Below are 55631 nucleotides of genomic sequence, written 5' to 3'. Positions count from 1 at the left end.
CCGCAGCGGCGGGGCCGACGACAGCCGGTCGCGACGCTCTCGGAACGGTTCGCCGGTCAGTCTTCCTGACAGTGGTGGAGCGGGCCGGGGTACAGAGTTTCAAGGTTCGGGCGCGTAGCTCAGCGGGAGAGCATTCGCTTCACACGCGAAGGGTCACAGGTTCAATCCCTGTCGCGCCCACCATCAAAAAAAGGCTTCGGACCGATGTCCGGAGCCTTTTTTCTTGGAAGCCCTGCGATGCGGCGGGCCAGACGAAAAGCTTTCATTATACGATGCTGATATAGAGGTGGAATCTGCGGTCGATTGACGCAGATCAGCCCCGCCGGCGTTGCAATGCGGTAGACAGGGAGCCATTCCCTGTCACCCGCTTCGGAAAGCGCACTCCATGGACGATACCCGCATCGCTTTGCTCTCCCTCGGTCTGCTGGCCGTGGTTCTGGCCATCATCATCGGCTCGGTGATCCTCGTTCCCTCCTTCACCGCGCTGCTGGCCACGCTGCTGGCCTGGGCGAACCTGGCCTATCTGGTCGGCATCACCTTCAAGCGCTGATCGTCCAGGCAAGCTGGCCAACCGCTGCGGGGACGGGGCAGCCCTCTCCGCAGTTGGTGTCATATTCGCCGGAGCCGCAATTGTCTGTCTTGTGGAAAGCTTTTCTGGACAGGAATGGTCCAGCGGGTTATCCAGCGCGCGTTTTCGACGTGCAAGGACCGACGCCATGACGCCGACCGCCGCCCAGCCCTCCAGCCCGCTGCCGATCATGAAAACGGTCGGGGATCTGCGCGCCCAGGTCGCGGCCTGGCGCCAGGATGGGCTGACGGTCGCCCTGGTGCCGACCATGGGGGCCCTGCATGACGGCCATCTCGGGCTGGTGCGGCGGGCGCGGGATCTGGCCGACCGGGTGGTCGCCAGCATCTTCGTCAATCCGACCCAGTTCGCGCCCCACGAGGATTTCGACCGCTATCCGCGCGATGAGGCGGGCGACGCTGCCAAGCTGGCCGGCGCCGGCTGCCATGCGCTCTATGCTCCCGACGTGCGCGCCATGTACCCGCAGGGCTTCGCCACCGCCATCTCCGTCGGCGGCCCGGCGGAGGGGCTGTGCGGCACCTTCCGGCCGCAGATGTTCGGCGGCGTCGCGCTGGTGGTCACCAAGCTGTTTCTCCAGGCGCTGCCCGACGTCGCCGTGTTCGGCGAGAAGGATTACCAGCAGCTGATGGTGATCCGCCGCTTCGCCCGCGACCTCGACATCCCGGTGCGGGTGGAAGGGCTGGCGACGGTGCGCGAGGCCGACGGGCTGGCCATGTCCTCGCGCAATGCCTATCTCAGCGCCGACGAACGCTCCCGCGCGCCGGAACTGTACCGTGCCCTGACCGCGGCGGCCGAGGCGCTGGCCCGCGGCGGCGAGGCGGACGGCGCCCTGACCGCCATCCGCAGCCGCATCGCCGAGGCCGGCTTCGGCACCATCGACTATGTCGAACTGCGGGATGCCGAAACGCTGGAGCCGGTGACCTCGGCCCTGCGCCCGGCCCGGCTGCTCGCAGCGGCCTGGATGGGCAAGGCGCGGCTGATCGACAATGTCGCGGTGATCCCCTCGGCCTGACGGCGCCTCCACTCCCCGATGCCGGCCGAGAATGTGAACATTGCATCCGCGATCCATCGGCATTTGACCGGCCTTGGTTGTGTGCCTAGCATGGTCGCCGACAGGGCTTGTGACCCCCGGCGGGGGCGGGAAGGCGATCTTGCGGCTCGTCCGTCGCAACCGGAATGGGGAAACGGTTTCCCTGATGCCGCTGGTTCTGACCGGCCTGCTGCTGCTCCTCGCGGCGCTTGGGGCCGGCGGCGCCGTGGTCGCCAGCAAGAACCGCGCGCCCGCCTCCCAATCGCAGCCGGGCGGCGACAAGAAATATGCTAGCCTGCCGATGATGACCTTCACCCTGGGCGGCAGCAACGCCAGGATGGTGGACGTGAAGGTGTTGCTGGAGATCGACCCGTCGGTGGACGGCAAGGTCGCCGACCCCTATGTCCCGCGGATTTCCGACCGGCTCTCCGACAGCATGCGCAAGCTCGACCCGCAACAGCTGTCCGGAGCCGATGGGGCGAAGCTGATGAAGAGCACCATCGCAGGGGTGCTGGACCGGGAGCTGCGGGGGGTGCGTGTGCGGGAGATCCTGCTGGATCAGATGGTGGTCCGGTAGGGCGGCCTGCCGCCCCGCCGCCGCCCATGCCGTCTATCCGCGGTTCAGCAGGAAGTCGACGCCTGCCGGCCGGCCCGGCAGGTCGAGCTGCGCCCGCACCGGTTCGCAGCGGCTGACGATCCGGCCGCGGCGCAGGACGAATAGCCGGGCGGCGCGGGTGCGGATCGCCTCCACCGCGCTGCCGGCCTGCAGCACCACCAGATCGGCGTTGCAGCCGGGCTCCAGCCCGTAGCCGTCCAGATGCAGCAGGCGGGCCGGATTGACCGTAACCGCGTCGAAGGCGGCCTTCATCCCATCCTGGCCGGTCATCTGGCCGACATGCAGGCCCATATGCGCCACCTCCAGCATGTCGCCGGACCCCAGCGGATACCAGGGATCCATCACGCAGTCGTGGCCGAAGGCGACCGTCAGACCGGCAGCCATCAGCTCAGGCACGCGGGTCATGCCGCGGCGCTTGGGGTAGCTGTCGTGGCGGCCCTGGAGGACGATGTTGATCAGCGGATTGGCGATCACCCCCAGCCGCGCCTCCGCCATCAGCGGGATCAGCTTGGAGACATAGTAATTGTCCATGGAATGCATGGAGGTGAGGTGCGAGCCGGTGACCCGGCCGTGCAGCCCCAGCCGCTGCGTCTCGTAGGCCAGCGTCTCGACATGGCGGGACAGCGGGTCGTCGGTCTCGTCGCAATGCATGTCGACCAGGAGGCCGCGTTCTGCCGCGATCTCGCACAGCAGGCGGACCGATGCCGCGCCGTCGGCCATGGTGCGCTCGAAATGCGGGATGCCGCCGACCACGTCGATGCCCATGTCGAGCGCCCGCACCAGCAGCTCCTCGGTGCCGGGGGAGCGCAGCACGCCGTCCTGCGGGAAGGCGACGAGCTGGAGGTCGAGATAGGGGGCGACACGCTTCCTCACGTCCAGCAGCGCCTCCACCGCCAGCAGGCGCGGGTCGCAGATGTCGACATGGCTGCGGATCGCCAGCAGGCCGCGCCCGACCGCCCAGTCGCAATAGGCCAGCGCCCGTTCGACGATGGCGTCCTGCACCAGCTGCGGCTTCAGCTCGCCCCACAGCGCGATGCCCTCCAGCAGCGTGCCGCTCCGGTTCACCCGCGGCAGGCCGTAGCTGAGCGTGCTGTCCATGTGGAAATGGGCATCGACGAAGGGGGGTGTCACCAGCCGGCCGGTGGCGTCTATCTCCGAAGCAGCCTCTCCCGCCAGCCCGGCTTCGACCGCGGCGATGCGGCCGTCGCTGATGCCGATGTCGATGCCGCCGCGGCCATCCGGCAGGGTGGCGCGGCGCAGGATCAGGTCGAACATCAGCGTTCTCCTTTGCGGTACGGGATCATCAGGGCGCGCGGGTAGGAGGCCCGGCGGGCGACCAGCACCAGCGCCAGGATGCTGAGCAGATAGGGCATCATCAGGAACAGCTGGTAGGGCAGCACGCCGCCGCTGGCTTGCTGGAGCCGCAATTGCAGCGCGTCGAACACCGCGAACAGCAGGGCGCCCAGCAGCGCCTTGCCCGGCCGCCAGGAGGCGAAGACCACCAGCGCGATGCAGATCCAGCCGCGCCCGTTGACCATGTTGAAGAAGAAGGCGTTGAAGGCCGACAGGGTCAGGAAGGCGCCGGCCAGCGCCATCAGCGCGCTTCCCGCCATCACCGCGCCGATGCGGATGGCGGTGACGTTCAGCCCCTGCGCCTCGGCGGCGGCCGGATTCTCGCCGACCATCCGTACCGCCAGCCCGGCCGGCGTGCGGTAGAGGACATAGGCGACCAACCCCACCAGCGCGAACGCCAAGTAGGTCAGCGGCGTCTGTGCCAGCGCGCCCGGCAGGTCCAGCGGCTGGAACGGCTGGATGGTCGGCGGCGTGCTGGCCTGCGGCAGGACGAGGCGGTAGATGAAATAGGACAGGCTGGTGCCCAGCAGGGTCACGCCGATGCCGGTCACATGCTGCGACAGGCCGAGCGGCACGGTCAGCGCCGCATGCAGCAGGCCGAGCAGCGCACCGCAGGCGGCGGCCACGACGAGCCCGGTCCACAGATCGGCACCCTGATAGACCGCCATCCAGCCGGCCATGGCGCCCAGCGTCATGATGCCTTCGATGCCGAGATTCAGCACGCCGGCCCGCTCGCACACCAGCTCGCCCAGAGTGCCCAGCACATAGGGGGTGGCGATGCGCAGCACCGCGGTCCAGAAGGCGGCCGACAGCAGGATGTCGAGCAGGATCGACAGGAAATCCATGGTGCCTTACCCCCGCCGCAGCCGGTAGCGCGCCAGCAGCCCGGCGACCAGCATGCAGAGAAGGCTGGCGGCGACCAGGACGTCGGCGATGTAGTTGGGAACCGGCATGGCGCGGCTCATGGCGTCGGCGCCGACGAAGATGCCGGCGATGAACAGCGCCGCGCCGACCACGCCGATGGGATGCAGCTGCGCCAGCATGGCGACGACGATGCCGCTGTAGCCGAAGCCCGGCGACAGGTCGAGCGTCAGGTAGCCCTTCAGGCCGCAGACCTCGGCCGCCCCGGCCAGCCCGGCCAGCCCGCCGGACAGCAGCGCGGTGCGCAGCATGATCCGGTTCACCGGCATGCCGGCGAAGGCGGCGGCGCGCGGGTTCGCGCCGACCGCGCGGTTCTCGTAGCCCCAGACGGTCCGGCTGTCGATCAGCCACAGCAGCACCGACAGGCCGAGCGCGATGGCGAGACCGGCATGCAGGCGGGTGCGCTCCACCAGCTTGGGCAGCTCCGCCGCCTCGGCCACCGGGGCGGATTGCGGCCAGCCCATGCCCATCGGGTCCTTCAGCGCCCCTTCCAGCAGCATCGACACCAGCAGCAGCACGACGAAGTTCAGCAGCAGGGTGGTCACCACCTCGTCGACGCCGAAGCGGACCTTCAGCACCGCCGGGCCGAGCAGCGTCGCGCCGCCCGCCGCCATGCCGGCGATCATCACGACCGGGATCAGTGCCCAGCCCGGCAGGTCGAGCATGCCGCCGCCGACCACCACGGCGGCCAGCGCGCCCATGTAGAGCTGTCCTTCCGCCCCGATGTTCCACAGCTTGGTGCGGAAGGCGACGGCGGCGGCGAGGCCGGTCAGGATCAGCGGGGTGGCGCGGGTCAGCGTCTCGGTCAGGGCGAAGCGGGAGCCGACCGCGCCCTCGAACAGCAGGCCATAGGCGCGCAGCACCGGCGCGCCGGTCCAGGCGACCAGCAGGGCGCACAGCGCCAGCGCTGCGACGACGGCGCCGACCGGCGCCAGCAGCCGCAGGGCGAGGGGGATGTCGGTGCGCGGTTCAAGCCGCATTGCCATTCTCCCCTTGGGTATCCGGCAGGATGTCGCCCAATATGTCCCAGTGTCCGGCCATCAGCAGGCCGAGCTGGCTGACCGACACCCGGTCATGCGGCAGCGGCGGGGTCAGGCGGCCGTGATAGGCGACGGCGACGCAGTCGGCCAACGCCAGGATCTCGTCGAGATCCTCGGAGATCAGCAGCACGCCGGCCCCGGCGGCGCGGGCGTCGAGCAGTCGGCTGTGGACGTAGGACACCGCCCCGATGTCGAGCCCGCGCGTCGGCTGGCTGGCCAGGATCAGGTCCGGGCCATGGGCCAGCGTGCGGCCCAGGATCAGCTTCTGCATGTTGCCGCCCGACAGCAGCTGCGTGCGGGCGTCGGGGCCCGGGCAGCGGACGTCGAATTCCTCGATCACCTGGCGGGCGTAGCTGCGCGCCGCGCCGCGCCGAAGCACGCCGAAGCGCGAGAAGGCCGGGTCGTGGTAACGCTCGGCGATCAGGTTCTCCCACACCGCCATGGCGCCGACGAGGCCGGCGCTGTGCCGGTCTTCCGGGATGCGGGCGACGCCGCGGCGAACCATGCCGGCCGGGTCGGCGTGGTCCACCACGCTGCCTTTCAGCGACAGCCGGCCGGAGTCGGGGCGGATCAGGCCGCTGACCAGCTCGGCCAGAGCGGTCTGGCCGTTGCCGGACACCCCGGCGATGCCCACCACCTGATGGCGTCGCACCGTCAGGTCTGCCCCGTCGAGCAGCGGGCGGCCATGGCCGGAGGCGACGGTGACGCCTGCCAGCTCCAGCACCGGTTCGCCGGGGGCGAGCGGGGTGGGGGAGGGCGGCTTGACGCTGCGGCCGACCATCAGCTCGGCCAGCTTCGCCCGGTCGGTCGAGGCGGTTGGGTGGGTGGCGACCAGCTTGCCGGCGCGCAGCACGGCGACGGTGTCGCTGGCGGCGAACACCTCGTTCATCTTGTGGCTGATGAAGACGACGGCCAGCCCGTCGGCGGTCAGCCGGCGCAGCGTGTCGAACAGCCCGGCCGATTCCTGCGGCGTCAGCACCGCGGTCGGCTCGTCCAGGATCAGGATGCGGGCGTCGCGGTAGAGCGCCTTCAGGATCTCCACCCGCTGGCGCTCGCCGACCGACAGGTCGCCGACGAGCGCGTCCGGCCGCACCTCCAGCCCGAAGCGCAGCGACAGGTCGAGCAGCCGGCGCCGGGCCGCGCCGCGGTCGGACCAGAAGCGCCACAGCGGCTCGGTCCCCACCGCGACGTTGTCCAGCACCGACAGGTTTTCGGCCAGGGTGAAATGCTGGTGGACCATGCCGATGCCGGCCTCCAGCGCGGCGCGGGGCGAGCCCGGCGGCAGGGGGCGGCCGAACGCCTCGATGCTGCCCTCGTCGGCGACGTAATGACCGAAGAGGATGTTCATCAAGGTGGTCTTGCCGGCGCCGTTCTCACCCAGCAGAGCCAGCACCTCGCCGGCGCGGAGCGTCAGCGAGATGCCGTCGTTGGCGAGCAGCGGGCCGAACCGCTTGGAAATGCCGGCGAGCCGGAGGACGACCTCCGGCCCGCCTTTCATCAGGGATGGCATGGAAGGGGGCGATCCCGTCACATCGTCGACTTCGGCTCGGCGTCGTTGACCTTCACGGTGAACTTGCCGTCGCGGATCTGCCGCTCGCGCTCCGCCACCTTGGCCTTGACCGCGTCCGGGACCTTGGCCTCGAAGGTGCCGAGCGGGGCGAGGCTGGAGCCCTTGTTCGCCATCATGCTGTAGGGGCCGTAATCCTCGGCCTTGTAGCCGCCGGCCTTCACCGCGGCGATGGCGCGCTCCACCGACGGCTCCATGTGCCACAGCGCGCTGGCGACCACGGTGTCGGGATATTGCGGCTGGGTGTCGATGACGTTGCCGATGGCGAGCACCTTGCGTTCCTTTGCGGCATCCGACACGCCGAAGCGCTCGGCGTACATCACGTCGGCACCGCGGTCGATCATGGCGAAGGCGGCTTCCTTGGCCTTGGGCGGATCGAACCAGGAGCCGATGAAGCTGACCGAGAACTTGACCTGCGGGTTGACCTCCTTCGCACCTTCCATGAAGGCGTTCATCAGGCGGTTGACCTCGGGGATCGGATAGCCGCCGACCATGCCGATCACGTTCGACTTGGTCATGCCGCCGGCGATCATGCCGGTCAGGTAGGCCGGTTCCTGGATGTAGTTGTCGAAGACCGAGAAGTTCGGCTCCTGCGGCTTGAAGCTGGAGCCCATGACGAAGGCGGTCTTCGGATAGTCCTTGGCGACGGCGCGGGCGGCGCGCTCCACCCCGAACACCTCGCCGAAGACCAGCTGCTGGCCGCCTTCGGCATATTGGCGCATCACGCGCTCATAGTCGGTGTTGGCGACCGACTCGGCCCAGACATACTCGATCTCGCCACGGTCGGCGGCGGCCTTCAGCGCGACATGGATGCGGCTGACCCACTGCTGCTCGATAGGAACGGTGTAGATGCCGGCGACCTTCACCTTGCCCTGTGCCTGTGCCGGCAGGGAACCGCCCGCCGCCGCCAGGAAGGCGACCGCGGCTGCGCCGCACAGCACCGCACGGCGCGTCATTCCCCAGGCCGTCATCGCCCGATCCCCCATCCCCCGAACCGACATCATGAGTCCCCTTCGTCACTGAGTATCGTTGGCTTCATATCGCCGGCTGCCCGTCGCCGGCAGCAGGGCGGCTGTCCCGCCGGTGCCATGAATACGCGGGAATGCCCCGGTAAATCCATGGATCCCTTGCGGGCAGGGCATGCAAATGCAACGGAAATGCCATCGGCGGAAGCCGCCGCCCGCCTCGCTGGCGCTGCGCTCCGGCCGGTCAGGATGCTGGCATGTGACCGAAAAAAGGGCAACGCTTCTTGGCGGTTTGGTCAAGATCCCGGCGCATCGCCCGATGCCTCACGACGCGCCGTCCCGTTGCCCCGCGCGCTTGCCGGCATTTCCCCGGCAGCGGTCGGAGCAGTATTTCACCTGATCCCACACCCGCTCCCATTTCTTCCGCCAGGTGAAAGGACGGTTGCAGACCGGACAGATCTTGGTGGGGAGGTCGGCCTTCCTGACTCCCTTCATCGCACGAAGCCTCCGTCGCTATGCCGAACCGCTGCCCAGCACCGCCGCCGGACGGCGCAGCACCGGATCGAAGGGGTTCAACTGGCGGCTGATCGCGGCCGATTCGCGCTTCAGGATGTCGACCACCACCGGCAGTCGTTCCTCGTTCAGCCTTTCGCTGATGGTGCCGACACTGAGCGCCGCCACGGCATGGCCGTCGCGGTCGAGCACCGGCACCGCCACGCCCGACATGCCCGGCAGCAGGCCGGTGGAGCGGCTGGCATATCCCAGATCCCGCACCCGCGCGATCTCCGTGCGCAGATAGACCTCGTCGATGATGCCGACGCCCTGCATGCGCGGCAGGTTGAAGCGGATCACCTCCTCCCGCTCCTCCGCATGCAGGTAGGCGAGGATGGCGAGGCTGCCCTGGCCGACGCCCAGCGTCACCCGGCCGCCGATGTCGCCGGTGAAGGAGCGGATGGGGAAGGGCCCCTCGCTGCGGTCCAGGCACACCGCGTCGAAGCCGCTGCGCACCAGCAGGAAGATGGTGTCGCGCAGGGTCGCCGACAGCCGCAGCAGGATCGGCCGGCAGATGTCGCGCAGGTTGTTCGGGTTGCCGGCCTGCGCCGCCAGACCGAACAGGTCGATGCCCAGGCGGTAGCGCTTGGTCGCCTTGTCCGGCTCGGCCATGCCTTCCTCGACCAGGATTTTCAGCAGGCGGTGGACGGTCGGCGGGGTCAGGTCCAGGGCGCGGGCGATGTCGGTCAGCCGCGCGCCCGTCTCGTTGGCCGAGGCCAGCAGGCGCAGGATCGCCAGCCCGCGCTGCAGGCTGGACTTCGCCCCCGCCTCGTCGCTGGAGGCGGTTCCGCTGCCCTTGCTGGGATTGGCATCGGCGCTCATGGTCCGGCTCCGTCTGAAAATCGGTGATGTTCGCTGCCCCATCTATTCCGCATATCGGAAGCTTTTGCAAAATCTTTTCTGCTGACGGAAAAAGCGGATTGACGCCACCGGGGGTCCGGCTGAACCATCGGGGCATACAGGTGAGGCCCGAAATCGAGGCCAAATGTCGCAAGAGGGAGAATTCCCCGTGTCGTTCCTCGAATTGAAAAACATCACGAAGCGTTACGGTCCGCTGACCGCGGTCGGCGACGTCTCGCTGTCGGTGGAAAAGGGGGAGTTCGTCTCCCTGCTGGGCCCAAGCGGCTGCGGCAAGACCACGACCCTTCAGATGATCGCCGGCTTCGTCGAGCCGTCGGCCGGAACCATCCGGCTGGACGGGCGCGACATCACCCGCGCCAAGGCAAACAGCCGCGGACTGGGTATCGTCTTCCAGAGCTACGCGCTGTTCCCGCACATGACGGTGTTCGACAACGTCAGCTTCGGGCTGGAGATGCAGCGCGTGCCGAAGGGCGAGCGCAAGCCGCGGGTGGAGGAGGCGCTGTCGCTGGTCCACCTCTCCCCCTACGCCAAGCGCTATCCGCGCGAATTGTCGGGCGGCCAGCGGCAGCGCGTGGCGCTGGCGCGCGCCCTGGTGATCCGCCCGCCGGTGCTGCTGCTGGATGAGCCTTTGTCGAACCTGGACGCCAAGCTGCGCGAGGCGATGCAGTTCGAGCTGCGCGAGATCCAGCGCAAGGTCGGCACCACCACCGTCATGGTCACCCACGACCAGGCGGAGGCCTTCTCCATCAGCGACCGCGTGGTGGTGATGGAGGCCGGGCGCATCACCCAGATCGACCAGCCCTATCGCATCTACGAGCATCCGGAGACGGAGTTCATCTCCCGCTTCGTCGGCAAGACCAACCTGCTGCCGGGCACGGTCGCCGCCGCGACCGGCGCGGGCGCCACGGTGTCGCTCGCCGGGATCGCCGTGCCGGTGGAAACCGCCGGCCTGTCGGTTGGCGAGACGGTGACCCTGTGCATCCGGCCGGAGAAGCTGCATCTGGCGGCGCCGTCGCAAGGGCTGCTGACCGGCCGCGTCGCCGACCGCTTCTTCCTGGGCAGCCAGTGGCTCTACCACATCGACGGGCCGCTCGGCACGCTGATGGTGGTGACGCCGAACGACGGCTCCGCCCCGGCGGAGCAGGGGGCGCCCGTCGGGCTGCACTGGTCGCCGTCGGTGGTGCGTGTCCATCGCGGCGCCATGGCCGAGGCGCCGGACGTCGCGCTGGAGGTGACGGGATGAGCGCATCCACCGACACCCTTGCGGACGACGCGCCCGAACGCCGCGTCCGCTCGGCGCCGTTGCTGCTGTCGGCGCCGGCGGCTCTGCTGTTCGCGGCGCTGGTGCTGACGCCGCTGTTCCTGACGGCGCTGCTGTCCTTCAACCAGTTCGAGTATGCGACCGGCCGCACCGGCGGCTTCACGCTGGAGCATTACCTGTCGGTGCTGACCGACGAGTATTACCTGGAAATCTTCCTGCGCACCTTCCGGATCTCGGCGCTGGCGACCGCCATCTGCGTGGTGATCGGCGTGCCGGAGGCCTACATCCTCAGCCGCATGGGCAATCCCTGGCGCTCGGTCTTCCTGCTGGTGATCCTGGCGCCGCTGCTGGTGTCGGTCGTCGTGCGCGCCTTCGGCTGGAGCATGCTGCTGGGCCCGGAAGGGCCGGTGAACGGGGCGCTGATGGCGTTCGGCTTCGGCCGCATGCGGCTTCTCTACACCGAGGGCACGGTGATCGTGGCGCTGGTCCATGTCATGCTGCCCTTCATGGTCATCCCGGTCTGGACCTCGCTGCAGAAGCTGGATCCGGCGGTGGAGCAGGCGGCGCTGTCCTTCGGCGCCTCGCGCGCCACGGCCATCGTCCGGGTGGTGGCGCCGCAGATCCTGCCCGGCATCCTGTCGGGAAGCCTGATCGTCTTCGGCCTCAGCGCCAGCGCCTTCGCCATTCCCGGCCTTTTGGGCGGGCGGCGGCTGAAGATGGTCGCGACCATCGTCTACGACCAGTATCTCAGCGACCTGAACTGGCCGATGGGCGCTGCAGTCGCCGTGCTGCTGCTGGCCGCGAACCTGATCATCATGCTGACCTATCACCGTGTGGTGGAAGGTCATTACCGCCGCCGGCTGGGGTGAGGACGCCATGACCCGCAACGGACCCGTCGCACTGGCCTTCCACGCCCTGGTCGTCATCTTCATGCTGGCGCCGCTGGCCATCGTCTGCCTCGTCGCCTTCACGCCCGAAAACACGCTGTCGCTGCCGACCCGCGGCTTCTCGCTGCGCTGGTTCGAGGCTGTGTTCCACCACCCGGACTTCGTCCAGTCCTTCTGGAACAGCCTGTGGCTGGCCTTCCTGGCGGCGACGCTGGCGGTGGCGCTGGCGGTGCCGGCCTCGCTCGCCATCACGCGCTGGGAGTTTCCCGGCCGCGGCTTCCTCAACGCGCTGTTCCTGTCGCCGCTGATCATCCCGCATCTGGTGCTGGGCGTCGCCATGCTGCGGCTGTTCGCCATCATCGGCGCCACCGGCAGCTTCGGCTGGCTGGTCGCGGCGCACATCGTGATCGTCACGCCCTATGTCATGCGCCTGCTGATCGCCGCGATCTCCGGCTTCGACCGCAGCGTGGAACAGGCCGCCTTCTCGCTGGGCGCCAGCGAGGCCACCGTGTTCCGCCGCGTCACCCTGCCGATGATCCTGCCCGGCGTCACCGGCGGCTGGCTGATCGCCTTCATCAACAGCTTCGATGAGCTGACCATGTCCATCTTCATCACCTCGCCGTCCACGGTGACGCTGCCGGTGCGGATGTACATGTATGCCACCGAATCCATCGACCCGATGATGGCGGCGGTGTCGGCGCTGATCATCGGCATCACCGCGGTCGCGGTCCTGCTGCTCGACCGCGTCTATGGGCTCGACCGCATCCTGGTCGGCCAGCACTGAGTCCGCGTCCGCGTTCTCTCCCGGCCGTCCTCTCTCCGGAGACCAGTCATCATGGCTTTGCTGCAGCGTGTGGCCGAACAGGGCCGGCGCGTGGTCCGCTTCACCCTCGACGGGCGCCCGGTGGAGGCGTTGGAGGGCGACACCGTCATGACCGCCATGCTCACCAACGGCGAGCGGCTGCGGCGGTCGGAGTTCGCGGACGCGCCGCGTGCCGGCTTCTGCATGATGGGCGCCTGCCAGGATTGCTGGGTGCGGACGGAGGAGGGCGAACGCCTGCGCGCCTGCGGAACCTTCATCGCCGACGGCATGCGCCTGCTGAGCGACGGGGAGTGGACGTCGTGACCGCCCGGCTTCCTTCGACTGGTTTGGCTCCCGTCATCGTCGGCGCCGGCCCGGCCGGCATCCGCGCGGCGGAACGGCTGGTCGCTGCCGGCCTGCGTCCGGTGGTGATCGACGAGGCGGCGCGCTGGGGCGGGCAGATCTACCGCCAGCCGCCGGACGGGGGATTCACCCGGCCGAAGAAGGCTCTCTACGGTTTCGAGGCGGGGAAGGCCGATGCGGTCCACCGCGCCATGGCGGCGATCCGCGACCGCGTCGACTACCGCCCGCGCACGCTGGCGTGGAATTGCGAGGCCGGCGCGCTCGACCTGCTGTGCGAGGGGGTGAGCGCGACGCTGCCCTTCAGCCATCTGATCCTGGCGACCGGCGCCACCGACCGCGTGCTGCCCTTCCCGGGCTGGACGCTGCCCGGCGTGTACACGCTGGGCGGGTCGCAGGTGGCGCTGAAGTTCCAGGGCTGCGCCATCGGCCGGCGGGTCGCCTTCCTCGGCACCGGGCCGCTGCTCTATCTGGTGGCCTACCAATACATGAAGGCCGGGGTCGAGGTGGCCGGCGTCTTCGACACCACGCCCTTCGGCGTCCAGTCCCGCGCCACCATCGGCATGCTGCGCGATCCGGCGACCCTTGCCAAGGGGCTGCTGTTCGTCGCCAAGCTGCGTGCCCATGGCGTGCCGGTCCGCAACGGAGTCCGCCCGGTGCGGGCCGAAGGAGCCGAACGGGTCGAGGCGCTGGTCTGGCGCGATGGCAAGGGGCGGGAGCACTGCACATCCTGCGACGCCGTCGCCTTCGGGCTGGGGCTGCGGTCGGAAACCCAGCTGGCCGATCTGGCCGGTTGCCGCTTCCGCTTCGACGCCGCCGACCGCGCGTGGCTGCCGGAGCGGGATGCCGCCGGGCGCAGTTCGGTCGCCGGGGTCTATCTGGCCGGCGACGGCAGCGGCATCGCCGGAGCCGATGCGGCCGAACTGGCGGGCGAGCGCGCGGCGCTGTCGCTGCTGGAGGATCTCGGCCAGACGGTGGACGCGGCGCGGATGCGGGAGCTGGACCGCAGGCTGGCCGGCATCGCCGCCTTCCGCCGGACCCTTGATGCCGCCTTCCCCTTCCCGGACGACTGGGCGGATTCCATCGCCGACGACACCATGATCTGCCGTTGCGAGGGCGTCACCGCCGGTGTGCTGCGCGACGTCGCCCGCAACGGGCAGGCGCGCGAACTGAACCGGGCCAAGGCGCTGACCCGCACCGGCATGGGCCGCTGCCAGGGCCGCATGTGCGGCGCCACCGCGGCGGAACTGCTGTCCCGCGCGCTCGGCACCGGACCCGACGGGGTGGGGCGCCTGCGTGCGCAGCCGCCGATCAAGCCGCTGCCCATCGCGACGGTCGTCCCCTCTCCCCCCCGGGGAGAGGGCTCCAGCGGCAGGGAGGTCGCGTGATGCGCGAGAGGATCGACTGCGACGTCGCCATCGTCGGCGGCGGGATCGTCGGCGGCTCGGCGGCGCTGTTCCTGCGGCAGGCAGGGCTGTCGGTGACGCTGCTGGAGCGCGACTGGTGCGGCGCCAAGGCGAGCGGCGTGAATTTCGGCGGCGTGCGCCGTCAGGGCCGCCCGCTGGAGCAGCTGCCGCTGTCCCAGCGCGCCCATGCCATCTGGGGCCGGCTGCCCGAACTGCTGGGCACCGACGCCGAATACATCCGCTCCGGCCATCTGAAGCTGGCGCGCAGCGACGCCGACCTGGACTCGCTGATCGCCTACCGCGAGCGCACCGGGGGATTCGGCCTGGGGCTGGAGATCGTCGCCGGCGCGGAATTCCGCCGGCGCTGGCCGGCGCTGGGCGACCGGGCGGTCGGCGGCTCGCTCTGCCCGGAGGACGGGCATGCCAACCCGCGCCTCGTCTCCCCCGCCTTCGCCCGTGCCGCTGCGGCCTTGGGGGCGGATGTGCGCGAACAGACGCCGGTCGACCGGGTGGAGAAGGACGGCGACCGCTTCGTCCTGCTGGCCGGCGACGCGCTGGAGGTGCGGGCGCGCTTCCTGCTCAACACCGCCGGCGCCTGGTCGCGGCGGGTGGCGGAGGCGTTCGGTGAAACCGTTCCGCTGGAATCGCTGCATCCCAACATGGCGGTGACGGAACCGCTGCCCCGCTTCCTCGACGTCAACATCGGGGTCGAGGGTGGTGGCGTCTATGGCCGGCAGGTGCCGCGCGGCAACATGGTGGTGGGCGGCGGGCGCGGATTCGCGCTGGACGCCGACCGCGCCCGGCCGCAGCGCCACGCCGTGATGACGCTGATGCAGGACGCGGCCGAGCTGTTCCCGCAGCTGCGCCACGCCCACGTCATTCGCTGCTGGACCGGGGTGGAGGGCTACACGCCCGACCGCAACCCGGTCATCGGCCCCAGCCGCACCACGCCCGGCCTGTTCCACGCCTTCGGCTTCTCCGGCGCCGGCTTCCAGATCGGCCCCGGCGTCGGCCAGACGCTGGCAGAGCTTGTCACCACCGGCACCACGGCCATGCCGCTGGAGCCGTTCCGCATCGACCGTTTCCCGCCTACCGCCTAAGACTTCATCCCCTGGCCCATTGGAGGACGTGCATGCCCACCTTGCGTTCCCTGTCGCTCACCGGTCTCGCCACGGTTGCCATCGCCGCCGCCGCGGCGCTCGCCACCCCCGCCGCCGCCCAGACCAAGACGGTCTATATCGGCATGAACGGCGGCACGATGGAGAAGACCTACACCGAGCATGTCTTCCCGGCCTTCGAGAAGGCGACCGGCATCAAGGTGGTGGTGGTCCCCGGCACCTCGTCGGACATTCTCGCCAAGCTGCAGGCGCAGAAGGACAACCCGCAGATGCACGTCGTCTTCCTCGACGACGGGCTGATGTACCGTGCCATCGGCATGGGGCTGTGCCAGAAGATGGAGCCCTCGCCGGTGCTGAACGAGGTCTACCCGTCCTCGCGCATGAAGGGCGACATGGCGGTCGGCGTCAACATGGGCATGACCGGGCTGGCCTATAACAAGGCGATGTTCGCGGAGAAGGGCTGGGCGCCGCCGACCAGCTGGCTCGATCTCGCCGATGCCAAGTACAAGGGCAAGATCGTCGTCCAGTCGGCCGCCAGCAGCTCCTTCGGCCTGCACGCCTTCCTGATGTACAACCGCATCAAGGGCGGCAGCGAGACCAACGTCGATCCGGGCTTCACCACCTGGCGCAAGACCATCGGCCCGAACGTGCTGGAATACATCCCCAGCTCGGCCAAGATCGCCGAGATGGTGCAGACCGGCGAAGCGGCCATCTTCCCGCTCACCCCGACCGGTGTCGGCACGCTGAAGGCCAAGGGCATCCCGGTGGAGTATGTCCAGCCCAAGGAAGGCTCCGTCGTGCTGATGGTCGGCGAATGCGTCGTCGCCAAGAACCCCGACAACGAGGCCGCCCAGAAGCTCGCGGCCTATCTGCTGAGCCAGGAGGCCCAGCTGGCCGCCCTGCAATATGGCGCGCAGATCCCGTCCAACACCAAGGTCGCCGCCCCCGCCGACGTCGCCGACGACATGAACAGGTTCCAGGGCTACATGAAGACCGCCGTGACGGTGGACTGGGATGTGATCAACGAGAAGCGCCCGGACTGGAACCAGCGCTGGAACAAGGAAATCGAACGGTAAGGGCAGGGTCTTCGGCTCCCTCCCGCCTTTCCCGCTTGTCAGCCGGAAGCGGGGGAGGGGGCAACCCCTCGCGTCACCCCAGCCGCTTCTCCCAGCCGTTTCTCCATCGCGTAGTTGTGGATCGGCACCGTCCCGATCCGCAGATCCCGCCGTGCCAGCAGCGTGAAGCCGCGGCGCAGGAAGACGGGCCGCGCCGCTTCGCTCGCCTCGACATGCAGGTATGGATAGCCGAGCGCGACGGCCCGCGCCTCCAGCTCGTCGATCAGGGCCGACACCACGCCCCGGCCCGCCGCCTCCGGCGCGCAATAGAGGAAGTTGATGTGCCCGTCGGGCTCGACGTCGCTGAAGGCCAGCGGCCGGTCGTCGTCGTCCGCCGCGACCAGCGCGACGCGGCCGTCGGTGTAGGCCTGCCGGATCCGCTCCACCGTCGGCGCCTGCGCCGCCCAGGCCGCCACCTGTTCCGGCGTGTAGAAGCGCGGCCCGATGGCGAGGACGGAGCGGCTGTAGAGCGCCGCCAGCAGCGGCGCGTCAGACGGTTGATAATCGCGGATTCTCATGCCCCAGGTCCCAGTGGCGTTATTTCGCCGGCGCCAATCGCAAGACCGCGCCGTCGGCGGCGTCGGTGATGACGTAGAGGGCGTCGTCCGGTCCCTGTGCCACATCGCGGATGCGGGCGTCGAGCGGAATGCGCTCCACCTCCTTCGCGCCGGTCCCATCGATGGCGACCCGCACCAGTCCCTTGGCGCCGAGGCCGCCGATCAGCGCACTGCCCCGCCAGTCGGGAAACAGCGCGCCGCCGTAGAACAGCATGCCGGACGGCGAGATCACCGGCGTCCAGTGGATCACCGCATCGGTCAAGTCCCTGCGGGTCGGCGGGTCGGGGATGTCGCGGCCGTCGTAATGGTTGCCCCAGCTCACCACCGGCCAGCCGTAATTCCTGCCGGCTTCCGGCCGGTTCAGCTCGTCGCCGCCCTTCGGCCCCATCTCCGCGACCCACAGGCTGCCGGTGCGCGGGTCGATGGCCGCCGCCTCGATGTTGCGATGGCCGTAGGACCAGATGGCCCCGGCCGCCCTGGCGTTCCCGGCGAAGGGGTTGTCCGCAGGGATCGAGCCGTCGCGGTTCAGCCGGACCACCTTGCCCAGCGTGACCGCGCGGTCCTGCGCCGGGTCGAACAGGTTGCGCTCGCCCAAGGTCAGGAAGATGTGGCCGTCGGGAGCGAAGACGATGCGGTTGCCGAAATGGTTGCCGCCGGTCACCTTGGGCGCCTGCCGGAAGATCACCTGGAAATTCTCGATCCCGCCGTCGGTCAGCGTCCCGCGCCCCAGCGCCGTGCCGGCGGTCCCCTTCTCCCCCGGTTCGGCGAAGGACAGGTAGATCGTCCGGTTCTGTGCGAATTGCGGGTCGACCGCCACGTCCATCAGCCCGCCCTGGCCCTGGGCGAAGACCTTCGGCGTCCCGGCCAGCGGTGCCGACAGCGAGCCGTCGCGCGCCAGGAGGCGCAGCCGTCCCGGTTTCTCCGTCACCAATGCCCGGCCATCGGGCAGGAAATCGATGCCCCAGGGCCGCTCCAGCCCGTCGGCGACCCGGCTGACGGCCACCGGCCCGGCGCTGGTGGAGACGGTCCTGACCGTCTTGCCCGCGCCCGGCTGCGCCTGTGCCATGGCGGGTGCGGGAGACGCCAGTGCGGCCAGAAGGGCGGCGGCCGACAGGGTCAGGGTGTTGCGCATCACGATCCTCCGATGAGCGGGTTGGCCCGGCAAGTCGCCCCTTCAGGTGGTGGCGCCGGGCGGCCGGCCAATAGCCGCTCGCCGAAAGATGGGTGAAAGACCCGGGGCCTCCTCCCCCTATTCCAGCTCCATCTCCTGGATGTAGCTGGTCAATGCGCAGCTGGCGTTCAGCATATGGGCGCGCATGCAGCGGGCGGCCTCGTCGCCATCGCCGCGGGCCATGGCGGCGAGGATGGCGCCATGCTCGGCATGCGAGGTCGCCAGACGGTCGCCGTGGCGCAGCTGGGTGCGGCGGAAGGCGGCGAGGCGGGCGCGCACGCCGACCGCCTGTTCCGCCATGAACTGGTTGTGGGTGGCGTGGTAGATCGCCTCGTGGAAGCGGCGGTTGAAATCGTCGTAGGCGCCGAGGTCGCCGCCCTGCACCATGGCGGCCGAGGATTCGTGCATGGTCTGGAGCCGGCTGCGCTCGACCGGCGTGATGCGGTAGGTGGCGAGGCGGACGCACATCGCCTCCATCTCCGCCGTCATCTCGAACATGTCCATGATCCGCTCGGCGGTCATGGTGGCGACGACCACGCCGCGCCGCGGCCGGACCTCCACCATGCCGGTGGTGGCGAGCTGGCGTAGGGCCTCGCGCACCGGGGTGCGGGACGCGCCGAAGCGCTGGCCGATCTGCTGTTCGTCGAGCGGCGTGCCGGGCTTGAGGCGGCCGGTCGCGATCTCGTCGGCCAGCGCCACGCGGATCAGGTCGGACAGCAGCCCTTTCTCCTCCAAAACGACGTCGGTCCCGGTCGGGGCGGGTTGGGGGTCGAACTGGTCCACGGGCATGCCTCCGGCGTCTCGGCAGGTTTCCCCCGGGGCCGGGCTTGTGCCCGGTCCGGGGAAACCTGTTCGGTCGCGGGCAGGATAGACAGGCCGGGCGGCCGGTGGAAGGGTTGCCGGTTCGCCCGCCGCCGGTTCAGCCGCCCATCACGGCGCGGGTGGCGAGGAACAGGATCGACGGTCCCATCAGGCAGCCGAGCCCGGTGTAGAAGGTCGCCGTCATCGCGCCGTAGGGCACGAGCTTGGGATCGGTCGCGGCCAGCCCGCCGGCCACGCCGCTGGTGGTGCCCATCAGCCCGCCGAACACCATGGCGCTGCGAGGGTTGTCCAATCCGATGAAGGGAGCAATGAACGGCGTGCCGATCATCACCAGCACCGACTTCACCAGACCGGCGGCGATGCTGAGCGCCATCACGTCGGAGCTCGCCCCCAATGCCGCGCCGGTGACCGGGCCGACGATGTAGGTGACCGCCCCGGCGCCGATGGTGGTCATGCTGACCGGGTCGGAATAGCCGAAGGCCAGCGCGACCGCCGCCCCGACCACGAAGGACAGCAGGACGCCGGTGAACAGCGATACCACGCCGCTGAGGCCGGCCTGGCGGATTTCGCCGAAGCTGACGCCGAAGGCGGTGGAGACGATGGCGAAATCGCGCAGCATCGCGCCGCCCATGATGCCGATGCCCGACAGCAGCTTGATGTCGGCGACCCCGTTGTGCCCGCCGGTGGCGACGCCGCCGGCATAGGCCAGCAGAAGGCCGAGCATGATGGCGATGGCGGAGCCGTGCAGGCGGCCGCGCGTGAAGGTGCGGGACAGCCAGTAGGAGAGCCAGATGGTGGCTCCGACGATGGCGAAGGCGGTCACCAGACCGTTCTTGCTCATCACGCTGGACAGGATGTCGAACATCGCGGTCACTCCCCGCTCTTCAGGGGCAGGGCGGCGCCGGGTGCCGCCTCGCGCCGCGACGATGCGGGCTGGCCGATGCGGGCGATCACCGGGACCAGCGCGAAGCTCAGGACCACCGCCAGCACCCCGGCGAGCAGGGCGGCAGGCCCGCCCTTCACCGCCGCAACCACGTCCTGCTGGGCGGCCATGGCGACGACGATGGGGATGTACATGGCGCTCCAGAAGCCGATGCCCTGCTGCGCCGGCACGTCCAGCCGCAGGGTCCGGCGCAGATGATCGGTGGACAGGATCAGCAGCAGCATGGCGATGCCGACGCCGCCGACATTCGCCTTGACCCCGATCAGGCTCCCCAGCAGATCGCCGACCACCATGCCGACGAGCATGCAGGCCGACAGCAGGGCGACACCATAGACGACCATGCTCCTTCTCCTCTTCCGTTGATCAGCCCGTGTGGGGCGTGTGGCTTGGCGGATGGCCCGGTCCCGGCCTGTGGGCGGCTTCCGGTGCAGGCGTCGGGACGACCGGCCATCGGGATTCCTGCGGGCAGCAAATTGCTTGCCATAATGATTGTCAGTGCCATATCCGTATACGGATAATCTGAAATGAGGGCAATACGTATTATTTGACCCGAAGAATTTTCATCGTGTATTCAAATTTGCCCTTTCGACGACGAACGGGATACGGCAAGCTTCCTGCCGGCGAGATCGTCCCATCTCCGGGGCCGTCGCCGGATCACGTCACCGGATATGAGGGAGGGACAGCATGTCCGAACAGGTTCACCGCCAGTCCGATGGGCAGCTCTGCCCGTCCGTCCGGCACCGCGGACGCTGACGGCGATGCGCGACTGGAACATGCAGGGGCGCAACCGTGAGGCACGGCTTGCCCGTGCCGCCCATCTCGCCAACGGAAAGCGCGTGGCCGCTGCCGACGCCCGCGTGCTGCTGGAAACCGTGCTGGAGCCCGGCGACCGCGTCTGTCTGGAGGGCAACAACCAGAAGCAGGCGGATTTCCTGGCGCGTGCGCTGGCGTCCGTGGATCCGGCGCGGGTGAACGGCCTGCACATGGTGCAGTCGGTGCTGGCCCTGCCCGAACATCTGGACGTGTTCGAGCGCGGGATCGCGTCGAAGCTGGACTTCTCCTTTTCCGGCCCGCAGGGCGCACGGCTGGCGCGCATGGTGGCGGACGGGCGGATCGCGGTCGGCGCCATCCACACCTATCTGGAGCTGTTCGGCCGCTATTTCGTCGATCTGACCCCGCGGGTCAGCCTGGTCGCCGCACAATCGGCCGACGCAGCCGGCAATCTGTATACCGGGCCGAACACCGAGGACACGCCGGTCATCGTCGAGGCGACCGCCTTTAAGCGCGGCATCGTCATCGCCCAGGTGAACGAGCTGGTGGATGCGGTGCCGCGCGTCGACATTCCCGGCGGCTGGGTCGATTTCGTGATCCAGAGCCCGACGCCGCATTATATCGAGCCGCTGTTCACCCGCGATCCGGCACAGATCTCGGAAATCCAGGTGCTGATGGCGATGATGGCCATCAAGGGCATCTATGCGGAATATGGCGTGCAGCGGCTGAACCATGGCATCGGCTTCGACACGGCGGCGATCGAGCTTCTGCTGCCGACCTATGCCGACTCCCTGGGGCTGAAGGGGAAGATCTGCAGGCACTGGGCGCTGAACCCGCATCCGGCCCTGATCCCCGCCATCGAGGCCGGCTTCGTTGAGAGCGTCCATTCCTTCGGCTCTGAAATGGGGATGGAGAACTACATCCGGGCCCGGCCCGACGTGTTCTTCACCGGGGCCGACGGCAGCATGCGGTCCAACCGCGCGCTGTGCCAGGCGGCCGGCCATTACGCCTGCGACCTGTTCATCGGCTCGACGCTGCAGATGGATCTCGCCGGCAACAGCTCGACCGCGACGCTGGGGCGGATCGCCGGCTTCGGCGGGGCGCCGAACATGGGCGCGGACGCCCGCGGCCGCCGCCATGCCAGCCCGGCCTGGCTGCGGGCGGGGCGGGAGGCGGGAGGCGATGGCGGAGGGATGCCGCGCGGCCGCAAGCTGGTGGTCCAGATGGTCGAGACCTTCCGCGAGCATATGCAGCCGGCCTTCGTCGAGCGGCTCGACGCCTGGGAACTGGCCGAGAGTGCCGGCATGGAGCTGCCGCCGGTGATGATCTATGGCGATGACGTGACCCATGTCCTGACCGAGGAGGGCATCGCCAACCTGCTGCTCTGCCGCACCGTCGAGGAGCGCGAACAGGCGATCCGCGGCGTCGCGGGATACACGCCGGTCGGGCGCGGGCGCGACCGGCGCATGGTGGAGGACTTGCGCGACCGCGGCATCATCCGCCGGCCGGAGGATCTGGGCATCGACAAGCGGATGGCCACCCGCGACCTGCTGGCCGCCCGGTCGATCAAGGATCTCGTGCGCGCATCCGGCGGCCTCTACGACCCGCCCAAGCGCTTCCGCAACTGGTGAGCCCGATCATGGAATCCCTGACCTTCGAATATCGTGGCGGCCGTGCCCTGGCCTCCCCGCCGGCGCCCGTCCTGGTTGGCGTCGTCGGTTCCGGCAATCTGGAGGTGCTGGTCGAGCCGGTGCCGCTCGGCGGGCTGTGCCGGATCGAAATCCTGACGGCGGCGGTCGGCTTCGGCGCCACCTGGCAGGCGGTGATGGACGACGTCTTCGCCCGCCACCCGCTGGCCGACCTGCGCATCTCGATCAACGATGTCGGCGCGACGCCGGCCGTGGTCGGCCTGCGGCTGGACCAGGCGCTGGAGGAATTCGCCGGAGGAGCCAAGCCATGAGCCAAGCCATTCCCGGAAGCACCGCAAGCCGCAGCTATTACGAGGACAGCGCGCGGGGGCGGCTGCTCGGCCTGCTCGACCCCGGCAGCTTCGTCGAGATCCTGCCGCCGGTAGAGCGGGTGGTCAGCCCGCACCTACGGCAACTCGGCACCCCGGCCGCCTTCGACGATGGAATCGTGGTCGGGACCGGGCGGCTGGAGGGCCGGCGGGTGCTGGTCGCCGCACAGGAAGGCGGCTTCATGGGCGGGGCGGTGGGCGAGGTGCATGGCGCCAAGCTGACCGGCCTGCTGGAGCGGGCGCTGGACGAGCGGCCGGACGGCGTGCTGCTGCTGGCTGAGTCCGGCGGCGTGCGGCTGCATGAGGCGAATGCCGGGCTGATCGCGGTGTCGGAGGTGATGCGGGCCGTGCTGGCGGTGCGTGCCGCCGGCATTCCGGTGATCGTGCTGGACGGCGGCACCTTCGGCTGCTTCGGCGGCATGGGCATCGTCGCCCGCCTGTGCGACGCCGTGGCGATGAGCGAGGAAGGGCGGCTCGGCCTGTCCGGTCCCGAGGTGATCGAGACCACCATGGGGGTGGAGGAGTTCGACAGCCGCGACCGGGCGCTGGTCTGGCGCACCGTCGGCGGCAAGCACCGCTATCTGCTGGGCGAGGCCGCAACGCTGGTGGAGGACGATGTCGCCGCCTTCCGCGCGGCGGCGCTGGCGCTGCTCGACCTCACGCCGGACCTGTCGCTGGCCGCACTGGAGGCGGAGCATGGCGATCTGGGCCGGAGGCTGGAGCGGTTCGGCGACTGCCGCGACGCGCTCGACATCTGGGCGCGGCTGGGGGTGGAGGAGCCGGAGCGGCTGCCGATCCTCGACACCGCGGAGTTCCTCGACACCGTACGATACCGGAGGGCCTGAGCCATGGACGTCACCACGCTTCTCGACCGCCTGTTCCCGGACGGGCACGGTGTCGCCGTCGACGGGGTTTATTTCCAGGGCGACGGCCGTGCCTATGGCAACGACGTGGCGGTGGTCGGCACGCTGGACAACGCGCCCATCGGCATCGAGCTGGCCTTCCGCATGGCCGGGGCAGTGCTGGAGGTGGTGCGCAGCCATCCCGGCCGGCCGATCCTGCTGCTGGTCGACACCCAGGGCCAGCGCCTGAGCCACCGCGACGAACTGCTGGGGATCAACGGCTACATGGCGCATCTCGCCAAATGCATCGACCTCGCCCGGCGCAGCGGCCACCGGGTGCTCGGGCTGGTCTACGGGCAGGCGGTCAGCGGCGGCTTCCTCGCCACCAGCCTGCTGGCCGACCGCTGCTATGCCCTGCCGGATGCGGAAATCCGGGTGATGAACCTGCCGGCGATGGCGCGCGTCACCAAGATCCCGTTGGAACGGCTGACGGAGCTGAGCGCCGCCTCGCCGGTCTTCGCGCCGGGGGTGGAGAACTACCGCCGCATGGGCGCCATCGCGGCGCTGTGGGACGGCGACCTTGCCGCCTGCCTCTCCGAGGCGCTGGCGGCCCCGACCGACGGCGATCCGCGCCGCGCGCTGGGCGAGGAGCGGGGCGGGCGGCTGATGGCCCGCATAGTGGCCGACCGGGTGCGCCACGATGCAGCCTGAGGACGAGCCCGAGGACTCCCCCGAGGAAACGCCGTGGCCCCGCCATCACTGGGTCCTGCTGGGGGAAGGGTGGGCCGGCGGCCTGCGCTCCCCCCTGGCCGACGCGGCGCGGACGGAGGTCGAGGACTGGTGCGGCCGGGGTCTGCCGCTGGTGGTCGCGCGGCGCCGGCCGGGCGACGGGGCGGACGGGGTGCGGCTCGGGCTCGCGACGCCGGACAAGCGGCGGATCGCTGTCCATGTGGCGGCCGACGCTGTGGCGGGGCGGATGGGGCCGGTGCCGCTGGCCGAGGCGCTGGAGTCGGCCCCTGCGTCGTGGCGGGCGCCGCTGGCGGAACTGGCCCGGCGGTCGGGCGCGCTGGGTATGCCGGCGGCGGTGTACGGGTCGCTGGCGTGGCAGCACCGCACCGGGCTGGGCTATGTCCGGGCGGAGTCCGACGTCGACCTGCTGTTTGCTCCACAGTGCCGGACCGGGCTGGACCGGCTGCTGGGGCTGCTGGCGGAGGTCGATGGCGCTTCCCATGGTGCCGGTCCGCGCCTGGATGGAGAAATCCTGCTGCCCGACGGGGCGGCGGTGGCGTGGCGCGAACTGGCCGGCCGGCCGGCCCGGCTTCTGGTGAAGGGAGCGGCGGAGGTCGGCCTGTATGACACCGCGGCGGTGCTGGCTCTGTTCGCGAACGGGCGGGCCGCATGATCCGCACTGCCACCCGTCCACGGATCGCTGCGCATGAAACCGGCCCGAGCGCTGCTCCGGCCCCCCCCCTGGCCGGCGCCATCGGGCGGGCGGCGGTCCGCGCGCTCCATGCCGAGCTGGCGCTGCATCCGAAGCCGGGGCTGGTCAGCCCGCTCGACAGCGGCAGCCATGACGACATGGACATGGGCACCTTCCTGCGCAGCCTGTTCGCGCTGCGCGGCTATTTCCGCGCCATCGCCGCGGCCGGGGCGGAGGGTGCGGACTTCGCCACCCTGCGCGAGCTCGGTATCGCTGCCGAACGGCGCATGCTGGCGGCCACCAACGGGGTCAACACCCACCGCGGGGCGGTGTTCGGGCTCGGCCTTCTCGCCGCGGCGGCGGGCTGGCGGATGCGGCGGGGGCGGACGCTGCGCGGGAACGCCCTGGGTGCGACGGCGGCGGCGCTGTGGGGTGCCGACATCCTGGCGGCGGCTCCGCAGGCGCCCGACAGTCATGGCGTGCAGGCGGTGACGCGCTATGGCGCGCGCGGTGCCCGGCAGGAGGCGGCCGACGGCTTCCCAACCCTGTTCGAGGTCGCGCTGCCGGCGCTCGACCGCGCACTGGCGGCGGGCGCCGATCCGGAGCGGGCATCGGTGCAGGCCCTGTTCTCGCTGATGGCCGTGCTGGAGGACACCAACCTGCTGCATCGCGGCGGTCCGGCCGGGCTGGCCTTCGTCCAGGCCGGGGCGCGGCGATTCCTCGACCGCGGCGGGGTGTTCCGGGCGGAGTGGCGGGACGAGGCGCTGGCCCTGCACCGTGCCTGCGTCCTCCGCCGCCTGTCTCCCGGCGGCAGCGCCGACATGTTGGCAGCGGCGCGGTTCGTCCATGGCCTGCGGGAGGGGGCGGGATGAGTCTCGGCATTCTCTGTTCCGGCCAGGGCGCGCAGGGGCCGGGCATGCTCGACGGACTGCGCGCGGAGCCGGCGGCGCAGGCGGTGCTGGACGGCGCCCTCGCGGTGCTCGGCTGGGATCCGCGGATCGTCGCCACCGGGCCGGAGGTGGAGATGCGGCGCAACGCCGTCGCCCAGCCGCTGCTCTGCGCGGTGCAGGCGGCGACCTGGGCGGCCCTGCGGTCCCGCCTGCCACCGGTGCGGGCGGTCGCCGGCTACAGTCTGGGGGAGTTGTCCGCCTACCATGTCGCCGATGCGCTCGACCTCGGCGACCTGCTGGCGCTGGCGCAAAGGCGGGCGCAGGCGATGGACCGCGCCGACACGGAGCCGGGCGGGCTGCTGGCGGTGCGCGGGCTCGACCGGTCGCGGCTGGAAGCGTTGTGCCGGGAGCAGGATGCCGGCATCGCCATGGATGCGGCCATCGATGTGGCGATCGACAACGGTGCCGACCGGCTGGTGATCGGTGGGCGCCGGACGGCGCTGGCCGCCTTCGGGCCGGTGCTGCTGGCGCTGGGCGCCTCGCTCACGCCGCTGCCGGTGGACGTGGCCTCCCACACCCGCCGCATGGCCCCGGCGGCGGCGGAGTTCGGGCGGGTGCTGGCGGCCGGCGGGCTGCGGGCACCGTCCGTTCCGGTGCTGGCCGGCATCGACGGCTCGGCGGCCTTCACGCGCGAGCGGGCAATCTCGGCGCTGACCCGGCAGATGACGGAAACGGTGGCCTGGGCCGCCTGCCTCGACGGATTGCGGGAGATGGGCTGCCGCGTGCTGCTGGAGATCGGACCCGGCGACGCGCTGGCGCGGATGGCCCGCGACCGCCATCCCGACCTGGCGGTGCGCGCCGTGTCCGAGTTCCGCTCTCCGGCCGGTGCCGCCGCCTGGGTGGAGCGGCAGGCGGGCTGACGGCCGGCCGGCGGACGAGGGGGGCAAGCCGCGGCTCCGGTCACGCCCGCTTGTAGGCCATCAGGAGGGCCACGCAGCATAGAAGGGGAAGCCCGGCTTCGCGCATGCCGGCATCGAGATGGAGCGATCCGGCATAGAGAACGATGCCGATCACCGCGATGGCCGGGAACAGGCCGTTGAGCGTGCCCAGGATGCCCCGGCCGTCGAGCCAGCCGGCGGCGGCCACGGCTCCGCGAACCAGCGCGATCAGGATGAAGACGGCCACCGCCGCCATGGCGATGTATTCCAGGCTGAAGGCGGGCGCCAGGTATCGTCCGGAAACCGACTCTGCCAGCAGCGGGGCGAGTTCACCGTGGGCCGCAGTCACCGCTGCCACGGCGACATAATGCAGGGCGGTCGCCAGCAGCAGGTTTCCCGACAGCAGCTCGATGGTCCGCCACGGCAGGAAGGCCGGCCAGCGGATGCGGTCGAGGATGGTGAAGGCCAGGGCGGTGGCGCTGGTGAAGAGCAGGGCATAGTCCGGCGACAGCGGCCATTTCGACAGGCTGCGGCCGAGGACGAAGATGTCGAAGAGCGGGAGGGACAGTCCGAGCATGGCGACGGCGACGGTGCGGGGATCCCGCCGACGATGGGAGTATATCCGGCCGGCCGCAACGAAGAGGATCCAGGGGAAGACGGGGAACCATCCCGGAAACGAGGGCATGAAGAAGCCGTAGGCGACCGAAAGCGGCAGGAGGACCCATGCGCCGCAGAGCGCAAGGAGAAAGGCGGCGACCAGAACGCGGCTGGCGGCGCTGATCTGGGAGTGGATGTCGAACAGAAGCCTGGCGGCGAACAGGAACATGAAGAAATCGCTGGAAAGCGGTGTCTGCTGCCCATACAGGCTGTGGATCACGGCGAGGATGAACAGCTTCAGGTGGCTTTCGATCCGCTGGCCGAGGGGTTTTCGCAGGAAGCGGTCCAGGGTCATTCCGAAGGCGAAGAAGAACAGCACCGGCGCCACTTCGAAGAGGAATTGCAGGACGTTGACGAGATGGTAGGAATCCGGCAGCGCACGTCCCCAATGGGCCGCCACCATGAATGCGAGGGCGGTGACGCGGACGACGTCCAGGCTTCTGTCTCGGGCCGGCGGTGAATTCGGCATCAGCATGAAGTCGCTCCCGGGCAAGGGCTGAACCGTCGATCCAAACGAGTGATCGGAACCGTTGTCCGAACCGCTGATCCGGTCGGTCAGAAGCGGAGCAGGCGGGCGAGGCGCAGCCGTTGCGGGAGCGCCGCCGCCCAGGCACCGACCGCGATCCGGTCCTTGCGGTCCAGCATCCAGATCGCGGCGAGGGTTGCGCCCAGATAGAGGGGCAGGGCGGGCAGGGTCTTGGTGAGGAAAGGGTCGAGCCCCGTCTCGTAGCGCCAGAAGGGAACGATCGCGAAGGGGGCCAGCGCCGCGACGGCGAAGATCCAGCGCGAGAACCACCAGGACGGAACGAGGGCGGCCGGCGCCAGGACCCAAAGCATGAACCAGGGCCACATATGGGTCGAGACGCTGAACACCACCGCCGCCATCACGGCGGTGGCGGCCTTCCAGGCATTCCCTGCGACGGGTCGCCGATACAGGATCGCCAGCGTCCAAAGGGCGAAGGCGGCGAAGGCGCCGCGGACGAGCCAGCGCAAGGGGGCAAGGTCGAGGCCGAGCAGCCTTTCGGCCACCCGGACCATGTCGACCGGCTGGAGCCACTGCCAGCCGGACATGCCGCGAACCCCGTCGAAGAAGGCGGGAGAGCGAAAGAAGAGGAAGAGGACGGCGAGGAAGAAGGCCGCCGCCGGAATCCCGCGCAGGAGATAGGAGGCGAGCCTGTCCTTCAGTCCGCGGCCGCCGGACATCCGCAGCCGGTACAGAAGGTCGACGGAGACGAGGACGGCGCTGGTGTATTTGCAGGCGGCCGAGGCCGCCAGCGCCAGCGGCCCGGCACGGTCCCCCAGGGGAAGGCGCATCAGCCACAGCAGCATGAAGACGACCATCGCCATGTCGTTGTGGGCTTCGCCGGCCGAGTAGATATGGCCGATCGGCAGCCAGCCGAAAAGGACGAGGCCGGCTGCTGCGGTCGCCTCGCCGCCGGTCCGGCCGATCCGGCGGACGATATCCAGGCCGGCGATCCACGCGCCGGCCTGGATCAGCTTGAACAGAAGCCCGGTCAGCCAGACATTCCCGCCGCTGAGCGCCATGACCAAGGCTGAAACGACCGCCCACAGGGGGCCGTAGGTCATCATCGCCGGCGGGTCGTCGAAGGGAAAGGTTTCGGCCCGCTCGGGTGTGAACGGGACATAGTAGGGGTTGATCCCGTGAATGATCTGGTCGCCCCAGAGCGCGGAAAACCAAAGATCCTGGGTCATGACGGGAACCGACGGCAGGCAGGCGGCGCTGAAGAGGACCGGCCACAGGAAAAGCCGGTCGGTCATCTCCTTCGTGACCGGGCCGTCGATGCGCGACAGGCGGCGGAGCAGCCAGGCAGCCGCGGCGACCGGGATCGCAAGCGGCAGGCAATAGGACAGGAAATAGAGGGCGTCATGGGTGAAGACGTTTCCGTCGGTCAGCGCATGTGCCAGGGGGATCGGGAGATCGGCGGCGACGTTCGCAAGACGGGAAAAGAATGCAGCTTGGTTGGGCAGGTTCATCTGCCCGTAGCGCGCATCCGCTGCGGCAAGAAAATAGCTCAACACCGAATAAGAGAGCAGCGATAAAAATACCAGAACCCCTATTTTGTCGAGAGCCTCTACGAAAGATTTTTCGGATTTTTTTTTATAATATATACGGAGTTCTGGCCTTATTTTTGCGATCGACATCGGATCTCGATCTTTCATGTCAGAAAATCGCAGGGAAAGTAAAAGTAATTCTATAAAATTTCGGGTATTGCCATAAAGAATGAATGTGGGTCGAGGTTGGATAATTTGGTACTACTGCCGGCAACGTGCGGATCGCTCGGGCGGTTGACCCGCTGCCGCGGTTTTGCCGCCGTCATGTCCGTGCGATCGGAGATGCGGACATCGCCGCTGCGGCAAAGGATCGAATTGACGCAAGCGCCCCCTTCCCATCCGGGTCGGCGGCATGGCCTTTTTTTTATCGCCGCAGCAAGCAAGGGGGAGCGGGAGGGTTTGCGCCTACCCCTTTGGGAGCGGTGGGGCTCACCCCTTCTTGTGGCGCCGGATGCCGGGCCATCCTTCCTGGAGGGCGATCTTCGAATGCTCCCCTCGGTTCGAGGGGGCTATGGGAACGAAGCGGCGCGGGACGGTTCCCGCGCCTGCCGTCTTCACTTGTCCCAGGCCGGTGCCAGACCGGCGGGGCTGACCAGCCGGCCGTCCGGACGGGCAAGACCGGCTATCGCCGCCATGTCGGCGTCATCCAGGGTGAAATCGAAGATCGCGATGTTCTCGGCGACCCGTTCGGGCCGGGCGGTCTTGGACAGCGCGACGAAGCCTTGCTGGACCAGCCAGCGCAGGGCGACCTGCGCGGCGTTCTTGCCGTATTTGGCGCCGATCCGCTGCAATTCGGGATCGCGCGGCACCGCGCCGTCGGCCATGGCGTAATAGGCGGTGATCGCCACGCCGGCCGCCTTGGCCGCTTCCGCCATCGCCCGCTGGTCGAGGTAGGGGTGGACCTCGATCTGGTTGGTCACGATCGGCGCCGAGCTGCGTGCCACCGATTCGCGGAGTTGGGCGATGTTCTGGTTGCTGACCCCGATGAAGCGGGTCTTGCCGGCGGCCTGGACGGCGTTCAGCATCTCGATCTGGTCGGGGATGGCGACCTGATCGGCCGGCCAGTGCAGCAGCAGCAGGTCGACCCGGTCGACCTTCAGCTTGTCGAGGCTCTCGTCGACCGAGGCGGCGAAGCGGTCGGGGCTGTAGCGGTCGACCCAAACCTTCGTGGTGAGGAACAGGTCGTCGCGGCGGGCGCCCGCCGCCTGGAGGGCGCGGCCGAGCGCGGCCTCGTTGCGGTAAATCTGCGCGGTGTCGAAATGGCGGAAGCCGGCTTCGAGCGCGGCGGGAACCACGGTCTCGACCTCCGCGTCCGACATGCGGAACACGCCGAATCCCAGCGCGGGAATCGCAGCGCCATGGGTGTTTACTGTCAGCAAGCGGGTCTCTCCTGATGGGGTGGCCTGGGTGGCCGATCATATGGGCCGGCCTCATGGGTCGGCCGGCCGGGGGCGGCGGATTTCGTGAAGGCAGAGATATGGCGCGGCAGGCCGCTTGGAAACCGCCCCGTCTGTCACATCATTTGTGAATTGAATGCGCAGATGGACAGGTGGAGCGATGGTTGACCCGGTTCGCCTCCTGGCGGTTCGGCCCGATCCGGGCGAGGATGTCGGCGCCCGCGCTGTTGATGGGAGGGAGCCGTAACGATGAAGAGCCTGTCTGTCGGTCTGCTTGGGTTCGGCCTTGCCGGATCGGTGTTCCATGCCCCGCTGATCCTGTGCGAACCGCGCCTGCGCCTGACGGCGGTCGCCAGTTCGCGCGTCGACGACATCCGCCGGGTGGTGTCGGGCGCGCAGGCAGCGACGGCGGATGCGGTGATCGCCGATCCGTCCATCGACCTCGTGGTGATCGCGACCCCCAACACCAGCCATGCTCCCTTGGCCCGCGCCGCCCTGCTGGCCGGCAAGCATGTGGTGATCGACAAGCCGATGGCGACCACCGTCGCGGAGGCCGACGAACTGATCGAACTGGCCCGGCGGCAGGGGCTGCTGCTGACCGTCTTCCACAACCGGCGCTGGGACAACGATTTCCTGACCCTGCGCGACTGTCTGGACAGCGGCGCGGTCGGCCGGCCCTATCACTATGAGGCGCATTTCGACCGTTTCCGGCCGCAGATCAAGCAGGGCTGGCGCGAGCGGACGCTGGCCGGGTCGGGGGTGCTGTTCGACCTGGGCGCCCATCTGATCGATCAGGCGCTGACCCTGTTCGGCATGCCGGACCGCATCCTTGCCGATGTCGGCGCCCAGCGGCCGGACGCGCAGGTCGACGACTGGTTCCACATCGTTCTCGGCTATGGCCCGATGCGGGCGATCCTGCATTGCGGGACGGTGGTCTGCCGGCCGGGGCCGCGTTTCCAGCTGCATGGCGACGGCGGCAGCTTCCTCAAGCACGGCATGGACGGGCAGGAGGAGGCTCTGCGCGCAGGCCGCATGCCGGCCGGGCCGGATTGGGGCCTGGACGATCCGGGAAACCATGCCCTGCTGGTCCGGGCCGACGGGACGGAGCGCCGGGTGGAAACCCTGCGCGGCGACTATCCTGCCTTCTATCGCGGGGTTGCCGCCGCGATCCTGGACGGGGAGCCGCCGCCCGTCACGGCGGAACAGGCGCGCGATGTGCTGGCGGTGCTGGAGGCGGTGCGCCGGGCGGCAGGTCTGACTTGATGGGGTTCAATCGCGCCACGGGATGACGCCCGGCGGCAGGCGGCGGCCCAGCGCCCCGGCGGCGAGCATGGCGGCCAGCACGACCAGGATGGCTATGACGCCGAGCGCGGCGCCCAGCGTCGGGCTGCCGCCCTCCTCCAGCGCATAGACGACGACGCCCAGCGTCTCGCGGCCCTGCGACCACAGCAGGATGGAAACGGTCAGCTCGTTGAAGGCGGTGAGGAAGACCAGCAGGCCGCCGGCCGCGGCCGCTGGGGCGACCAATGGGGCCACCACGGTCAGCAGGCGGCGGAGCGGACCTGCGCCGAGCGCGCGGGCCGCCTCCTCCACCGCCGGGTCGAGCGCGGCGCAGGCGGCCTGCACCGGGCGCAGGGCCAGTGGCAGGAAGCGGACCAGATATGCCGCCAGGATGATCCACAGCGTGCCGTAGATGCCGAACCCGAGCCCGGGAAACGGCTTCAGGAACAGCAGGATGCAGCCGATGCCCAGCACGACGCCCGGCACCGCGTGCGGCAGCTCGACCAGCACGCCGACGGCGCGGGCGATGCGGCCGGCCTTGCCGGTGCGGGCCATGGCATGGGCGAACGGGACCGCCAGCAGCCCGAGCAGCACCGCCGCCGACCCCGACAGCAGCACCGAGTTGGCGAAGGCCCGCCCGACCTGATCGAGCGCCAGCACCTCCCGGTAATGGGCCAGCGTCAGCGTTCCGAGGCCGATGGGCAGGCCGTAGACGCGCACCAGGCTGGTCGCCAGCAGGGCGGCCAGCGGCGCCGCGACCAGCAGGATCAGCAGGCCCCAGGCCAGTGCCTCCACCGCCGGGCGGGCACGGCCGAGCGGCAGGGGGGCGAGCGGCCGGGCGCCGCCGGGCAGGCGGCTGGCGACGCGGGCCTGCAGGACCGTCTGCGCCGCGATGCCCAGGCAGGCGACGATGCCGATCAGGGCGGCCAGCACCGCCACCTCCGGCAGGGCGGACGGGCCGAAGCCGGCAAGCCGCCGGTAGATCAGCGTCGGCAGCATCGGGATGCCGGCCGGCACGCCGAGCAGGGCGGGGACGCCGAAATTCCCCAGCGCCGCGACGAAGGCCATGGCCAGCCCGGCGATCAGGCCGGGCAGGCAGAGCGGCAACACCACGCCGCGCACCGCGCGCCACGGGCCGGCTCCCGACGCCCGCGCCGCCTCCAGCATGTCGCCGGGAACCGCGCGGAGGGCGGCGCGCAGGGCGAGGAAGACCAGCGGCGCATGTTCGATCCCCATCACCAGCACCATGCCGGCGGACGATTGCACCGGATTGGCAGTGCCGACCGGCGGGGCCAGCCCCAGCGGCCGCAGCAGAGGGCTTCCCGAGCCGGCCAGATGGGTCCAGGCCATCGCCACGATCTGCGGCGGGATCATCAGCGGCAGGATCAGGGCGAAGCTCAGCGCCGTCCGGCCGCGCAGGTCGGTCAGCCCGGCCAGCAGGGCGAAGGGTCCGCCGAGCAGCCCCGCCGCCAGCGTGGCGCCCGCCGCGATGGCGATGCTGTTGGCGGTCGCCCGCCATGTCGCGGGGCTGTCGAGCACGCGGCCCAGCACCGCCGGGTCGCCGGCCTCCCACAGCAGGCGCAGCATCGGCAGAAGCACCAGAAGCCCGACCAGCACCGGCCAGCCGGGCAGGGTGCGCAGGAAGTCCTGTGCCGTCCTTCGACCGCACGGGGTAATCCCCCTCTCCCCCCCGGGGAGAGGGGCGGGATGAGGGGGACGCACAGGTCGGATTTTCACAGGAGGATCGGGGCGCGCGATTCTTGAAGAGCCCTGCAACGCACCCCCCTCACCCTAACCCTCTCCCCGGGGGGGAGAGGGGATTCTTCCAGTCCGCATCCACCCTTCTCACCCGCCGAACAGGTCGGCGAAGGCGCGCTTGTTGGCCTCATCCTCGGCCAGCGCCTTGGCGGGGTCGTAGGGCATCAGGGTGATGGCCGCCGGATCGGGGAAGCCCGGCGGCGGGTTCACCCCCGGCAGGGCCGGCAGGAAGCCCTGGGCGGAGGCCAGCTCCTGCCCCTCGCGGCTCAGCAGGAAGTCGATGAAGGCCTTGGCTGCCGCCGGGTTCCGGGCGGTGCTGAGGATCGCCACCGGCTCGCTGACCGCGCTGACGCCCTCCGTGGGGAAGACGAAGGCGACGGGGGCGCCCTTCAGGTTCTCGCGGATCGGCAGGTAGTCGACGATCATGCCGTAGAGCTTGGCACCGCCGGCCACGTCCTTCAGGATGCCGCCGTTGCCCTTGGCGGCGGTGACGCCGTTGCGGTGCAACGCCTCGTAATAGGCCATGCCCAGCGCCGGCTGCGCCTTGATCGACGCCATGTGGATGGCGGCGGCCCCCGAATAGAGCGGGCTCGGCATCACCGTGCTGCCCTTGGCCTCCGGCTTCAGCAGATCCTGCCAGGAGGCCGGCTTCATCGTGGCGGCGGTGTTGTAGACGATGCCGGTGGTGATCAGCTTGGTGCCGAACCAATAGCCCTGCGCATCGTGCGTGCCGGGGCGGTAGCCGGAAACGGGGGCGCCGGCATAGGGCTGCAGCCGCTTTTCCGCCTTCAGCGATTCCATCGTCACCGCGTCGGCGATCAGCAGCAGGTCGGGCTGCGGGGCACCGGCGGTGAACTCGGCGCGCAGCTTGTTCATCAGCTCGGTGGTGCCGTTGCGGATCCATTCCACCTCGACGCCGGGGTTCTTCGCCTTGAAGGCCTCCACCGTCTGGCGGGCGTCCGGCTCCAGCTGCGAGGTGTAGAGCACCAGCTTCCCGCTTGCGCCGTCCGCCTGCGCGGTATGGCCGAGGGCAAGGGTCAGGACCGTGGCGAGGGTGGCGAGGAACGCCTTCATCTCTGTCGTCTCCGTGGGAGCAGCGGTGAGGTGGCCTGTCTTACGCCAAGCCCGTGACAGGCGCGTGACAGCGGGGCGGAAAGTCCTTGTCAGTCGATCAGCTTTCCATCCTTGAAGAAGGGATGGGGGCCGTCATAGGCACCGATCGCCGCGGTGTGGCTGACGATTCCGGTGTCGGCGCGCCACATGTGGATCTGGTAGCCCGGCGGCTCCATCACGAAGGCGGACGGCGCGTCGTCGCGCAGGTCGAGCGCGACCTGATGCGCGGTGGACGGCGCGGTCGAGGCGATGGTGCCGGCCCAACGCACCTGGATCGGCCGGTGCAGGTGGCCGCACAGCACGCGTTCGACCTGCGGATGGCGGCGCACCACCGCGGCCATCTCCGCCGCCCCCGACAGGCCGAGCCGGTCCATGTGGCCGATGCCGGTGGCGAAGGGCGGGTGGTGCTGGAAGACGATGGTCGGCCGGCCGGGCTGCTCGGACAGGCGGGCATCGAGCCAGTCCAGCCGCTCCGCGCAGACCTCCCCCGCGCCGGAGCCGGGCAGGACGGTGTCCATGGCGATCAGGCGGACCGGCCAGTCCTCCACCGTGTAGTGGAAGAAGCGGCTGCCGCCGACCCGCGCCGCCAGATCCGGGAAGGCGCGGGCGAGGCCGGCACGCTCGTCGTGGTTGCCGGGAACGGCGAGGAGCGGGATGTCGAGCGGGCGCAGCAGGCCGAGCAGCCGCTCATACTCCTCGGCATGGCCGGCATCGACCAGATCGCCGGTCGCCAGGATCACGTCGGGGCGGGGGGTGAGCGCCAGGATGGCGGCGACGGCGCGCTCCAGGAACGGCGCGGTGTCGACGCGGCGATAGGCAAGGCGGCCGGGCGGCTTGATGTGGGTGTCGGTGATCTGGACGATGATCATGGTTCGGCCTATCGGGGCTTGGATGTTTGATTTGGGGGCGTATTTCCCCCTCCTAACCTCCCCCGCTGGGCGGGGGAGGGACTGCCGCCGCTTTTCTCCCTCAGCACTTCTTGCAACTCACTCACTCACGGCACCGCCAGCAGCCTCGCCGGGTCGACGCGCAGCCACACCCGGTCGCCACGCCCCAGCTCGCTCCGCCCGGCGGTGTCGACCGTCAGCGGCGGGCCGTCCGCCGGCTCCACCACCAGACGGGTGCGGTCGCCGAGGAACACCGCGGCGGCGATGCGCCCGCCGAGATGGCCGTCGGCCTCCCCGGCCAGCGCCAGATCCTCAGGCCGGACCAGCAGGTCGAGGGCGCCGTCCGGCCCGGACCAGGGCAGGGATGCGCCGCCGATGGACAGCATCCCGCCGCGCACCGTGCCGCCCAGCCGGTTCATGGTGCCGATGAAGTCGGCGACGAAGCCGTCGGCCGGCTGGTAGTAGATCTCGCGCGGGGTGCCCACCTGCGCCACCCGGCCCTTGGCCATCACGACGATGCGGTCGCCCAGCGCCATCGCCTCGCCCTGGTCGTGGGTGACATAGACGGCGGTGATGCCCAACCCGCGCAGCAGCCGGTCGATCTCCAGCCGCAGGCTGTCGCGCAGCTTGGCGTCGAGCGCGGTCAGCGGCTCGTCCAGCAGCAGCACGCGCGGGCGCACCACCAGGGCGCGGGCCAGCGCCACCCGCTGCCGCTGCCCGCCGGACAGCTGGTCGATCCGCCGCCCGGCGAAGCCGCCGAGATGCATCAGCTCCAGCATCTCCTCCACCCGGCGGGCGCGGTCGGCGCGGGCCAGCTTGCGCACCTTCAGGCCGTAGGCGACGTTCTCCGCCACCGTCATGTTGGGGAACAGGGCGTAGCTCTGGAACACCATGCCGACATTGCGCCGCTCGATCGGCAGGGCGGTGACGTCCTCCTCGCCGAACAGCACGCGGCCGCCGGGATCGGGGCTTTCCAGCCCGGCGAGGATGCGCAGCGTGGTGGTCTTGCCGCAGCCGCTCGGGCCCAGGAAGACGATGGTCTCGCCGCCGCGGATGGACAGGTCCAGCGGCTCCAGCGCGCGGGCACCGCCGGCGAAGGTCTTGCCGCAGCGTTCCAGGCGGATCGGCACGGCGTCGAGGTGGAAGCTGTCGGGCATGGCGCTGTCGGACATGGGGAGCGGTCTCAAACGGTGGGACGGCCGCGCTTCGCCAGACCCTGCAGCAGGATCAGGCTGGGCACGATCATCAGGAAGAAGACGAGGGTATAGGCGCTGCCGATCTCGATCCGCAGCGAGGCGTAGCTGTCGGCCAGCCCGACCGGCAGCGTCTTGGTCAGCGGCGTGTGCAGCAGCCAGGTCAGGTTGAACTCGCCGACCGACAGGGTCAGCACCATCAGCGACCCGGCCAGGATGCCGGAGCGGCAGTTGGGCAGAACCACGGTGGCGAAACGGCGCAGGAAGCCGGCGCCCAGGCTGGCCGCCCCCTCTTCCAGCGTCCTCAGGTCGATGGACCCCATCACCGCCAGCACGGCGCGGACCATGAAGGGCAGGGTGAACAGCACATGGCCGATCAGGATGAACAGCCAGCTGCTGCGCAAATCGCCGACGCCGCCATAGGTGACGATCAGTGCCAGCGCGGTGGCGAGGCCGGGGATGGCGACCGGCATCATCAGCAGCTCTTCCACCAGCCGGGCGATCCGGCCGGGCCGCCGCGCCAGCGCATAGGCCGCCGGTACGCCCAGCGCCAGGGTGCAGGCGAGGCAGGCGACGGCGATCTGCAGCGACAGGAGGATGGTGCCGGAATAGACCCGCAAGACCTCTTCCACCCAGCGCAGGGTCAGGCCGCTCTTCAGCCCGACGAAATAATTGGCGGTCAATCCTGCCAGCATCGACATCACCATCGGCACGGTCAGCAGGGCGCAGACCAGCAGGGTGAAGGCCAGCTGCAGCCAGAAGCCCCAGCCGCGGCGATTGGTCGGCGTGTTGGGAAGCGTGCTCATCGCCGTCACCCCGCCGCCGCGACGGAGGTGCCGGCGACGCTGCGCGCCACCGCCAGCGCCGCCCAGGTGATCAGGCCGAGCAGGACGCTGAGCGCCGCCGCGGCGGCGATGTTCGCCTGGAGCGTGAATTCGGTGTAGATCGTCATCGGCAGTACGTTGATTCGGGTGGCGAGGGTGAAGGCTGTGCCGAAGGCGCCCATCGACGTGGCGAAGCACAGGGCGCCGGCGGAGATCAGCGCCGGCTTCAGCGCCGGCAGGATCACGTCCGCCACCACCCGCCAGGGCGCCGCGCCCAACGACCGCGCCGCCTCTTCCAGCCGCGGGTCCAGCTTCTCGGCAGCCGCCATCACCGTCAGGATGACGCGCGGGATCGAGAAATAGACGTAACCGAGGAACAGCCCCGCCATCGAATAGGCGAAGACCAGCTTTCCCCCGGTCAGTGCCTGGGTGATGGTGCCGATCAGCCCCTGCCGTCCGGCCAGCATGATGACCATGAAGCCGATCACCACGCCGGGAAAGGCCAGAGGGAAGGTCAGCAATGCCACCAGCAGTGCATGGCCGGGGAAATGATGGCGCACCAGGAACAGCCCGGCGACGGTCGATACCGCCAGAGTCACCAGCGTCACCCCTGCCGACAGCGCCAGCGTGGAGATCAGGCTGTCGAGATGGCCGGGATCGGCGAGCGTGGTGAGATAGGCGCTCCAGCCTTCCGCACCGCCGGCGCCGATCAGGATCAGGCGGACCAGCGGCAGCAGGAAGAAGGCCGAGAACACCACCGCTGCCGGTGCCAGCAGGGCCGCCAGCCGCAGCGGCTCGGTCGCCGGTCCCCGTCCGGCCCGCGGATACCCCGCGGGCCGGACGGAAAGCGGACTTCCCTGCACGCAGGTGCTCACTTCACCTCCGCCTGATAGCGGTCCATGAAGCCCTTCTGCGCTTCGGCCATGCGGACGAGATCGACCGGCCGGGCACGGGCGTAGTCGGCGGCCGGCAGGAACTTGGCAGCGGTCTCCGCCGACATCGCCTCGGCCCGGACCGGGCGCATGAAGGCGTTGGCCCACAGGGTCTGGCCCTTGTCCGACAGCACATAGTCCAGCACCTTCTTCCCGTTCTCCGGGTTCGGGCCGTTCTTGACCAGGGCCATCACGTACGGGACGGACACCGTGCCTTCCTTCGGGATGACGAAGGCGACCGGGGCCTTGTCGGTGTATTTGGCGCGGTAGGCGTTGAAGTCGTAATCGATCAGGATCGGAATCTCGCCCGACAGCACGCGGGCGTAGGAGGTCTGCTTCGGAACGATGGGCTGGTTCTTCTGCAGATCCTTGAACCAGCCGACGGCCTTGTCGAAGCTGGCGTAATCGCCGCCCAACGCCAGGTTGACCGCCAGCGCGCCGACATAGCCGACGGCGGCGCTGGTCGGGTCGAGATAGCCGACCATGCCCGAATAGTCGGGCTTCAGCAGGTCGGCCCAGCTCTGCGGCACCGGCTTGCCGCCCAGCGCCTCGGTGTTGACGAAGAGGCCCAGCGTGCCGCTGTGGATGGCGAACCAGTTGCCGTCGGCATCCTTCATGCCGTCGGGGATGTCCGCCCAGCCGGCCGGCTTGTAGGGGGCGACGATGCCCGCCGCCTTGGCCTGGATGCCGACCGGTCCGCCGAGATAGACGACGTCGGCCACCGGCTTGTCCTTTTCCGCCAGCATGGCGGCGAGCGACTGGCCGGAGTTCTTGTTGTCGAACGGCACGGCGATGCCGAGATCGGCCTTGATCGCCTTCAGCTGCGATGCCCAGTCGGCCCATTCCGGCGGGCAGTTGTAGCAGATGGCGGTCGGCTCCGCCGCGATGGCGGGGGCGACGGTGCCGGTGACGGCGGCGGCCAGCATGGTGGCCAGCGTGGCGGCGCCGAACAGGAACGGCTTGATCATGATGGCGGAAATCTCCGGTCGGGAAGCGCTTTGGTTGGTTCCGAGGGCGCCGGGCCGAGCGATTCTCCCGGGCGCAAGGTGAAGGGAAGCATGACGGACCGGCCCGGCAGGTCGCCGGAGCGCAGGCATTCGAAGGCGGTGGCGCCCATGGCGCGGGCCGGCTGGACCAGCGTGGCGAGGCTGGGCGACATCAGGCGGCCGACCTCGATCCCATCGAAACCGCAGACCGACAGGTCGTCCGGCACCGACAGGCCGAGGTCGCGCAGAGCCCGGATGGTGGCGAGCGCCAGCAGGTCGTTGGAGGCGAACAGCGCGGTCGGCCGTTCCGGTCCTTCCAGATGGGGGGCGAGCCGGTGGGCGAGCCGCAGATCGTTGAAATCGACCTCCATCACCGGGCCGGGCGGCAGGCCGGCATCGGCCAATGCCGCCAGCCAGCCAGCATGACGCCGGCGCGAACGGTCGGAGTGGCGGAAGCGCCCGGCGACCATGCCGATGCGCCGGTGGCCGAGCGCCGCCATCCGCTCCACCACCGCGCGTGATGCCGCGACATTGTCGACCGACACATGGGCGCGGCCGGCGCGTTCGGGCTGATTGTAGGCCAGGACATAGGGCAACCGGACCTCGTCCAGCGTGTCGAGCGAGCCGCTGCGGTCGGCGTCGGCGACGGTCAGCACCAGCCCTTCGACCCGGTTGGACAGCAGCCCTTCGATGGCGCGGGATTCGCGGCCGGGGTCATAGTCGGTGGAAGCGATCAGAACGCTGTATCCGGCCTCGGCCGCCGCCTCCTGGATGCCGGCGACGCTCTCGGCGAAGACCGGATTGGTCAGCGACGGCACCAGCACGCCGACGGTGCGGGTGCGTGCCGCCTTCAGGCTGCGCCCGATGGTGCTGGGGCGGAAGGCGAGGTCGGACGCGGCGATGCGGACTTTCTCCGTCGTTTCCGGTGTGGCGTTGCCGCTGCCGTTGAGGACGCGCGACACGGTGGCGATCGACACCCCGGCGCGCGCCGCGACATCGCGGATCGTCGCCACCCGGTCGACGCCTCTCCCCGCCGGGCCATCCGTAAACCGCATCCCGTCCCGAACCATCCGCCACCCGCGTTTTCCGGCGCCGGCCGATCCAGCGCGAGGGCAGAGTGACGGCGGGATGTTGCAATCGCGTGACGTCACGAAAACGGTTTCATGAAGAATGGAAACGTTTCCATGGGTGCGAAAAAGGCTTCGGGGACGGGTTCGACCGTCGTTTCCGGCTGTCTTCGGGTCGTTGCAATTCCAATGATTTTTGTGTTTGCGTCCCCACAAGGCTTAGGCTATGTTGCGCCTCCACCAGCGATGGACCCGTAGCTCAGCTGGATAGAGCGCTGCCCTCCGAAGGCAGAGGTCATGAGTTCGAATCTCGTCGGGTCCGCCATCGATTCCAAGGGCTTAGCCGTAGCATCGGCTAGGCCCTTTTCGTTTTGATCGCCGCATAGATCCCCGGATCGATCCCAGCGCGCGCCGTGACGTCTCCGCCTCGGGCATGAACTCGGGCGCATGGTAGCCATAGACCGGCTGGACCGTCTGCGGGGACATGCCGGCGAATCCGCCGACCTGCCCACGTCCAGCCCGTCGCGCAACAGCCACGTGATCTTGCTCGGCAATCCGGGCCGCACACCGGAGGTCTGTAAGCTCGTGGAGGTGCTGTTCATCGAGGCGCTCCGCTCCACGGCCGGTCCTGCGGCTGTCCCCGGCCTCTTGCGAGGACTTGACGATGAACGTCTCGCGGTCGCCCTGGGGCACATTCATGAAAGCCCGGCCTCGCCCTGGATGGTCGCGCAAATGGCGAAGGAACTGCTGCGCCGAAAAGAAGGCGGCATCGCTGACATCTCGGAGTGCGTGGGCTACAGCTCTGCCAATATGTTCAGCGTCGCGTTCTCCCGCCACATCGGTATCCCACCGACGGTGTATGCGCAGCAACAAAAGGTGGAATCGCATTCGTCGGGTTCGCAAATCGGATGACCGACCCGTATGGCAGAGCCCGCAACGTCCTCTCCGGCTGGTGAATGAATGGAGAGACCCCATAGGACCAGCCGCGGTCCGTCCCCATCTGCTTCCAAAGGGAGCGGAGACGAGGCATGCCATTCTTCTCATCGGCGCAATTCATCGAGCGGTCCCGGGTGGCCGACGAGTTCGTCGCGCCCGCGACGGCACTGGCAAATCGCCTCCTGGACGCCAAGGGCCTGGGTCACCTGCCGTCATGCAGCGTCAGCTACTTCATCGAGGAGCTTCACCGGCCGGGCGCGGCGATCGGGCTGCACACCAAGGGCACGGCCAACATTCGGCTGAACTTGGCTTGGCTTGCTGCCCTGGCGCAGCGGGATACCGACCCCGAGGGGGAGGTCGCCTTCGTCGTCCTGCATGAGTACGGCCACTTCTTCCTTGATTTCCTTGAGACCAGGGGGGCTAGCCCCGGCGCTGTGCGTCAGCGCATGGAGAACGAGCACGCCGACTTCCTGCGGCGCATGCAGCGCCTCGGCTGGCTCGCCGATCCGGTATCGCGGAGGCTCTTGTCCGACCACAACGCCATTGCCGAGGAGTGGTTCTGCGATGCCTTCGCCTATTGGGCCGCGGACAGGCTGCCCGAGCCCCACGCCGCGTTCTTCGACGACCTGCTGGCCGGTGTGCGTGCCCTTCCGGCGACCTGATACCGCAAGGGCTCACCTCAGCGCAGCGCTACCTGCCCAGATGACCGCAACCCCATCGGCCGGCGCCGTGGCGATCGGAGGCTTGATCTGATCGGGCAACGGGCCGATCAGGCAGGCATCCCCCCTCGTTGGACGTCAACTCCGAAGCCAGGATCTCACCCGTATTCGGATCGACCGCAAGGCTCCCCGTGCCAACCGCTGGGGGGCTCCGCACATCCAAGTGCAAACGCAGCCATCTGTACCAGGGACACCGCGGGTCAAAGGCCGCATGCGCCATCTCACCGCTTTCGCCGCTTCTATTACCACGTTCGAGCGGGCACACTGCATCCCGGAATGGGCGGATAGGCGATCCCTCTCGGAAACGTCTATGCGGGGAAATCCAGCCGGCTCAGGGGTTCTGCAAGAAGCCCTTTGGTGAATACACGGGGGAGACTGTTTCGATGCAGCGGGTTCGCACTGGCGCGTCGGCATGGATGGCAGCGTTTGTGGTGGCTTCGGGATCAGCGGTGCTGTCGGGCTGCGCGGTTGATCCGGTCGGGCTGGCGATAAGTGCGGCAGGCGCGGCGAGCGCGCCGTCGGCGGCATCGCAAGTGGCCGAGACGGCCTCCTTCTATCGGGGCACGAGCTGCCAGGCGCTGGCGATGCTGCTGCAAACGAACACCGACAGCCTGCCATTGGTGGGACCGGCGAACCGCCAATCAATGTTGGTCAATATCCAGGCGTTGCGCCAAGTCATGGTAGAGCAGGACTGTCCGGCTACGGGCACAGGCGCAGTGGCGGGTGTGGGCTCTGCCTTGGCTCCGATTGCCACGACTGGGTCAAAAGGCGGGGGCGGAGCTGTGACCGGCATGCCGCCAGGATCGGCAGCGGTGACGGCGAACGAACCGCAGGGGAGGATGGGAATGTCGGTGCTCCCGGTGACAGCCCAACTGGCACAGGCTGTGGGGCTGGAAGCACCACGCGGCTTGGTGGTGGTGGAGCTGATGCCGGGCCAAGCGGCAGATCTGTCGGGCATCCGGTCGGGCGATGTCATCCTCGATGTGCGTGGCACAGCGGTGAGCGATGCGATGCAACTCCGCCGCGTGTTGGGCGTGGTGCCCGATGGGCAGAGCGTGCTTGTGAAGCTATGGCGCGGACGCGAACTGCGCGAGGTGATCGTTGGTCCCGTGGCCAGCAACACCCCGGCGCTGCCGGCGGGCGCTATATATGCCGATGCGCCGGTTTCGGTAGCAATGCCGGTGCGCGAGCGCTTCTGCGTGGCACAGCTGACGACCCCGGGCTTTCTCGCCAGCGGCGTGCGCTCGCCGCTGTTCACGGTGCGCAACAACGGCAGCGAGGCGGAGAGCGCCAAGGTGGTGGCGGCCTTCCTGCAGGCGGCACAGAAGGCTCAGCCCGGCAAATGGTTGGCGCCGCACCCGCGGCCGAACTGCAACCAGGACTCGATGGTATGCTCATCGCTCAACGCGGACTCCGAGGCCCTGATGATGCTGTGCCGGACGGAGCGAGTGGAGGGTACGCAGGTATATGAGTCGCTTGGGCAGAGCACGCCGCTGACGGAGCTGGCTTGGTCGCCGCCGATGCCGTGAGACGGAACCGTGGAGGGCATCGGCCGCCTGAACATCATGCCTTTCGAGCACAATGCCCCGGTACGTTGCCCAACGGCAGGCAGCACTGAGATCTGTTCTGTCCGAGCCAGCACCTACAGCAAGGATATCGGATCGGCGCACAGATGAGGATCTGCGCGAGAATGGCTTGGCGAATGGCGGGCAGCGTCGGCCGGGGGGCGGTCCGCTGTCGGTGTCGGTGATCTTCTGCCCACTCCGGCGCGATGGCGAATCGAAGGTGTTGGAGAAACGCCGAGGTGGTTATCGCCAGAAGCAGGTGATGGTGCAGGCCTTGCCAACTCCGTCCTTCGAAGTCGTCGAGGCCGATTTCTCCGGTGTCGGAGTTCAGCACCGGCGGCCGGCCATCGTGCAGACGCGGCGAAAGGGTTATCTGATACGCTGTCGTCCGCCGGCCTTTTCCGGTTGGCCATAACTTTGTTTTCCGGCTCCCTCACGCCTGCGCCCCGCCATGCCGTTGCTTCCCACCAGCGATCCCATGCCGTCCTGTTCCGCCGGCTCGGGCGCGGAGATCCTCGCGGAAGCGATCCGCCTCGAACGCTCGGGTCATGCTGACGCCGCGGAAGCGCTGCTCCGCCGTATCCTGGCCATGGACGCGTTTCATGAAGAGGCCTGGATTCGGTTGGGAGGTCTTGCGTTCGGTGACGGACGATATCGCCGAGCCGCGAGGTGCTTCGCCCGAGCGATGATTCTCGCCCCCCACCGGGCTTCGGCCATGCACAATCTGGCAGAAGCGCTGCGCCTGACCGGACGGAAGCGGCAGGCGGCTCTCGCCTTCACCCGGGCGTTGCGGCTCCGTCCGGCTTACCCGAAGGCGCTAGCCGCCTTCGGCTTGATGCTAAAGGACACGGGTTCCGGCCGCGCGGCGCGTCGCATTGCCGCGCATGCCCTCGTCATCGATCCGGCCTTCGCCACCGGATGGCGCAACCTCGGCGCATTGCTCCAGGATCTCAACAAACCGGACAGGCTGGCCCGGTTGCTGCGCCGGGCCAGCCTGTGTGCCCCCGGCGATGCCGCCTCGCAGGCCGCCTATGGAGTCGCCCTGTGCGAGGTCAAGGATGGAGGTCCGGCGCTGGATGCGCTGCGCCGGGCCGCCGCCCTCGAACCGGGCAAGGTCGGCATCCTCGGCCAACTCGCCTTCGGCCTGATGCAGGCCGGAGACACCGACGGTTCTTTGCGGACGGTGCAGCGGGCCCGCCAACTCGATCCGATGGCCGCGGAAGCCGATGCACAGGAGTCGCTGGTCTGGATCATGGCGGGCGATTTCGCGCGCGCCGCCACGGCCGCCCGCCGCGCCCTTCTGCTGGCGCCGGACGATGCGGGGATCATCATCAACGCCGCGCTGGTGCTGCACTGCCTGGGAGTGGGGCGGGAGAGCGTGCGCTGGAGCAAGCGTGCCCTTCGCCTGCAGCCGAAAAATCCGGTCGGTCGCTTCAACCTTTCCCTTACCCTTCTGCGGCAGGGGGATTTCACCCGCGGCTGGGCACTGTACGAGGCGCGCTGGTCGATGTGGGGATCGACCTATCCGAATCATGCGCCGGCCTGGGACGGCAGTCCGCTGGATGGGCGGAGCATCCTGCTGACCGCCGAGCAGGGGCATGGCGACACCTTGCATTTCGTCCGCTATGCCACGCTGCTGGCCGGGCGCGGCGGGCGTGTCCTGCTCCACGTCCAGCCCCTGCTGAAGCGGCTGCTTGCCAACACACCCGGCGTTTCCGGTGTCTATGGCCTGGACGAGACGCCGCCGGCCTGCGACCTGTGCGCGCCGCTGATGAGTCTCCCTTTCCTCGTCGGAACCCGGCTCGACAGCATTCCCGCCGCCGTTCCCTATCTGCGGCCCGACGCGGCCGACGGCAGGCGATGGCGTGACCGGCTGGCAGGCGAGCGGCGGCTGAGGATCGGCCTCGTCTGGGCGGGAGAGCCGCGCAAAGGCGATGCGAAGGCCAATTCCGTGGACCGGCGGCGCAGCCTGGCCCTTGCCGCCTTCGCCCCCTTGGCCGCCATACCCGGCGCGGTCTTCTACAGCCTCCAGATCGGGGAGGCCGGCGCCCAGGCGAAGGCGCCGCCGGCGGGGTTGGACGTGATCGACCTGACCGCGGACATCCGCGATTTCGCCGATACCGCAGCCTTCATCGAGCAGCTAGACCTCGTGGTCACGGTCGACACCTCGGTCTGCCATCTGGCCGGCGGCCTGGGCAAGCCGGTGTGGGTGTTGTCCCGCTACGATGCCTGCTGGCGCTGGCTGGGGCACCGCGAGGACAGCCCCTGGTACCCCACCATGCGCCTGTTCCACCAGGACGAGCCCGGTGCCTGGGACGCACCGATCTCGCGTCTTGCCGCGTCGCTGGCGGAGCTTGTGGGACGACGCGCCTGACGTCCTGCCGTTCCTGCGGCCTGCCTTCCGCGACCGGAAGGAGCCCGAGGCCGGGTTCCGCCGCTCCGGCCGGGCTGCCGTCCGGTCAGACGGTCGCCCGGCCGGAGCCGACATACGTGTCGGCATGCCTGTCGGTGGACCTATCGACGGGCGGCGTCGCGATCAGGCGTCTGCCAGGACAAGCGGTTCGCGGGCGGCAGCCTCCAGCGGAAGGTCCTGGCGGCTCGGCCGCTCCACCCAGGCGATGCGCAGGATGTTGGTCGAACCCGGCATGCCGAAGGGAACGCCGGCGGTGATGACCAGCCGCTGCCCGTCCTCCGCCAGCCCATGGTCGTAGGCCAGCCGGGCCGCCTTGTGCACCATGTCGGAGAAGCTCTGCACGTCTTCCGTCAGAACGGCGTGGACGCCATAGGCCAGGACCAGACGGCGCGCGGTCTCCGCGCTTTCGGTCAGGCACAGGATCGGCACTTCCGGCCGCTCACGCGCGGCCCGCAGGGTGGTGGAGCCGCTGGTGGTGTAGGTGGCGATCGCGGCGGCCTTCACCGTATGGGCGACCTGACGGGCGGCGGCGGTGATGGCGTCGGCGGTGGTCTGTTCCGGATCGGCGTGCTGGGCGTCCATCATCGCGCGGTAGAGCGGGTCGTTCTCGACCCGGTGGGCGATGCGGTCCATGATCGAAACCGCTTCGATCGGGTAATCCCCCGATGCGGTTTCGGCCGACAGCATGACGGCATCGGCGCCGTCGAACACCGCGGTGGCGACGTCGGATGCCTCGGCGCGGGTCGGGGCCGGGGCGGAGATCATCGATTCCAGCATCTGGGTGGCGACGATCACCGGCTTGCCGGCCAGACGGGCGGCGCGGACGATGCGCTTCTGGATGGAGGGCACGTCCTCCGGCGGCATCTCGACGCCCAGGTCACCACGCGCCACCATGACGCCGTCCGACATCTCGACGATGCGGTCGAGATGCTGGATCGCCTGCGGCTTCTCCAGCTTCGACAGCAGGGCGGCGCGGCCGGCGATCAGCTTGCGCGCCTCCGCCACGTCCTCGGGCCGCTGGACGAAGCTGAGCGCCACCCAGTCGACCCCCTGGTCGAGCGCGAAGTCGAGATCGGCGCGGTCCTTGGGTGTCAGCGGCGACAGCGGCAGCACCACGCCGGGAACATTGACGCCCTTGCGGTCTGACAGCTTGGTGCCGGACACCACCACCGTCTCGGCGAAGTCGGCGCCGCAGGCGGTCACCCGCAGCCGCACCTTGCCGTCGTCCAGCAGCAGTTCGGCATCCGGAACCAGGGCCGCGAAGATCTCCGGATGCGGCATGCCGACGCGGCGGGCGTCACCCGGCTCCGACAGCAGGTCGAGGCAGAAGGGCTGGCCGGCGCTGAGCGTCACCGGGCCGTCGGCGAAGCGGCCGAGCCGCAGCTTCGGGCCCTGCAGGTCGGCCATGATGGCGACGGGACGGCCGGTCTCCGCCTCCAGCGCGCGGATGGCGCGGACGCGCTCGCCATGGTCCTGGTGGCTGCCGTGGCTGAAATTCAGGCGGAAGACGTCGACGCCGGTTTCGAACAGGCGGCGGATCATCTCGGGCGTGGAGGAGGACGGTCCAAGCGTGGCGACGATCTTCGTCTGCCGGTAGCGGCGGATCGGCTTGCTGGTGCTCATGGCGTAACGGACTCCGAAGAGAAGAGAGGACGGCCGTGCGTGACCGGGGTCGGGAAGAGGGGAGCGGGCGGGGAACGGAGCCTGCCGCCTCAGGCCACGCCGAACCGGTAGACGATGGACCCGGCATACCATTGGCCGGGGTGCAGCACGGTCGAAGGGAAGGAAGGGATGTTGACGGCGTTCGGGAACCGCGAAGGCTCCGCGCAGAAGGCGCTGTACCTAGTGTAGAGCGTACCGCCCTTGCCGACGTCCCGCGGGGCTTTGCCTTCCAGGTTATTCCCGGTGTAGAGCTGCAGCCCGGGTTCGGTGGACAGCACTTCCAGCGTCCGGCCGCTGGCGGGGTGGAGGAAGCGGGCCTGCAGGACCGGAGCCGATGTCGGAGCGTCCGGCCGGTCGATCGCGTAATGCAGGTCGTATCCCTTGCCGAGTGTCAGCATGCGGTCGTCGGCGTCGATGCGGGCGCCGAAGGCGGCGGGCGTGCGGAAGTCATGCGGCGTGCCGGTCACGTCCACCAGCTCGCCGGTCGGCACCGCAGTATCGCCGAGCGCCAGATAGCGGCCGGCATTGACGGTCGCGACATGGTCGAGGATCGAGGATCCGAGATCGCCCGACAGGTTGAAGAAGGTGTGGTCGGTGAAGTTGGCGACGGTGGTCTTGTCGGCGGCCACCGCGGTCCAGGCGATGGTCAGGGCGTTGTCGTCGCCGACCGAATAGACCAGCCGCACCGGCAGGGTGCCCGGGAACCCCTCCTCGCCGTCCTGGAAGACGTAGGTCAGCTCCAGGCTGGACTCGTCGAGCTGGCGGGCGTCGAAGACACGGAAGCGCGAGCCGCGCTGGCCGCCATGCAGGGTGTTGGGCGGGCTGTTGACCGCCGTCCGGTGGCCAACCCCGTCCAGCGTGAAGCGGCCGCCGTCGATGCGTCCGCAATAGCGTCCGATGAAGGAGCCCATGGAGGGCTGGCCGCCCATCGCGCCGTCGATGCCGTCATAGCCCTGGACGACGTCGCCCAGCGTGCCGTCGCGGTCGGGGACCAGGATCTGCTCGATCTTGGAGCCGTAATTGGTGATCCGCACCACCATGCCGTGGCGGTTGCGCAGGGTGAACAGGTCCACCGGCTTGCCGTCGATGGTGGCGCGGAAATCCTCGCGCCTGAGGTCGGTATAGGTCGCCATTGTCCAGGCATCCCTGTGGAAGAGGTTACAGAAAACCGAGAAGCAGCAGCCCCAGGGTCATCGCCACACGCAGGAGCAATGCGGTTTCCAATGGGTCCGCGGTCATGGTCTGGGCCTCGCCGGATGGAACATGGCATTATTATACTAATATATTAGAGTAGAAGGCAAACCGCTTCCGGCCTTGGGAGGTTTGGCGGACAGTTTGCCGCAGGTGGGGGAGGGCGGCGGGCCAGTCCCGTTCACCCGCCCCGTTCGCCGCCCCTGCTGGTCGCAGCGACCGTCAGCCGCCGTGGACGAGGACGGTGGCGATGGCGCTTTCCAGCGCGGTCAGGTCGGGTTCGATGCGGGTTCCGGCGGGAAACACGTTCTCCGCGCCCGGACGAACGATCCCGATGAAGGGCAGGCCGTTGGTCTGCGCCGCCTCCAGATCGGTCAGGGCGTCGCCGACGAAGACGCTGCGGGCGGGCGCGAGACCGTGGCGGGTGATCAGGTCGGCGACGACGTCGCTCTTGTGGCGCGGGCTGCCGGCCACTTCGGCGAACAGGGGCGACCAGCCGCGCCGCTCCACGATCCGCCTCAACTCCGTTTCCGGCGTGCCGGACGCGATGAACAGCGGATGGCGGCCCGAGTGGCGTCGGACGAAGGCGAGTGCGCCGGGGATCTCGTCGCAGGCCGCGACCGCATCCTCCACCATCGCGCCGATCCGGTGCGCCATCTCCTCCACCCTGGCCTCGTCGCGCGGCAGGCCCAGCAGCACCCGGTCGAAATGATGGAGCATCTGCACCCGCGGCAGGCCGCCGTTGCGGTGGTAGAAGTCGGCGATCGCCCGGTCCACCTCGGAGCCGTGCCCGCGGTAGAGGTCGAGGAAGGCATCGAGCTTGATCGCGTTGGATTCGACGATCACACCGTCGAAATCGAACAGGACCGCTTGGCAGGGCAAAGTCATGTCCAGGTCCCGTTTTGCCGGTCGCAGGAAGGCGGACGTCGGCGGGGAATGGGAAAGCCGAAGGGCGGTATGCCGGGGGCTTCACGTGCGGACGAAGCGTCCGGCGGGCGGTTCCATCGAGCGGCGATCACAGGCGCCCATGGCGCCGTTCACGACGCATGCCCGACGTTTCGATCGCACTATATTGGTGCATGCCGGTCTTGCAAAGCCAGTTCGTCATCCGGCAATCCGCCGGCTTCAGGCTGGGTCCTGCATGAGTCGGCGGGCTGGGGGCTTGAGGGTCGAACCGCCACCGCATTGCCGGTCGGATGGGACCTGCGCGTCCGGCTCGCATTCGGTTGGCAGCTCTCCCCAATCGGTCACTTTCTCCGACCGGCCGCCTGCCCCCGGAAGACGGCCAGGGCGGACGCTCTCCGCCGACATGCCGTCTCCTGACGGTGACCGCGCCGGCCCTGGCCGGGCGCGGTCATGTGCGTCACCAGGTGGGGAAGAACATGAGCAGCAGCACCATTGCCCCCAGAATGCCGAGAATAGTCCACATGGCGGGGCGGCCGAGCCCCCGCGAGGTGCCAGCCTTCGGGAGTTCGGTACCTGTTTTCCGGAAAGGGCCGGCCATGTCGTGTGCGCTCCTTGCAAGTGTCGGTCGATGGGCAGGGCAACAGGGCGGAGCCGCCAAGGTTGCGGTATCCGGATGCGATCCCTCGTACGGCCCCCATCCCGCCCTCCTTCGGCACGGGCTTGGCCGCATCTGGCCGGCCGGAGCGGTCCGGGACGGCGCTCGCGCGAATTTCGGCTTTTGCGCCAACGGGTTGACAAGGCGGTGCCACTTTCTCGTGGGGAGACGCGAAAAAACCACTTCCCAAGCGCACCGCCAACCGGCAAACTCTACACAAGAAATAGAAATATTAACGCGGATACCACGAAGGAATTCCGTGTAATTCAGGAGCCACCGAAGGAGACTCCCGCCATGTCGTTTCGCCGCCTGACCCTTCTCGCCGCCGGCCTGACGCTGGCCTGGCTCGGTGTCGCTGCAGCCGATTCCAAGGACGCACTGCTCAACGTCTCCTATGACCCCACGCGGGAATTCTATGTCGAGTTCAACAAGGCGTTTGCCAAGAAGTGGGAGGCGGAGACCGGCCACACCCTGACTGTCCGCCAGTCGCATGGCGGCTCCGGCAAGCAGGCGCGGTCCGTGATCGACGGCCTGGACGCCGACATCGTGACGCTGGCGCTCGGCTATGACATCGACGCCATCGCCGACTCCGGGCTGCTGCCCAAGGACTGGCAGGGCCGCCTGCCCAACAACAGCTCTCCCTACACCTCGACCATCGTGTTCCTGGTGCGCAAGGGCAACCCGAAGGCGATCAAGGACTGGAACGATCTGGTGAAGCCGGGCGTCCAGGTCATCACCCCCAACCCGAAGACGTCGGGCGGCGCCCGCTGGAACTATCTGGCCGCCTGGGCCTATGCCCAGCAGGCGAACGGTGGCGACGAGACCAAGGCCAAGGAGTTCGTGGCGCAGCTGTTGAAGAACGTCCCGGTTCTGGACAGCGGCGCCCGCGGCGCCACCGTCACCTTCACCCAGCGCGAGATCGGCGACGTGCTGCTGGCCTGGGAGAACGAGGCCTATCTGTCGCTGCAGGAGTTCGGCGCCGACAAGTTCGAGATCGTCGTGCCCAGCCTGTCGATCCTGGCCGAGCCGCCGGTCGCCGTCGTCGACAAGGTCGTCGACCGCAAGGGAAGCCGCAAGGTGGCGGAGGCCTACCTGCAGTTCCTCTACACCCGCGAAGGGCAGGAGATCGCGGCCAAGAATTACTACCGCCCGCGTCTGCCGGAGCTGGCGACCCAGTATGCGGGACGCTTTGCCGATGTTAAGCTCGTCACCATCGAACAATTCGGGGGCTGGCGTGCCGCGCAGGAGAAGCATTTCTCGGACGGTGGTGTGTTCGACCAGATCTTCCAGAAGGGGCGCTGACCGGTGGTCGCCGCTGCGGACAGCGATACCGCCTCGGCGGGAAGGAGGGGCGCGGTGACGGTCCGCGCCCCCGTTCTCCTCTTCAGGAAACCCAGCGTCCTCCCGGGCTTCGGGCTGACGCTGGGCTTCACGCTCAGCTATCTCGGATTCATCGTGCTGCTGCCGCTGGCGGCGCTGATCGTGAAGGCGGGCGGCCTGGGCTGGAGCGGCTTCTGGTCCGCGGTGACGACGCCGCGGGTGCTGGCGGCGTTCGAGGTCAGCTTCGGATTGTCCTTCGCTGCGGCGCTGGTCAACGCGGTGTTCGGCTTCCTGGTCGCCTGGGTGCTGGTGCGCTACGATTTTCCGGGCAAACGGCTGGTCGATGCGCTGGTCGATCTGCCCTTCGCCCTGCCGACCGCGGTGGCGGGCATCGCGCTCAGCGCGCTTTATGCGCCGAACGGCTGGGTCGGCAAGCCGTTGAACGAGCTGTTCGGCCTGAAGGTCGCCTTCACGCCGATCGGCATCGCGATCGCCCTTACCTTCATCGGCCTGCCCTTCGTCGTCCGCACCGTGCAGCCGATCCTCCAGGACCTGCCGCGGGAAGAGGAGGAAGCCGCGGCTTCGCTCGGCGCCTCGCGCCTGCAGACCTTCCGCAGCGTCATCGTCCCGGCCATCCTGCCGGCGCTGGTGACCGGCTTCGCGCTGTCCTTCGCGCGCGGCGTCGGCGAATACGGATCGGTGATCTTCATCGCCGGCAACATGCCGGGCCTGACGGAGATCCTTCCGCTGCTGATCGTCATCAAGCTGGAACAGTACGACTATGCCGGGGCTGCCGCCGTCGGCACCGCCATGCTGGGGGTGTCCTTCGTCATGCTCCTGATCCTCAACCTCCTGCAACAGTGGATGAGGTCGCGTCATGCCCGCTGATGCCATGCCAGCCGAGAAAACGCCGTCCCTGGCCGTGCCGGCCCAGCGCGCGCTCGGCGAACCGGCCTGGGTCCGTGCGGCCCTGATCGCCGGCGCACTGCTGTTCCTGGCGCTGTTCCTGCTGCTGCCGCTGGTGGCGGTGTTCGCCGAGGCGCTGCGCCGCGGCGTCGACGCCTATTGGACGGCGCTGATCGAGCCCGACGCCGTCGCCGCGATCAAACTGACGCTGATCGTCGCCGCCATCTCGGTTCCGGCCAACCTGCTGTTCGGTGTCGCCGCCTCCTGGTGCGTCGCCAAGTTCGATTTCCGCGGCAAGAACCTGCTCATCACGCTGATCGACCTGCCTTTCTCGGTGTCGCCGGTGATCTCCGGCCTGATCTATGTGCTGCTGTTCGGCCTGAACGGCCTGTTCGGGTCCTATCTGCGCGACGCCGGCATCCAGATCATCTTCGCCGTACCGGGATTGGTGCTCGCCACCATCTTCGTCACCTTTCCCTTCGTCGCGCGCGAACTGATCCCGCTGATGCAGGAACAGGGCTCCGACGAGGAGGAGGCGGCGCTGGTGCTGGGGGCGTCGGGCTGGCAGACCTTCTGGCGGGTGACGGTCCCCAACATCAAATGGGGCCTGCTCTATGGCGTCCTGCTGTGCAACGCCCGCGCGATGGGCGAGTTCGGCGCCGTGTCGGTCGTCTCCGGCCATATCCGGGGCGAAACCAACACCATGCCGCTTCACGTCGAAATTCTCTATAACGAATACAACTTCGTCGCCGCCTTCGCGGTCGCCTCGCTGCTGGCCCTGCTGGCGCTCGTCACACTGGTGGTGAAGACGGCGCTGGAGTGGCGTTTCGGGGAAGAACTGGCTGCGGCCCGGCACTGATCGCCGGCATCGGAGAGGAAAACGCAAATCCATGGCGATCCAGGTTTCAGGCATCACCAAGCGCTTCGGCACCTTCACCGCGCTCGACGCCGTCGATCTGGAGGTCGAGTCGGGCGAGCTTCTGGCCCTGCTCGGTCCCTCCGGTTCCGGCAAGACCACGCTGCTGCGCATCATGGCCGGGCTGGAAAGCCCCGATGCGGGCGGCCTGCTGCTGAACGGGGAGGAGGCGCTGGGGCTGAAGCCGCGCGACCGCCAGGTCGGCTTCGTCTTCCAGCATTACGCCCTGTTCCGGCATATGTCGGTGTTCGACAATATTGCCTTCGGGCTGAAGGTGCGGCCGCGCGGCCAGCGCCTGGGGTCGGCCGAGATCCGGCGTCGCGTGGAGGAGTTGCTGGAACTGGTCCAGCTTTCACCCTTCGCCGGCCGCTACCCGGTGCAACTGTCGGGTGGCCAGCGCCAGCGCGTCGCCCTCGCCCGGGCGCTTGCCATCGAGCCGAAGGTGCTGCTGCTCGACGAGCCCTTCGGCGCGCTCGACGCCAAGGTCCGCAAGGAGCTGCGGCGTTGGCTGCGCAAGCTGCATGACGATATCCACATCACCTCCGTTTTCGTCACCCATGACCAGGAGGAGGCGCTTGAGCTGGCCGACCGCGTCGTGGTGATGAACCAAGGCAGGATCGAGCAGATCGGCACCCCGGCGGAGGTCTACGACCATCCCGCCTCCGCCTTCGTCTACGAGTTCCTCGGGCAGGTGAACCGCTTCGACTGCATGGTGGATGGCGGGATCGCCCATGTCGGCAACGGCGCCCTGTCGATCCCGACCCAAGGCGGCGTGCAGGGGCCGGCGGTGGCCTATGTCCGGCCGCATGATCTGGGCGTCACGCCGGCATCGGCCGGTCCAGCCCGCATTTCCGGCATCCATGTCATCGGCCCCGATGCACGGATCGAGATCGAACTGGCCGGCCTGGCCCTCGAGGCGGAAATGGACCGCGAGCGCCTCGCCTCCCTGGGCATCGTTGCCGGGGACCGCTGCTCAATCCACGTCGATCGGGCGCGGGTGTTCGCGCGGTAAATCGATCAGGGGGCTTTCGGGTCGGCGAGCGCGCTGTAGTTTCCCTCGCGATAGGCCTTCAGGCTGAGGTCGACCGCAGCGGCATCGACGCCGGCACTGCGCAGCACCAGACCGGCCAGTTGCAAGCTGGCTTCCATCGTCTCCGGCACGATGGCGCTGGCCCCGGCCGCGGTCAGGGTGGCGCTTTGCCCCAGATCGTGGGCGCGGGCGATGATCGGCAAGGATGGCGCGGTGGCATGGATCGCCTCCACTGCACGATGGGCCGAGTCCGGCCGATTCAATGTGATGACGGCCGCCCGCGCCCGCTCGATCCCGGCGGCGCGCAGAACGCTGCCCTGGCTGGCGTCACCGTAATAGACCGGCAGCCCGTCGTTGCGCGCGGCGGCGATGCGCTGCGGTTCCAGATCCAGCGCCACATAGGCGATGTCATGCTCGGTAAGCAGCCGGGCGA

The 55631-nt window shown here is 69.2% G+C and carries 54 protein-coding genes and 2 tRNA genes (1 of these 56 only partly in view); 28 read left to right on the top strand and 28 right to left on the bottom strand.

The window, feature by feature from the left end; all coding sequences use genetic code 11:
• Positions 1-108: 108 nt before the first annotated feature.
• From ABMY26_RS30955 to ABMY26_RS30940, 4 genes are all read left to right on the top strand, one after another.
• Positions 109-183, top strand: a tRNA-Val gene (locus ABMY26_RS30955).
• 202 nt (positions 184-385) lie between these two features.
• Entirely contained in the window at positions 386-550 is a 165-nt protein-coding gene (locus ABMY26_RS30950) for a sugar tyrosine-protein kinase (RefSeq protein WP_372399344.1), read from the top strand.
• Positions 551-716: 166 nt separating this feature from the next.
• A complete protein-coding gene (gene panC, locus ABMY26_RS30945) occupies positions 717-1598 on the top strand; it encodes a pantoate--beta-alanine ligase (RefSeq protein ID WP_372399343.1) in 882 nt (293 codons plus the stop codon).
• Positions 1599-1782: 184 nt separating this feature from the next.
• Positions 1783-2193 (top strand): flagellar basal body-associated FliL family protein, encoded by a 411-nt coding sequence (locus ABMY26_RS30940; protein WP_372399342.1) that lies wholly within the window; start codon positions 1783-1785, stop codon positions 2191-2193.
• Positions 2194-2226: 33 nt separating this feature from the next.
• Here the strand turns inward: ABMY26_RS30940 and ABMY26_RS30935 are convergent, their stop codons facing one another.
• The 7 genes from ABMY26_RS30935 to ABMY26_RS30905 form a co-directional block, all read right to left on the bottom strand.
• A complete protein-coding gene (locus ABMY26_RS30935) occupies positions 2227-3507 on the bottom strand; it encodes an amidohydrolase family protein (RefSeq protein WP_372399341.1) in 1281 nt (426 codons plus the stop codon).
• Positions 3507-4430, bottom strand: coding sequence for an ABC transporter permease (locus ABMY26_RS30930; RefSeq protein ID WP_372399340.1), 924 nt, complete (start codon positions 4428-4430; stop codon positions 3507-3509). The genes ABMY26_RS30935 and ABMY26_RS30930 overlap by 1 nt, the downstream gene beginning before the upstream one ends.
• A 6-nt stretch (positions 4431-4436) precedes the next feature.
• Positions 4437-5486 carry an ABC transporter permease gene (locus ABMY26_RS30925; protein ID WP_372399339.1) on the bottom strand — a complete coding sequence of 350 codons (1050 nt, stop codon included), beginning with the start codon at positions 5484-5486 and terminating at the stop codon, positions 4437-4439.
• Positions 5476-7056 (bottom strand): ABC transporter ATP-binding protein, encoded by a 1581-nt coding sequence (locus tag ABMY26_RS30920; RefSeq protein WP_372399338.1) that lies wholly within the window; start codon positions 7054-7056, stop codon positions 5476-5478. The genes ABMY26_RS30925 and ABMY26_RS30920 overlap by 11 nt, the downstream gene beginning before the upstream one ends.
• A 17-nt stretch (positions 7057-7073) precedes the next feature.
• Positions 7074-8084 (bottom strand): BMP family protein, encoded by a 1011-nt coding sequence (locus tag ABMY26_RS30915; protein WP_372399337.1) that lies wholly within the window; start codon positions 8082-8084, stop codon positions 7074-7076.
• A 318-nt stretch (positions 8085-8402) separates the two neighbouring features.
• Positions 8403-8573 (bottom strand): DUF2256 domain-containing protein, encoded by a 171-nt coding sequence (locus ABMY26_RS30910; protein WP_372399336.1) that lies wholly within the window; start codon positions 8571-8573, stop codon positions 8403-8405.
• A gap of 18 nt (positions 8574-8591) precedes the next feature.
• Positions 8592-9452 (bottom strand): IclR family transcriptional regulator, encoded by an 861-nt coding sequence (locus ABMY26_RS30905; RefSeq protein ID WP_372399335.1) that lies wholly within the window; start codon positions 9450-9452, stop codon positions 8592-8594.
• Between the two features lie 187 nt (positions 9453-9639).
• Between ABMY26_RS30905 and ABMY26_RS30900 the strand changes: the two genes are divergently transcribed.
• The 7 genes from ABMY26_RS30900 to ABMY26_RS30870 are packed head-to-tail and all read left to right on the top strand — an operon-like array spanning position 9640 to position 16401.
• Entirely contained in the window at positions 9640-10734 is a 1095-nt protein-coding gene (locus ABMY26_RS30900) for an ABC transporter ATP-binding protein (protein ID WP_372399334.1), read from the top strand.
• Positions 10731-11621 (top strand): ABC transporter permease, encoded by an 891-nt coding sequence (locus tag ABMY26_RS30895; protein ID WP_372399333.1) that lies wholly within the window; start codon positions 10731-10733, stop codon positions 11619-11621. The genes ABMY26_RS30900 and ABMY26_RS30895 overlap by 4 nt, the downstream gene beginning before the upstream one ends.
• Before the next feature lie 7 nt (positions 11622-11628).
• Entirely contained in the window at positions 11629-12423 is a 795-nt protein-coding gene (locus ABMY26_RS30890) for an ABC transporter permease (protein ID WP_372399332.1), read from the top strand.
• A 51-nt stretch (positions 12424-12474) separates the two neighbouring features.
• Positions 12475-12765, top strand: a complete 291-nt coding sequence (locus ABMY26_RS30885) for a (2Fe-2S)-binding protein (RefSeq protein ID WP_372399331.1) — start codon at positions 12475-12477, stop codon at positions 12763-12765.
• Positions 12753-14189 carry an FAD-dependent oxidoreductase gene (locus ABMY26_RS30880; RefSeq protein WP_372399330.1) on the top strand — a complete coding sequence of 479 codons (1437 nt, stop codon included), beginning with the start codon at positions 12753-12755 and terminating at the stop codon, positions 14187-14189. The genes ABMY26_RS30885 and ABMY26_RS30880 overlap by 13 nt, the downstream gene beginning before the upstream one ends.
• Positions 14189-15307, top strand: coding sequence for an NAD(P)/FAD-dependent oxidoreductase (locus tag ABMY26_RS30875; RefSeq protein ID WP_372399329.1), 1119 nt, complete (start codon positions 14189-14191; stop codon positions 15305-15307). The genes ABMY26_RS30880 and ABMY26_RS30875 overlap by 1 nt, the downstream gene beginning before the upstream one ends.
• A 32-nt stretch (positions 15308-15339) precedes the next feature.
• Positions 15340-16401 carry an ABC transporter substrate-binding protein gene (locus tag ABMY26_RS30870; protein WP_372399328.1) on the top strand — a complete coding sequence of 354 codons (1062 nt, stop codon included), beginning with the start codon at positions 15340-15342 and terminating at the stop codon, positions 16399-16401.
• Positions 16402-16439: 38 nt separating this feature from the next.
• Here ABMY26_RS30870 and ABMY26_RS30865 read toward each other — a convergent pair whose 3' ends face one another.
• From ABMY26_RS30865 to madL, 5 genes are all read right to left on the bottom strand, one after another.
• Positions 16440-16958, bottom strand: coding sequence for a GNAT family N-acetyltransferase (locus ABMY26_RS30865; RefSeq protein WP_372399327.1), 519 nt, complete (start codon positions 16956-16958; stop codon positions 16440-16442).
• 19 nt (positions 16959-16977) lie between these two features.
• Positions 16978-18129 (bottom strand): PQQ-dependent sugar dehydrogenase, encoded by a 1152-nt coding sequence (locus ABMY26_RS30860; protein ID WP_372399326.1) that lies wholly within the window; start codon positions 18127-18129, stop codon positions 16978-16980.
• A 117-nt stretch (positions 18130-18246) separates the two neighbouring features.
• Positions 18247-18951: a GntR family transcriptional regulator gene (locus ABMY26_RS30855; protein ID WP_372399325.1), complete on the bottom strand. Its 705-nt coding sequence runs from the start codon at positions 18949-18951 to the stop codon at positions 18247-18249.
• 136 nt (positions 18952-19087) lie between these two features.
• Positions 19088-19855, bottom strand: coding sequence for a malonate transporter subunit MadM (madM, locus tag ABMY26_RS30850; protein ID WP_372399745.1), 768 nt, complete (start codon positions 19853-19855; stop codon positions 19088-19090).
• Between the two features lie 5 nt (positions 19856-19860).
• Entirely contained in the window at positions 19861-20274 is a 414-nt protein-coding gene (madL, locus tag ABMY26_RS30845; RefSeq protein ID WP_372399324.1) for a malonate transporter subunit MadL, read from the bottom strand.
• Positions 20275-20691: 417 nt separating this feature from the next.
• Here madL and mdcA point away from each other — a divergent pair, with 417 nt between their 5' ends.
• From mdcA to ABMY26_RS30810, 7 genes are read left to right on the top strand one after another with little or no spacing between them, the layout of a single operon-like run.
• Positions 20692-22335, top strand: a complete 1644-nt coding sequence (gene mdcA / locus ABMY26_RS30840) for a malonate decarboxylase subunit alpha (protein WP_372399323.1) — start codon at positions 20692-20694, stop codon at positions 22333-22335.
• Between the two features lie 8 nt (positions 22336-22343).
• Positions 22344-22664 carry a malonate decarboxylase acyl carrier protein gene (mdcC, locus tag ABMY26_RS30835; RefSeq protein WP_372399322.1) on the top strand — a complete coding sequence of 107 codons (321 nt, stop codon included), beginning with the start codon at positions 22344-22346 and terminating at the stop codon, positions 22662-22664.
• Complete coding sequence (locus ABMY26_RS30830; protein ID WP_372399321.1) at positions 22661-23566, top strand: biotin-independent malonate decarboxylase subunit beta; 906 nt, start codon at positions 22661-22663, stop codon at positions 23564-23566. Before mdcC ends, ABMY26_RS30830 begins: the two co-directional genes overlap by 4 nt.
• Before the next feature lie 3 nt (positions 23567-23569).
• Positions 23570-24274, top strand: a complete 705-nt coding sequence (gene mdcE / locus ABMY26_RS30825) for a biotin-independent malonate decarboxylase subunit gamma (RefSeq protein ID WP_372399320.1) — start codon at positions 23570-23572, stop codon at positions 24272-24274.
• A complete protein-coding gene (mdcG, locus tag ABMY26_RS30820; RefSeq protein WP_372399319.1) occupies positions 24264-24965 on the top strand; it encodes a malonate decarboxylase holo-[acyl-carrier-protein] synthase in 702 nt (233 codons plus the stop codon). The genes mdcE and mdcG overlap by 11 nt, the downstream gene beginning before the upstream one ends.
• The gene (gene mdcB / locus ABMY26_RS30815; protein ID WP_372399318.1) at positions 24962-25855 is read left to right on the top strand and encodes a triphosphoribosyl-dephospho-CoA synthase MdcB; all 894 of its coding nucleotides are present in this window, start codon (positions 24962-24964) and stop codon (positions 25853-25855) included. The genes mdcG and mdcB overlap by 4 nt, the downstream gene beginning before the upstream one ends.
• Positions 25852-26793 (top strand): ACP S-malonyltransferase, encoded by a 942-nt coding sequence (locus ABMY26_RS30810; protein ID WP_372399317.1) that lies wholly within the window; start codon positions 25852-25854, stop codon positions 26791-26793. Before mdcB ends, ABMY26_RS30810 begins: the two co-directional genes overlap by 4 nt.
• A gap of 40 nt (positions 26794-26833) precedes the next feature.
• Here ABMY26_RS30810 and ABMY26_RS30805 read toward each other — a convergent pair whose 3' ends face one another.
• The 3 genes from ABMY26_RS30805 to ABMY26_RS30795 form a co-directional block, all read right to left on the bottom strand.
• The gene (locus ABMY26_RS30805; RefSeq protein ID WP_372399316.1) at positions 26834-27943 is read right to left on the bottom strand and encodes a hypothetical protein; all 1110 of its coding nucleotides are present in this window, start codon (positions 27941-27943) and stop codon (positions 26834-26836) included.
• 80 nt (positions 27944-28023) lie between these two features.
• Complete coding sequence (locus ABMY26_RS30800; protein WP_372399315.1) at positions 28024-29505, bottom strand: hypothetical protein; 1482 nt, start codon at positions 29503-29505, stop codon at positions 28024-28026.
• Positions 29506-30095: 590 nt separating this feature from the next.
• Positions 30096-30920, bottom strand: coding sequence for an aldo/keto reductase (locus ABMY26_RS30795; RefSeq protein WP_372399314.1), 825 nt, complete (start codon positions 30918-30920; stop codon positions 30096-30098).
• 267 nt (positions 30921-31187) lie between these two features.
• Between ABMY26_RS30795 and ABMY26_RS30790 the strand changes: the two genes are divergently transcribed.
• Entirely contained in the window at positions 31188-32201 is a 1014-nt protein-coding gene (locus ABMY26_RS30790; protein WP_372399313.1) for an oxidoreductase, read from the top strand.
• Positions 32202-32207: 6 nt separating this feature from the next.
• Here ABMY26_RS30790 and ABMY26_RS30785 read toward each other — a convergent pair whose 3' ends face one another.
• The 8 genes from ABMY26_RS30785 to ABMY26_RS30750 all read right to left on the bottom strand — a co-directional run bounded on the left by ABMY26_RS30785 (position 32208) and on the right by ABMY26_RS30750 (position 40967).
• Positions 32208-33836 carry an ABC transporter permease gene (locus ABMY26_RS30785; protein ID WP_372399312.1) on the bottom strand — a complete coding sequence of 543 codons (1629 nt, stop codon included), beginning with the start codon at positions 33834-33836 and terminating at the stop codon, positions 32208-32210.
• Between the two features lie 228 nt (positions 33837-34064).
• Positions 34065-35051 (bottom strand): ABC transporter substrate-binding protein, encoded by a 987-nt coding sequence (locus tag ABMY26_RS30780; protein WP_372399311.1) that lies wholly within the window; start codon positions 35049-35051, stop codon positions 34065-34067.
• A gap of 89 nt (positions 35052-35140) precedes the next feature.
• Positions 35141-35959 (bottom strand): phosphodiesterase, encoded by an 819-nt coding sequence (locus ABMY26_RS30775; RefSeq protein WP_372399310.1) that lies wholly within the window; start codon positions 35957-35959, stop codon positions 35141-35143.
• A 125-nt stretch (positions 35960-36084) separates the two neighbouring features.
• Entirely contained in the window at positions 36085-37134 is a 1050-nt protein-coding gene (locus ABMY26_RS30770; protein ID WP_372399744.1) for an ABC transporter ATP-binding protein, read from the bottom strand.
• A 26-nt stretch (positions 37135-37160) separates the two neighbouring features.
• The gene (locus tag ABMY26_RS30765; RefSeq protein ID WP_372399309.1) at positions 37161-37976 is read right to left on the bottom strand and encodes an ABC transporter permease; all 816 of its coding nucleotides are present in this window, start codon (positions 37974-37976) and stop codon (positions 37161-37163) included.
• Between the two features lie 5 nt (positions 37977-37981).
• Complete coding sequence (locus ABMY26_RS30760; RefSeq protein WP_372399308.1) at positions 37982-38869, bottom strand: ABC transporter permease; 888 nt, start codon at positions 38867-38869, stop codon at positions 37982-37984.
• Positions 38866-39894, bottom strand: a complete 1029-nt coding sequence (locus ABMY26_RS30755; RefSeq protein ID WP_372399307.1) for an ABC transporter substrate-binding protein — start codon at positions 39892-39894, stop codon at positions 38866-38868. Before ABMY26_RS30755 ends, ABMY26_RS30760 begins: the two co-directional genes overlap by 4 nt.
• Positions 39891-40967, bottom strand: coding sequence for a LacI family DNA-binding transcriptional regulator (locus tag ABMY26_RS30750; RefSeq protein ID WP_372399306.1), 1077 nt, complete (start codon positions 40965-40967; stop codon positions 39891-39893). The genes ABMY26_RS30755 and ABMY26_RS30750 overlap by 4 nt, the downstream gene beginning before the upstream one ends.
• A gap of 260 nt (positions 40968-41227) precedes the next feature.
• Here ABMY26_RS30750 and ABMY26_RS30745 point away from each other — a divergent pair.
• From ABMY26_RS30745 to ABMY26_RS30725, 5 genes are all read left to right on the top strand, one after another.
• Positions 41228-41304: transfer RNA gene (locus ABMY26_RS30745), tRNA-Arg, on the top strand.
• Positions 41305-41426: 122 nt separating this feature from the next.
• Positions 41427-41891 (top strand): hypothetical protein, encoded by a 465-nt coding sequence (locus ABMY26_RS30740; RefSeq protein ID WP_372399305.1) that lies wholly within the window; start codon positions 41427-41429, stop codon positions 41889-41891.
• A gap of 116 nt (positions 41892-42007) precedes the next feature.
• Positions 42008-42577, top strand: a complete 570-nt coding sequence (locus ABMY26_RS30735; protein ID WP_372399304.1) for a hypothetical protein — start codon at positions 42008-42010, stop codon at positions 42575-42577.
• A 440-nt stretch (positions 42578-43017) separates the two neighbouring features.
• A complete protein-coding gene (locus ABMY26_RS30730) occupies positions 43018-44163 on the top strand; it encodes a PDZ domain-containing protein (protein ID WP_372399303.1) in 1146 nt (381 codons plus the stop codon).
• Positions 44164-44914: 751 nt separating this feature from the next.
• On the top strand, positions 44915-46573 hold the full coding sequence (locus ABMY26_RS30725) for a glycosyltransferase (RefSeq protein WP_372399302.1): 1659 nt from the start codon (positions 44915-44917) through the stop codon (positions 46571-46573).
• Between the two features lie 162 nt (positions 46574-46735).
• Here the strand turns inward: ABMY26_RS30725 and pyk are convergent, their stop codons facing one another.
• From pyk to ABMY26_RS30705, 4 genes are all read right to left on the bottom strand, one after another.
• Entirely contained in the window at positions 46736-48235 is a 1500-nt protein-coding gene (pyk, locus tag ABMY26_RS30720) for a pyruvate kinase (RefSeq protein WP_372399301.1), read from the bottom strand.
• An 89-nt stretch (positions 48236-48324) separates the two neighbouring features.
• A complete protein-coding gene (locus ABMY26_RS30715; RefSeq protein WP_372399300.1) occupies positions 48325-49407 on the bottom strand; it encodes an aldose epimerase family protein in 1083 nt (360 codons plus the stop codon).
• Positions 49408-49687: 280 nt separating this feature from the next.
• Positions 49688-50353, bottom strand: coding sequence for an HAD family hydrolase (locus ABMY26_RS30710; RefSeq protein ID WP_372399299.1), 666 nt, complete (start codon positions 50351-50353; stop codon positions 49688-49690).
• A 475-nt stretch (positions 50354-50828) separates the two neighbouring features.
• Positions 50829-50969 carry a hypothetical protein gene (locus ABMY26_RS30705; RefSeq protein ID WP_372399298.1) on the bottom strand — a complete coding sequence of 47 codons (141 nt, stop codon included), beginning with the start codon at positions 50967-50969 and terminating at the stop codon, positions 50829-50831.
• Between the two features lie 351 nt (positions 50970-51320).
• On the opposite strand from ABMY26_RS30705, the gene ABMY26_RS30700 reads away from it, so the two are divergent.
• The 4 genes from ABMY26_RS30700 to ABMY26_RS30685 are packed head-to-tail and all read left to right on the top strand — an operon-like array spanning position 51321 to position 55180.
• Positions 51321-52328 (top strand): sulfate ABC transporter substrate-binding protein, encoded by a 1008-nt coding sequence (locus ABMY26_RS30700; RefSeq protein WP_372399297.1) that lies wholly within the window; start codon positions 51321-51323, stop codon positions 52326-52328.
• A gap of 54 nt (positions 52329-52382) precedes the next feature.
• A complete protein-coding gene (gene cysT / locus ABMY26_RS30695) occupies positions 52383-53234 on the top strand; it encodes a sulfate ABC transporter permease subunit CysT (protein WP_372399296.1) in 852 nt (283 codons plus the stop codon).
• Positions 53224-54111, top strand: a complete 888-nt coding sequence (cysW, locus tag ABMY26_RS30690; protein ID WP_372399295.1) for a sulfate ABC transporter permease subunit CysW — start codon at positions 53224-53226, stop codon at positions 54109-54111. Before cysT ends, cysW begins: the two co-directional genes overlap by 11 nt.
• A 31-nt stretch (positions 54112-54142) precedes the next feature.
• Positions 54143-55180: a sulfate/molybdate ABC transporter ATP-binding protein gene (locus ABMY26_RS30685; RefSeq protein ID WP_372399294.1), complete on the top strand. Its 1038-nt coding sequence runs from the start codon at positions 54143-54145 to the stop codon at positions 55178-55180.
• 5 nt (positions 55181-55185) lie between these two features.
• On the opposite strand, the gene ABMY26_RS30680 is transcribed toward ABMY26_RS30685, so the two are convergent.
• Positions 55186-55631: the end of a monovalent cation:proton antiporter-2 (CPA2) family protein gene (locus tag ABMY26_RS30680; protein WP_372399293.1), read on the bottom strand. The gene runs 1249 nt beyond the window's last position; the window shows 446 of its 1695 coding nt (coding positions 1250-1695); its start codon lies off the right edge, out of view; its stop codon occupies positions 55186-55188.

Source organism: Azospirillum sp. HJ39 (genome assembly GCF_041507355.1).
GTDB classification, from domain to species: domain Bacteria; phylum Pseudomonadota; class Alphaproteobacteria; order Azospirillales; family Azospirillaceae; genus Azospirillum; species Azospirillum thiophilum.
Note: the sequence above shows the minus strand (reverse complement) of the source record. Positions and strands in the feature narration are given on the sequence as shown.

Coding starts and splice junctions, on each gene's coding strand:
- ABMY26_RS30950 (WP_372399344.1), top strand. CDS start 386: ATGGACGATACCCGCATCGCTTTGCTCTCCCTCGGTCTGCTGGCCGTG.
- panC (WP_372399343.1), top strand. CDS start 717: ATGACGCCGACCGCCGCCCAGCCCTCCAGCCCGCTGCCGATCATGAAA.
- ABMY26_RS30940 (WP_372399342.1), top strand. CDS start 1,783: ATGCCGCTGGTTCTGACCGGCCTGCTGCTGCTCCTCGCGGCGCTTGGG.
- ABMY26_RS30935 (WP_372399341.1), bottom strand. CDS start 3,507: ATGTTCGACCTGATCCTGCGCCGCGCCACCCTGCCGGATGGCCGCGGC.
- ABMY26_RS30930 (WP_372399340.1), bottom strand. CDS start 4,430: ATGGATTTCCTGTCGATCCTGCTCGACATCCTGCTGTCGGCCGCCTTC.
- ABMY26_RS30925 (WP_372399339.1), bottom strand. CDS start 5,486: ATGCGGCTTGAACCGCGCACCGACATCCCCCTCGCCCTGCGGCTGCTG.
- ABMY26_RS30920 (WP_372399338.1), bottom strand. CDS start 7,056: ATGCCATCCCTGATGAAAGGCGGGCCGGAGGTCGTCCTCCGGCTCGCC.
- ABMY26_RS30915 (WP_372399337.1), bottom strand. CDS start 8,084: ATGACGGCCTGGGGAATGACGCGCCGTGCGGTGCTGTGCGGCGCAGCC.
- ABMY26_RS30910 (WP_372399336.1), bottom strand. CDS start 8,573: ATGAAGGGAGTCAGGAAGGCCGACCTCCCCACCAAGATCTGTCCGGTC.
- ABMY26_RS30905 (WP_372399335.1), bottom strand. CDS start 9,452: ATGAGCGCCGATGCCAATCCCAGCAAGGGCAGCGGAACCGCCTCCAGC.
- ABMY26_RS30895 (WP_372399333.1), top strand. CDS start 10,731: ATGAGCGCATCCACCGACACCCTTGCGGACGACGCGCCCGAACGCCGC.
- ABMY26_RS30890 (WP_372399332.1), top strand. CDS start 11,629: ATGACCCGCAACGGACCCGTCGCACTGGCCTTCCACGCCCTGGTCGTC.
- ABMY26_RS30885 (WP_372399331.1), top strand. CDS start 12,475: ATGGCTTTGCTGCAGCGTGTGGCCGAACAGGGCCGGCGCGTGGTCCGC.
- ABMY26_RS30875 (WP_372399329.1), top strand. CDS start 14,189: ATGCGCGAGAGGATCGACTGCGACGTCGCCATCGTCGGCGGCGGGATC.
- ABMY26_RS30870 (WP_372399328.1), top strand. CDS start 15,340: ATGCCCACCTTGCGTTCCCTGTCGCTCACCGGTCTCGCCACGGTTGCC.
- ABMY26_RS30865 (WP_372399327.1), bottom strand. CDS start 16,958: ATGAGAATCCGCGATTATCAACCGTCTGACGCGCCGCTGCTGGCGGCG.
- ABMY26_RS30860 (WP_372399326.1), bottom strand. CDS start 18,129: ATGCGCAACACCCTGACCCTGTCGGCCGCCGCCCTTCTGGCCGCACTG.
- madM (WP_372399745.1), bottom strand. CDS start 19,855: ATGTTCGACATCCTGTCCAGCGTGATGAGCAAGAACGGTCTGGTGACC.
- madL (WP_372399324.1), bottom strand. CDS start 20,274: ATGGTCGTCTATGGTGTCGCCCTGCTGTCGGCCTGCATGCTCGTCGGC.
- mdcA (WP_372399323.1), top strand. CDS start 20,692: ATGCGCGACTGGAACATGCAGGGGCGCAACCGTGAGGCACGGCTTGCC.
- mdcC (WP_372399322.1), top strand. CDS start 22,344: ATGGAATCCCTGACCTTCGAATATCGTGGCGGCCGTGCCCTGGCCTCC.
- ABMY26_RS30830 (WP_372399321.1), top strand. CDS start 22,661: ATGAGCCAAGCCATTCCCGGAAGCACCGCAAGCCGCAGCTATTACGAG.
- mdcE (WP_372399320.1), top strand. CDS start 23,570: ATGGACGTCACCACGCTTCTCGACCGCCTGTTCCCGGACGGGCACGGT.
- mdcG (WP_372399319.1), top strand. CDS start 24,264: ATGCAGCCTGAGGACGAGCCCGAGGACTCCCCCGAGGAAACGCCGTGG.
- mdcB (WP_372399318.1), top strand. CDS start 24,962: ATGATCCGCACTGCCACCCGTCCACGGATCGCTGCGCATGAAACCGGC.
- ABMY26_RS30810 (WP_372399317.1), top strand. CDS start 25,852: ATGAGTCTCGGCATTCTCTGTTCCGGCCAGGGCGCGCAGGGGCCGGGC.
- ABMY26_RS30805 (WP_372399316.1), bottom strand. CDS start 27,943: ATGCTGATGCCGAATTCACCGCCGGCCCGAGACAGAAGCCTGGACGTC.
- ABMY26_RS30790 (WP_372399313.1), top strand. CDS start 31,188: ATGAAGAGCCTGTCTGTCGGTCTGCTTGGGTTCGGCCTTGCCGGATCG.
- ABMY26_RS30780 (WP_372399311.1), bottom strand. CDS start 35,051: ATGAAGGCGTTCCTCGCCACCCTCGCCACGGTCCTGACCCTTGCCCTC.
- ABMY26_RS30775 (WP_372399310.1), bottom strand. CDS start 35,959: ATGATCATCGTCCAGATCACCGACACCCACATCAAGCCGCCCGGCCGC.
- ABMY26_RS30770 (WP_372399744.1), bottom strand. CDS start 37,134: ATGCCCGACAGCTTCCACCTCGACGCCGTGCCGATCCGCCTGGAACGC.
- ABMY26_RS30765 (WP_372399309.1), bottom strand. CDS start 37,976: ATGAGCACGCTTCCCAACACGCCGACCAATCGCCGCGGCTGGGGCTTC.
- ABMY26_RS30755 (WP_372399307.1), bottom strand. CDS start 39,894: ATGATCAAGCCGTTCCTGTTCGGCGCCGCCACGCTGGCCACCATGCTG.
- ABMY26_RS30750 (WP_372399306.1), bottom strand. CDS start 40,967: ATGCGGTTTACGGATGGCCCGGCGGGGAGAGGCGTCGACCGGGTGGCG.
- ABMY26_RS30740 (WP_372399305.1), top strand. CDS start 41,427: ATGGTAGCCATAGACCGGCTGGACCGTCTGCGGGGACATGCCGGCGAA.
- ABMY26_RS30735 (WP_372399304.1), top strand. CDS start 42,008: ATGCCATTCTTCTCATCGGCGCAATTCATCGAGCGGTCCCGGGTGGCC.
- ABMY26_RS30730 (WP_372399303.1), top strand. CDS start 43,018: ATGCAGCGGGTTCGCACTGGCGCGTCGGCATGGATGGCAGCGTTTGTG.
- ABMY26_RS30725 (WP_372399302.1), top strand. CDS start 44,915: ATGCACAATCTGGCAGAAGCGCTGCGCCTGACCGGACGGAAGCGGCAG.
- pyk (WP_372399301.1), bottom strand. CDS start 48,235: ATGAGCACCAGCAAGCCGATCCGCCGCTACCGGCAGACGAAGATCGTC.
- ABMY26_RS30715 (WP_372399300.1), bottom strand. CDS start 49,407: ATGGCGACCTATACCGACCTCAGGCGCGAGGATTTCCGCGCCACCATC.
- ABMY26_RS30710 (WP_372399299.1), bottom strand. CDS start 50,353: ATGACTTTGCCCTGCCAAGCGGTCCTGTTCGATTTCGACGGTGTGATC.
- ABMY26_RS30705 (WP_372399298.1), bottom strand. CDS start 50,969: ATGGCCGGCCCTTTCCGGAAAACAGGTACCGAACTCCCGAAGGCTGGC.
- ABMY26_RS30700 (WP_372399297.1), top strand. CDS start 51,321: ATGTCGTTTCGCCGCCTGACCCTTCTCGCCGCCGGCCTGACGCTGGCC.
- cysW (WP_372399295.1), top strand. CDS start 53,224: ATGCCCGCTGATGCCATGCCAGCCGAGAAAACGCCGTCCCTGGCCGTG.
- ABMY26_RS30685 (WP_372399294.1), top strand. CDS start 54,143: ATGGCGATCCAGGTTTCAGGCATCACCAAGCGCTTCGGCACCTTCACC.